This window comes from Nocardioides deserti (assembly GCF_014266025.1).
Taxonomy (GTDB): domain Bacteria; phylum Actinomycetota; class Actinomycetes; order Propionibacteriales; family Nocardioidaceae; genus Nocardioides; species Nocardioides deserti.
The window spans coordinates 283,122-338,189 of record NZ_JACMYC010000004.1 but is presented as its reverse complement, the minus strand read 5'-3'; the positions used below and the strand labels follow the sequence as shown (position 1 = coordinate 338,189).

General features: G+C 73.5%; 61 protein-coding genes and 1 other RNA gene (2 of these 62 running past the window's edge). 23 read left to right on the top strand and 39 right to left on the bottom strand.

The features are described from left to right. The 8 genes from H7344_RS09525 to H7344_RS09490 form a co-directional block, all read right to left on the bottom strand. Positions 1-69 carry the beginning of a M15 family metallopeptidase gene (locus tag H7344_RS09525; protein WP_186345770.1) on the bottom strand. Its footprint begins 1,374 nt before the window's first position, so 69 of the gene's 1,443 nt are visible here — the first part of the coding sequence; it begins with the start codon at positions 67-69; its stop codon lies beyond the left edge, outside the window. A 114-nt stretch (positions 70-183) separates the two neighbouring features. After that, a complete protein-coding gene (locus H7344_RS09520; RefSeq protein WP_186345769.1) occupies positions 184-888 on the bottom strand; it encodes a winged helix-turn-helix domain-containing protein in 705 nt (234 codons plus the stop codon). A 2-nt stretch (positions 889-890) separates the two neighbouring features. Next, the gene (gene pstB, locus H7344_RS09515; RefSeq protein ID WP_186345768.1) at positions 891-1,670 is read right to left on the bottom strand and encodes a phosphate ABC transporter ATP-binding protein PstB; all 780 of its coding nucleotides are present in this window, start codon (positions 1,668-1,670) and stop codon (positions 891-893) included. Positions 1,671-1,732: 62 nt separating this feature from the next. Further along, positions 1,733-2,809, bottom strand: coding sequence for a phosphate ABC transporter permease PstA (gene pstA / locus H7344_RS09510; RefSeq protein WP_186345767.1), 1,077 nt, complete (start codon positions 2,807-2,809; stop codon positions 1,733-1,735). Between the two features lie 12 nt (positions 2,810-2,821). Then, entirely contained in the window at positions 2,822-3,754 is a 933-nt protein-coding gene (gene pstC / locus H7344_RS09505) for a phosphate ABC transporter permease subunit PstC (protein ID WP_186345766.1), read from the bottom strand. A gap of 128 nt (positions 3,755-3,882) precedes the next feature. Continuing rightward, on the bottom strand, positions 3,883-4,998 hold the full coding sequence (locus tag H7344_RS09500) for a phosphate ABC transporter substrate-binding protein PstS (RefSeq protein WP_186345765.1): 1,116 nt from the start codon (positions 4,996-4,998) through the stop codon (positions 3,883-3,885). A gap of 167 nt (positions 4,999-5,165) precedes the next feature. Next, positions 5,166-6,203 (bottom strand): CNNM domain-containing protein, encoded by a 1,038-nt coding sequence (locus H7344_RS09495; protein ID WP_186345764.1) that lies wholly within the window; start codon positions 6,201-6,203, stop codon positions 5,166-5,168. Beyond that, positions 6,203-7,579: a hemolysin family protein gene (locus H7344_RS09490; protein WP_186345763.1), complete on the bottom strand. Its 1,377-nt coding sequence runs from the start codon at positions 7,577-7,579 to the stop codon at positions 6,203-6,205. The genes H7344_RS09495 and H7344_RS09490 overlap by 1 nt, the downstream gene beginning before the upstream one ends. Positions 7,580-7,833: 254 nt before the next feature. On the opposite strand from H7344_RS09490, the gene H7344_RS09485 reads away from it, so the two are divergent. Further along, positions 7,834-8,073, top strand: a complete 240-nt coding sequence (locus H7344_RS09485) for a hypothetical protein (RefSeq protein ID WP_186345762.1) — start codon at positions 7,834-7,836, stop codon at positions 8,071-8,073. Positions 8,074-8,127: 54 nt separating this feature from the next. Here the strand turns inward: H7344_RS09485 and H7344_RS09480 are convergent, their stop codons facing one another. The 9 genes from H7344_RS09480 to ftsE all read right to left on the bottom strand — a co-directional run bounded on the left by H7344_RS09480 (position 8,128) and on the right by ftsE (position 15,332). Beyond that, positions 8,128-8,991 (bottom strand): sigma-70 family RNA polymerase sigma factor, encoded by an 864-nt coding sequence (locus tag H7344_RS09480; protein ID WP_186345761.1) that lies wholly within the window; start codon positions 8,989-8,991, stop codon positions 8,128-8,130. Between the two features lie 136 nt (positions 8,992-9,127). Further along, positions 9,128-9,697, bottom strand: coding sequence for a hypothetical protein (locus tag H7344_RS09475; protein WP_186345760.1), 570 nt, complete (start codon positions 9,695-9,697; stop codon positions 9,128-9,130). A 211-nt stretch (positions 9,698-9,908) separates the two neighbouring features. Continuing rightward, positions 9,909-10,279, bottom strand: a transfer-messenger RNA (tmRNA) gene (gene ssrA / locus H7344_RS09470). A 63-nt stretch (positions 10,280-10,342) separates the two neighbouring features. After that, positions 10,343-10,843 (bottom strand): hypothetical protein, encoded by a 501-nt coding sequence (locus H7344_RS09465; protein ID WP_186345759.1) that lies wholly within the window; start codon positions 10,841-10,843, stop codon positions 10,343-10,345. 2 nt (positions 10,844-10,845) lie between these two features. Then, a complete protein-coding gene (locus H7344_RS09460) occupies positions 10,846-11,760 on the bottom strand; it encodes an amidohydrolase family protein (RefSeq protein ID WP_186345758.1) in 915 nt (304 codons plus the stop codon). Continuing rightward, a complete protein-coding gene (smpB, locus tag H7344_RS09455; protein WP_186345757.1) occupies positions 11,753-12,232 on the bottom strand; it encodes an SsrA-binding protein SmpB in 480 nt (159 codons plus the stop codon). Before smpB ends, H7344_RS09460 begins: the two co-directional genes overlap by 8 nt. A gap of 59 nt (positions 12,233-12,291) precedes the next feature. Further along, entirely contained in the window at positions 12,292-13,554 is a 1,263-nt protein-coding gene (locus tag H7344_RS21160; RefSeq protein ID WP_186345756.1) for a peptidoglycan DD-metalloendopeptidase family protein, read from the bottom strand. Positions 13,555-13,655: 101 nt separating this feature from the next. After that, on the bottom strand, positions 13,656-14,567 hold the full coding sequence (gene ftsX, locus H7344_RS09445) for a permease-like cell division protein FtsX (RefSeq protein ID WP_166193430.1): 912 nt from the start codon (positions 14,565-14,567) through the stop codon (positions 13,656-13,658). A gap of 75 nt (positions 14,568-14,642) precedes the next feature. Then, positions 14,643-15,332, bottom strand: a complete 690-nt coding sequence (ftsE, locus tag H7344_RS09440; protein WP_166193433.1) for a cell division ATP-binding protein FtsE — start codon at positions 15,330-15,332, stop codon at positions 14,643-14,645. Between the two features lie 71 nt (positions 15,333-15,403). Here ftsE and H7344_RS09435 point away from each other — a divergent pair, with 71 nt between their 5' ends. Both H7344_RS09435 and H7344_RS09430 read left to right on the top strand, forming a co-directional pair. Next, positions 15,404-16,081: a hypothetical protein gene (locus H7344_RS09435; RefSeq protein ID WP_186345755.1), complete on the top strand. Its 678-nt coding sequence runs from the start codon at positions 15,404-15,406 to the stop codon at positions 16,079-16,081. A 93-nt stretch (positions 16,082-16,174) separates the two neighbouring features. Beyond that, positions 16,175-17,785, top strand: a complete 1,611-nt coding sequence (locus tag H7344_RS09430; protein WP_186345754.1) for a hypothetical protein — start codon at positions 16,175-16,177, stop codon at positions 17,783-17,785. Between the two features lie 42 nt (positions 17,786-17,827). Here H7344_RS09430 and prfB read toward each other — a convergent pair whose 3' ends face one another. From prfB to H7344_RS09410, 4 genes are all read right to left on the bottom strand, one after another. Further along, positions 17,828-18,946, bottom strand: coding sequence for a peptide chain release factor 2 (gene prfB, locus H7344_RS09425; protein WP_166196859.1), 1,119 nt, complete (start codon positions 18,944-18,946; stop codon positions 17,828-17,830). Positions 18,947-19,004: 58 nt separating this feature from the next. Further along, on the bottom strand, positions 19,005-19,469 hold the full coding sequence (locus H7344_RS09420) for a CAP domain-containing protein (protein WP_186345753.1): 465 nt from the start codon (positions 19,467-19,469) through the stop codon (positions 19,005-19,007). Between the two features lie 83 nt (positions 19,470-19,552). Further along, positions 19,553-20,203, bottom strand: a complete 651-nt coding sequence (locus H7344_RS09415; protein ID WP_229706892.1) for a class F sortase — start codon at positions 20,201-20,203, stop codon at positions 19,553-19,555. Then, positions 20,196-21,284: a hypothetical protein gene (locus H7344_RS09410; protein ID WP_186345752.1), complete on the bottom strand. Its 1,089-nt coding sequence runs from the start codon at positions 21,282-21,284 to the stop codon at positions 20,196-20,198. The genes H7344_RS09415 and H7344_RS09410 overlap by 8 nt, the downstream gene beginning before the upstream one ends. A gap of 393 nt (positions 21,285-21,677) precedes the next feature. On the opposite strand from H7344_RS09410, the gene H7344_RS09405 reads away from it, so the two are divergent. The 7 genes from H7344_RS09405 to H7344_RS09375 are packed head-to-tail and all read left to right on the top strand — an operon-like array spanning position 21,678 to position 26,301. Beyond that, positions 21,678-22,961 (top strand): CpaF family protein, encoded by a 1,284-nt coding sequence (locus H7344_RS09405; RefSeq protein ID WP_186345751.1) that lies wholly within the window; start codon positions 21,678-21,680, stop codon positions 22,959-22,961. A 1-nt stretch (position 22,962) separates the two neighbouring features. Beyond that, the gene (locus tag H7344_RS09400) at positions 22,963-23,817 is read left to right on the top strand and encodes a type II secretion system F family protein (RefSeq protein ID WP_186345750.1); all 855 of its coding nucleotides are present in this window, start codon (positions 22,963-22,965) and stop codon (positions 23,815-23,817) included. After that, on the top strand, positions 23,814-24,749 hold the full coding sequence (locus H7344_RS09395) for a type II secretion system F family protein (RefSeq protein ID WP_186345749.1): 936 nt from the start codon (positions 23,814-23,816) through the stop codon (positions 24,747-24,749). The genes H7344_RS09400 and H7344_RS09395 overlap by 4 nt, the downstream gene beginning before the upstream one ends. Positions 24,750-24,790: 41 nt before the next feature. Beyond that, a complete protein-coding gene (locus H7344_RS09390; RefSeq protein ID WP_186345748.1) occupies positions 24,791-24,994 on the top strand; it encodes a hypothetical protein in 204 nt (67 codons plus the stop codon). Continuing rightward, a complete protein-coding gene (locus H7344_RS09385) occupies positions 24,994-25,395 on the top strand; it encodes a TadE/TadG family type IV pilus assembly protein (protein ID WP_186345747.1) in 402 nt (133 codons plus the stop codon). The genes H7344_RS09390 and H7344_RS09385 overlap by 1 nt, the downstream gene beginning before the upstream one ends. Beyond that, entirely contained in the window at positions 25,392-25,853 is a 462-nt protein-coding gene (locus H7344_RS09380) for a hypothetical protein (protein WP_186345746.1), read from the top strand. Before H7344_RS09385 ends, H7344_RS09380 begins: the two co-directional genes overlap by 4 nt. Continuing rightward, on the top strand, positions 25,837-26,301 hold the full coding sequence (locus tag H7344_RS09375; RefSeq protein WP_229706894.1) for a pilus assembly protein TadG-related protein: 465 nt from the start codon (positions 25,837-25,839) through the stop codon (positions 26,299-26,301). Before H7344_RS09380 ends, H7344_RS09375 begins: the two co-directional genes overlap by 17 nt. A gap of 75 nt (positions 26,302-26,376) precedes the next feature. Here H7344_RS09375 and H7344_RS09370 read toward each other — a convergent pair whose 3' ends face one another. From H7344_RS09370 to H7344_RS09360, 3 genes are all read right to left on the bottom strand, one after another. Beyond that, entirely contained in the window at positions 26,377-26,565 is a 189-nt protein-coding gene (locus H7344_RS09370) for a hypothetical protein (RefSeq protein WP_186345745.1), read from the bottom strand. Between the two features lie 119 nt (positions 26,566-26,684). Continuing rightward, positions 26,685-27,515: an ABC transporter permease gene (locus H7344_RS09365; protein WP_229706895.1), complete on the bottom strand. Its 831-nt coding sequence runs from the start codon at positions 27,513-27,515 to the stop codon at positions 26,685-26,687. Continuing rightward, positions 27,512-28,417, bottom strand: coding sequence for an ABC transporter ATP-binding protein (locus H7344_RS09360; RefSeq protein WP_186345744.1), 906 nt, complete (start codon positions 28,415-28,417; stop codon positions 27,512-27,514). The genes H7344_RS09365 and H7344_RS09360 overlap by 4 nt, the downstream gene beginning before the upstream one ends. 97 nt (positions 28,418-28,514) lie before the next feature. On the opposite strand from H7344_RS09360, the gene H7344_RS09355 reads away from it, so the two are divergent. Next, entirely contained in the window at positions 28,515-29,363 is an 849-nt protein-coding gene (locus tag H7344_RS09355; RefSeq protein ID WP_222130441.1) for an alpha/beta fold hydrolase, read from the top strand. Between the two features lie 3 nt (positions 29,364-29,366). On the opposite strand, the gene H7344_RS09350 is transcribed toward H7344_RS09355, so the two are convergent. From H7344_RS09350 to ligD (H7344_RS09335), 4 genes are all read right to left on the bottom strand, one after another. Then, the gene (locus tag H7344_RS09350; RefSeq protein WP_186345742.1) at positions 29,367-30,056 is read right to left on the bottom strand and encodes a response regulator transcription factor; all 690 of its coding nucleotides are present in this window, start codon (positions 30,054-30,056) and stop codon (positions 29,367-29,369) included. An 89-nt stretch (positions 30,057-30,145) separates the two neighbouring features. Continuing rightward, positions 30,146-30,703: a hypothetical protein gene (locus H7344_RS09345; protein WP_186345741.1), complete on the bottom strand. Its 558-nt coding sequence runs from the start codon at positions 30,701-30,703 to the stop codon at positions 30,146-30,148. A 78-nt stretch (positions 30,704-30,781) separates the two neighbouring features. Next, positions 30,782-31,687, bottom strand: coding sequence for a non-homologous end-joining DNA ligase (gene ligD, locus H7344_RS09340; protein WP_186345740.1), 906 nt, complete (start codon positions 31,685-31,687; stop codon positions 30,782-30,784). After that, entirely contained in the window at positions 31,684-32,628 is a 945-nt protein-coding gene (ligD, locus tag H7344_RS09335) for a non-homologous end-joining DNA ligase (protein ID WP_186345739.1), read from the bottom strand. Before ligD (H7344_RS09335) ends, ligD (H7344_RS09340) begins: the two co-directional genes overlap by 4 nt. A 17-nt stretch (positions 32,629-32,645) precedes the next feature. Here ligD (H7344_RS09335) and ku point away from each other — a divergent pair, with 17 nt between their 5' ends. Both ku and H7344_RS09325 read left to right on the top strand, forming a co-directional pair. Beyond that, on the top strand, positions 32,646-33,689 hold the full coding sequence (ku, locus tag H7344_RS09330) for a non-homologous end joining protein Ku (protein WP_186345738.1): 1,044 nt from the start codon (positions 32,646-32,648) through the stop codon (positions 33,687-33,689). Between the two features lie 108 nt (positions 33,690-33,797). Beyond that, complete coding sequence (locus tag H7344_RS09325) at positions 33,798-34,469, top strand: hypothetical protein (protein WP_186345737.1); 672 nt, start codon at positions 33,798-33,800, stop codon at positions 34,467-34,469. Between the two features lie 61 nt (positions 34,470-34,530). Here the strand turns inward: H7344_RS09325 and H7344_RS09320 are convergent, their stop codons facing one another. Genes H7344_RS09320 through H7344_RS09305 form a run of 4 tightly spaced genes read right to left on the bottom strand, consistent with a single transcriptional unit; the run spans position 34,531 to position 38,790 of the window. After that, positions 34,531-35,403 carry an SDR family NAD(P)-dependent oxidoreductase gene (locus H7344_RS09320; RefSeq protein WP_186345736.1) on the bottom strand — a complete coding sequence of 291 codons (873 nt, stop codon included), beginning with the start codon at positions 35,401-35,403 and terminating at the stop codon, positions 34,531-34,533. Continuing rightward, positions 35,400-36,470: an ABC transporter permease gene (locus tag H7344_RS09315; RefSeq protein WP_186345735.1), complete on the bottom strand. Its 1,071-nt coding sequence runs from the start codon at positions 36,468-36,470 to the stop codon at positions 35,400-35,402. The genes H7344_RS09320 and H7344_RS09315 overlap by 4 nt, the downstream gene beginning before the upstream one ends. Further along, positions 36,467-37,369 carry an ABC transporter ATP-binding protein gene (locus tag H7344_RS09310; RefSeq protein ID WP_186345734.1) on the bottom strand — a complete coding sequence of 301 codons (903 nt, stop codon included), beginning with the start codon at positions 37,367-37,369 and terminating at the stop codon, positions 36,467-36,469. The genes H7344_RS09315 and H7344_RS09310 overlap by 4 nt, the downstream gene beginning before the upstream one ends. Then, on the bottom strand, positions 37,366-38,790 hold the full coding sequence (locus tag H7344_RS09305) for an amidase (RefSeq protein ID WP_229706896.1): 1,425 nt from the start codon (positions 38,788-38,790) through the stop codon (positions 37,366-37,368). Before H7344_RS09305 ends, H7344_RS09310 begins: the two co-directional genes overlap by 4 nt. A gap of 241 nt (positions 38,791-39,031) precedes the next feature. Here H7344_RS09305 and idi point away from each other — a divergent pair, with 241 nt between their 5' ends. The 7 genes from idi to H7344_RS09270 are packed head-to-tail and all read left to right on the top strand — an operon-like array spanning position 39,032 to position 44,698. Further along, positions 39,032-39,589, top strand: coding sequence for an isopentenyl-diphosphate Delta-isomerase (idi, locus tag H7344_RS09300; protein ID WP_229706897.1), 558 nt, complete (start codon positions 39,032-39,034; stop codon positions 39,587-39,589). Further along, positions 39,586-40,644 carry a polyprenyl synthetase family protein gene (locus tag H7344_RS09295; protein WP_186345731.1) on the top strand — a complete coding sequence of 353 codons (1,059 nt, stop codon included), beginning with the start codon at positions 39,586-39,588 and terminating at the stop codon, positions 40,642-40,644. Before idi ends, H7344_RS09295 begins: the two co-directional genes overlap by 4 nt. Before the next feature lie 5 nt (positions 40,645-40,649). After that, the gene (locus H7344_RS09290) at positions 40,650-41,558 is read left to right on the top strand and encodes a phytoene/squalene synthase family protein (protein ID WP_186345730.1); all 909 of its coding nucleotides are present in this window, start codon (positions 40,650-40,652) and stop codon (positions 41,556-41,558) included. After that, positions 41,555-43,132 carry a phytoene desaturase family protein gene (gene crtI / locus H7344_RS09285; protein WP_186345729.1) on the top strand — a complete coding sequence of 526 codons (1,578 nt, stop codon included), beginning with the start codon at positions 41,555-41,557 and terminating at the stop codon, positions 43,130-43,132. The genes H7344_RS09290 and crtI overlap by 4 nt, the downstream gene beginning before the upstream one ends. Beyond that, positions 43,129-43,485 (top strand): lycopene cyclase domain-containing protein, encoded by a 357-nt coding sequence (locus H7344_RS09280; RefSeq protein WP_186345728.1) that lies wholly within the window; start codon positions 43,129-43,131, stop codon positions 43,483-43,485. Before crtI ends, H7344_RS09280 begins: the two co-directional genes overlap by 4 nt. Then, positions 43,482-43,790 carry a lycopene cyclase gene (locus H7344_RS09275; protein ID WP_186345727.1) on the top strand — a complete coding sequence of 103 codons (309 nt, stop codon included), beginning with the start codon at positions 43,482-43,484 and terminating at the stop codon, positions 43,788-43,790. The genes H7344_RS09280 and H7344_RS09275 overlap by 4 nt, the downstream gene beginning before the upstream one ends. A 2-nt stretch (positions 43,791-43,792) precedes the next feature. Further along, the gene (locus H7344_RS09270; protein WP_222130440.1) at positions 43,793-44,698 is read left to right on the top strand and encodes a prenyltransferase; all 906 of its coding nucleotides are present in this window, start codon (positions 43,793-43,795) and stop codon (positions 44,696-44,698) included. Between the two features lie 107 nt (positions 44,699-44,805). On the opposite strand, the gene H7344_RS09265 is transcribed toward H7344_RS09270, so the two are convergent. From H7344_RS09265 to H7344_RS09255, 3 genes are read right to left on the bottom strand one after another with little or no spacing between them, the layout of a single operon-like run. Beyond that, positions 44,806-45,558 carry a glycosyltransferase family 2 protein gene (locus H7344_RS09265; RefSeq protein ID WP_186345726.1) on the bottom strand — a complete coding sequence of 251 codons (753 nt, stop codon included), beginning with the start codon at positions 45,556-45,558 and terminating at the stop codon, positions 44,806-44,808. Beyond that, complete coding sequence (locus H7344_RS09260) at positions 45,555-46,109, bottom strand: hypothetical protein (protein WP_222130439.1); 555 nt, start codon at positions 46,107-46,109, stop codon at positions 45,555-45,557. Before H7344_RS09260 ends, H7344_RS09265 begins: the two co-directional genes overlap by 4 nt. A gap of 43 nt (positions 46,110-46,152) precedes the next feature. Continuing rightward, positions 46,153-51,039, bottom strand: a complete 4,887-nt coding sequence (locus H7344_RS09255; RefSeq protein ID WP_308423316.1) for an NAD-glutamate dehydrogenase — start codon at positions 51,037-51,039, stop codon at positions 46,153-46,155. Between the two features lie 76 nt (positions 51,040-51,115). Between H7344_RS09255 and H7344_RS09250 the strand changes: the two genes are divergently transcribed. The 3 genes from H7344_RS09250 (at position 51,116) to H7344_RS09240 (ending at position 52,482) form a co-directional block, all read left to right on the top strand. Continuing rightward, complete coding sequence (locus tag H7344_RS09250) at positions 51,116-51,595, top strand: DUF2505 domain-containing protein (protein ID WP_186345724.1); 480 nt, start codon at positions 51,116-51,118, stop codon at positions 51,593-51,595. Continuing rightward, positions 51,596-52,090 (top strand): DUF2505 domain-containing protein, encoded by a 495-nt coding sequence (locus H7344_RS09245; protein ID WP_186345723.1) that lies wholly within the window; start codon positions 51,596-51,598, stop codon positions 52,088-52,090. A 182-nt stretch (positions 52,091-52,272) separates the two neighbouring features. Then, positions 52,273-52,482, top strand: coding sequence for a hypothetical protein (locus H7344_RS09240; RefSeq protein WP_186345722.1), 210 nt, complete (start codon positions 52,273-52,275; stop codon positions 52,480-52,482). 80 nt (positions 52,483-52,562) lie between these two features. On the opposite strand, the gene H7344_RS20605 is transcribed toward H7344_RS09240, so the two are convergent. The 4 genes in view from H7344_RS20605 to H7344_RS09225 are tightly spaced (at most 19 nt apart) and all read right to left on the bottom strand, a layout consistent with a single transcriptional unit that may run on beyond the window. Continuing rightward, positions 52,563-52,697, bottom strand: coding sequence for a hypothetical protein (locus H7344_RS20605; protein WP_260989367.1), 135 nt, complete (start codon positions 52,695-52,697; stop codon positions 52,563-52,565). A gap of 3 nt (positions 52,698-52,700) precedes the next feature. Beyond that, entirely contained in the window at positions 52,701-54,329 is a 1,629-nt protein-coding gene (pruA, locus tag H7344_RS09235) for an L-glutamate gamma-semialdehyde dehydrogenase (protein ID WP_186345721.1), read from the bottom strand. A 19-nt stretch (positions 54,330-54,348) separates the two neighbouring features. After that, positions 54,349-54,696, bottom strand: coding sequence for a DUF6912 family protein (locus tag H7344_RS09230; protein WP_186345720.1), 348 nt, complete (start codon positions 54,694-54,696; stop codon positions 54,349-54,351). Then, positions 54,693-55,068 carry the final stretch of a wax ester/triacylglycerol synthase family O-acyltransferase gene (locus H7344_RS09225; RefSeq protein ID WP_186345719.1) on the bottom strand. 1,157 nt of this gene lie beyond the right edge of the window, so only the last 376 of its 1,533 coding nucleotides appear in the window; the start codon falls outside the window, past its right edge; the stop codon is at positions 54,693-54,695. Before H7344_RS09225 ends, H7344_RS09230 begins: the two co-directional genes overlap by 4 nt.

Genomic DNA, 55,068 nt, shown 5'->3' with positions numbered 1-55,068 from the left:
GAGCCCGACGACGAGGGCCAGGCCGGCCACGAGGGTGAGGAGCAGGGTGGTGCAGCGCCCGAGCAGCATGCAGGGATCATGCCGCCCGGCCCTCCGGGGTCGTGTGCCCCACGCCGCGCCGACCCGCGTCCTCGGGCACACGACCCCGGCCCGGCGCCCGCTCCCGACGCCGAGTCCGACCGGTCAGTCCAGCGTGAGCGCGTAGCCGCGGCCGCGCAACCGCCGGATCCGGGCGACGCCCTCGAGCCGGTGACGCAGCCGGGCCACGTGGACGGCGATGGTGTTGTCCGAGGGGCCCTCGCCGGCGTCGCCCCACAGCGAGGCCCGGAGCTCGTCGTTGCCGACGACGCCGGGGGCACGGCGCAGCAGCGCGTGCAGGAGCTCGAACTCCTTGCCCGGCGGGTCGGGCACCCGCTCCCCGTGGATCCAGACGGCGTAGCTGTCGACGTCGAGCACGATCGGACCGTGTCGCAGCTGGGCCTGCTGGCGCAGTTCGGCCGCGGGTCGCGGGACCGCCGCCCAGAGGTCCGAGCCGGAGAAGGGCCGGGTCAGCACGCTGCGGGCACCGGCCAGCACCATCCGCCCCGCGAGCGCGACGTCGCCGGGGTCGACCAGCCCGACGACCAGCGGCGCTCCGTGCCGGCGGAGCGCGGTGACGACGTCCACGGCCCCGGCGTCCTCGACGCCGGAGGACACGACGACGACCTCGGGCCGAGCCTCACCGAAGTGGACCAGCCCGTCGAGCGCCGAGGCTGATCCGCTGACCTCGACGCCCTCGCAGCGCAGCTCGCCCGCGACCCGCTCGACGTCCTCGGCCGGGCCGATCACGTGCACCGGCACGGCGCACGACGGCGCGCCCTCCGGCCCGATCCCCGAGATGTCCAGCACGATCAGCCGAACCGGCCGGAGATGTAGGCCTCGGTCGAGGGGTCGTCGGGGTTGGAGAAGACCTTGCTGGTGGCGTTGAACTCCACCAGGTGGCCCGGCTCGCCGGCCGCCTTGAGGTTGAAGAAGCCGGTGTCGTCCGAGACGCGCGCCGCCTGCTGCATGTTGTGGGTGACGATGACGATCGTGTAGTCGGACTTCAGCTCGTGGATGAGGTCCTCGATCGCCGCGGTGGAGATCGGGTCGAGCGCCGAGCACGGCTCGTCCATGAGCAGCACCTGCGGCTCGACCGCGATCGCCCGGGCGATGCAGAGCCGCTGCTGCTGGCCGCCGGAGAGGCCCATGCCGGGCTTGCCGAGCCGGTCCTTGACCTCGGTCCAGAGGTTCGCGCCGCGCAGCGAGCGCTCCACGATGTCGTCGGCCTCGGCCTTCTTCATCCGCTTGGAGTTGAGCCGGTTGCCGGCCAGCACGTTCTCGTAGATCGACATCGTCGGGAACGGGTTGGGCCGCTGGAAGACCATCCCGATCTGGCGGCGGACCGCGACCGGGTCGACCGACGGGTCGTAGAGCGACTGGCCGTCGACGACGACCTTGCCCTCGACGCGGGCGCCGGGGATGACCTCGTGCATCCGGTTCAGCGAGCGCAGGAAGGTCGACTTGCCGCAGCCCGACGGCCCGATGAAGGCGGTCACCGAGCGGGCGCGGATCGTCATGCCGACGCCCTCGACGGCCAGGAAGTCGCCGTAGTAGATGTTCAGGTCGGAGATGTCGATGCTCGTGGCCATGGCTGGTGTCCTCAACGGGTCGGTGCGGAGTTCGTGGGGTCGCGGCGGGGTCGGCGGCGGGGTCAGCGGCCGGTCTTGGGTGCGAAGACCTTGCCGACCGCGCGGGCCAGCAGGTTGAGCGTCATGACGATCGCGACCAGGACCAGTGCGGCGCCCCAGGCCCGCGCGGTCTGCTCCGCGTCGTACTTCCCGCCGGTGGTGACCGAGGAGAAGATGAAGACCGGCAGCGTGGCCATCCGACCGTCGAACGGGTTCAGGTTCAGCGTCGTCGTGGTGCCGACGATGATGAGCAGCGGCGCGGTCTCGCCGGCGACGCGGGCGATCGCGAGCGTCACGCCGGTGACGATGCCGCCGAGCGCGGTCGGCAGCACGACCTTGACGATCGTGCGCCACTTCGGCACGCCCAGGGCGTACGACGCCTCGCGCAGCTCCTCGGGAACCAGCTTGAGCATCTCCTCGGTCGCGCGCACGACGATCGGGATCATCAGCACCGACAGCGCGACCGCGCCGCCGATGCCGAACCGCACGCCGGGCCCGAAGATCATCGTGAACAGCGCGAAGGCGAAGAGGCCGGCGACGATCGAGGGGATGCCGGTCATCACGTCGACCAGGAAGGTGATCGTGCGCGCGAGCCGGTTGCCCTTGCCGTACTCCACCAGGTAGATCGCGGCCATCACGCCGATCGGCACCGAGATCGCGGTGGCGAGCGCGGTGATGATCAGCGTGCCCATCAGCGCGTGGTAGATGCCACCGCCGGCGCCGAGCACGCCGCGCATGTCGTAGGTGAGGAACTCCGAGGAGATGATGGCGTGGCCGTTCTCGACGACCTCCCACGCCAGGCTCGCGAGCGGGATCATCGCCAGCGCGAAGGTCGACCAGGCGATGGTCGTGACGAGTCGGTCCTTGGCGCGGCGCTCGCCCTCGATCGCGGCCGACCAGGCCGGCAGGCCGACGACCAGCAGCGCCCAGGCGACCAGCACGACCGCGACCAGGGACCAGCCGAGCAGGAGCCCGGCGAGCGCGGCGATGCCGCCGGCGAGCACGGCGGCGAGCCAGGGTGCGTACGCCGGGATCTGCGGCGCCACGAGCGGCATCGCGGTGGGCTTGGCGGCGGGACGCCGCTCCTCGAGCAGGGACATATCTCGGCCTCCTCAGGCCTTGACCTGGCCCCGGGCGGCGATCCAGCGGCCCAGGAAGTTGACGGCGAAGGACACGACGAACAGGACGAGCCCGCTGAAGATCAGCACGTTGACCTTGGTGCCGGAGGCGTTGCCGAAGTTGAGCGCGATGTTCGCAGCGATCGTCGAGGGGTTCTCGGCGGAGATCAAGTTGATCGTGACGAGCCCGCTGGCCGACAGCACCATGGCGACCGCCATCGTCTCGCCGAGCGCGCGGCCGAGGCCGAGCATGACTGCGGAGATGACCCCGGAGCGGGCGTAGGGGAAGACCGTCATCCGGATCATCTCCCAGCGCGTCGCACCGAGGGCCAGCGCCGCCTCCTCGTGGATGCGCGGCGTCTGCAGGAAGACCTCGCGGCAGATCGCGGTGATGATCGGCAGCGCCATCACCGCGAGCACGATGGCGGCGGTGAGGATCGTGCGCCCGGTCCGGGCCGGCCCGTCGAAGAACGGCAGCCAGCCGAGGTGGTCGGCCAGCCAGGCGTAGACCGGCAGGATCGCCGGCGCCAGCACCGCCCGGCCCCACAGGCCGTAGACGACGCTGGGCACGGCGGCGAGCAGGTCGATCAGGTAGCCGATCGGGCGGGCAACCCGCCGCGGGGCGTAGTGCGAGATCACCAGCGCCACCCCGACCGCCAGCGGCGTCGCGATCAGCAGGGCGATCACCGCGGCCAGCAGCGTGCCGAAGAGCAGCGGCCAGACGTAGACGACGATGTTGTCCTTGCCGTAGGCCTGCTCTCCCGACGCGCTGATCGCCGGGATCCCTTCGATGATCAAGAAGATCGCCACGCCCGCGAGCGCGAGCATGATCAGCAGTCCCGCGCCGGTGGCGAGACCGGCGAAGACCGAGTCGCCGCGCCGGCTCACGGCGGTCGGCGCGCTCGGCGCGGTGGTCGTGGTGGACACCCTGCTGCTCCCTTGGTCGGTGTCGTTCGGTGCTGTCGTTCGGTGCTGTCGTTCGGTGCTGTCGTCCGGGTGCGCGGCGAGGGTCCGACCCGGCCGGGTCGGACCCTCGCTTCACGCCTCCGGGGTCATCACTCGACGGTGATGCCCTCGACGAGGCTCTGGACCTCGGACTGCAGCTCGTCGCTGAGCGGGGCCGAGCCGGCCTCCTCGGCGCCGAAGTCCTGGCCCTCGTCGCTGATGATGTACTCGAGGTACGCCTTGCTCAGCTCGCCCGCCTCGGCCTCGTCGCCGGTGTAGGACGGGCAGGCCAGCAGGTAGGAGGTCAGCACGATCGGGTAGACGCCGCCCTCCTCGGTCTCGTAGTCGAGCTCGAAGACGATCGAGCTGTCGCCGCGACCCTCGACCCGCGGCGAGACGTCGAGGATCTTCGCCGCGGCGTCGGCGGTGGGGCCGACGAACTCGTCACCGACACCGACGTTGGCGACCGACAGGTCGCCGGCCTGGCTCGCGTCGGCGTACCCGATGGAGTTGGTGCCGCTCTTGACGGCCGAGACGACGCCCGAGGTGCCCTGGGCGCCCTCGCCGCCGAACTCCTGCGGCCACACCTCGATCGCGCCGGCGGTCCACACGTCGCCCGCGACGATGTCGAGGTAGTTCGTGAAGTTCTCGGTCGTGCCCGACTCGTCGGAGCGGTGCACCGCGTTGATGCCGGCGTCCGGCAGGTCCGCGTTGGGGTTGTCCTCCGCGATCTCCGGCGCGTTCCACCTCGTGATCTCGCCGGCGAAGATGCCGGCGATCGTCTCGGGCGAGAGGTTGAGCTCGTCGACGCCGTCGACGTTGAAGACCAGCGCGATGGGGCTGATGTAGTTCGGGATCTCGATCGGGGCCTCACCGCCGCACCGCTCGGTCGCGGCGGTCAGCTCGCCCTCGTCGTCGGTGAGGTAGGCGTCCGAGCCGGCGAACGGGAACGCACCGGAGATGAAGTTCTCGCGACCGCCGCCCGAGCCGACGGGGTCGTAGGTGACGGTGACGTCGGGGTTGCTCTCCTGGAAGCCGACGATCCACGCGTTCTGGGCCGCCTCCTGCGAGGAGGCGCCACCGGCGGCCAGCGAGCCGGTGAGGTCGCTCGACGCGCCGTTGCCACCATCGCCGTCTTCGGCGTTGCCGGCGCTGCACGCCGAGAAGGTGAGGGCGAGGGCGACGAGGCCGGGGACGGCCACCGCACGCACGGGGGTGCTCTTCACTGCTGCTCCTGATGGGACTCGTGAACGTGACGATCCAGAAGCTAGGCAGCGAAGGTGTATGAACCTGTCGGCGAACGTGAACGAAGGATGAACGAGAACCGGACATCCGTCCGCCGGCCGTGACGCCCGTCCCACCGGCGTCCCCGATCAGGCCTCGGCCGGCCCCGTCAGGCCCCGGCCACCACCTCGCCGCGCTGGTCCTGCAGCGGGAAGAGCCGGCGGAGCAGATCGGCGACCGTGACCAGGCCCCGCATCGTGGCCGGGTCGGCGGGGTCGGTGACGACCGCGAGCTGGTTGCGGCTCTCGCGCATGCGGCCGAGGGCGGCGTACACCTCGAGGTCCGCGGGGAGCCGGAGCACGGACCGGGTCACGGTGTCGAGGGGCGCGTCCGCGTCGAGCTGGAGGGTGTCGCGCACGTGCACGACCCCGTCCACGCGGCCGGTGTCACCGACCAGGATGCGCAGGTGACCGCTGCGGCGGCTCGCGTCCTGCACGTCGGCGACCCGGGCACCCAGCGGGACCGCTGTGGGCGGCGTGGCCCGCAGCAGGTCGCCGAGCGTCAGGGTCTCCAGCTCCAGGGCGCCCGAGAGCTGGGCGGAGTACGACGCGTCGAGGGCGCCGACGTTGGCCGAGTGCTCGACCAGCTGGCGCAGCGCGTCGGCGTCCTGCCCGCTGCCGACCTCGTCGACGGGGTCCACCCCGACCCGGCGCAGGCACCAGTTCGCGGCGTTGTTCAGCACGTTCAGCAGCGGACGGGTCAGCCACATGTAGGCGCGCATCGGGATCGCGAGCATCGTCGCGGACCGCTCCGGGTGGGCGATGGCCCACGACTTCGGCGCCATCTCCCCCACCACCAGGTGCAGGAACGTGACCACGACCAGGGCCAGCACGAAGCCGGCGACGTCCGCGACCCAGTACGCCGCGCCCCAGGCCTCGAAGACCGGCGTGAGCCAGTGGTGCACGGCCGGCTTGGTGATGGCGCCCAGGGCTAGCACCGACACGGTGATGCCCAGCTGGGACCCGGCGAGCAGCACGCTCAGCTCGGTGGAGCTGCGGAGCGCGGCCCGCGCGGCGCGGCTGTCCGCGGCAGCGTCCTCCAACCGGTGCTTGCGGGCCGCGATGAGCGCGAACTCGATCGCCACGAAGAACGCGCTCGCGGCGATGATGACGACGGTGGCGACGGCCACCACGACGGGGTTCTCCATCAGGACTGCTCCTCCGGTCCGGGACCGGCCAGGTCGAGGGTGATGCGGACGGCCGCGGGGACGTGCTGCTCGACCTCGACGACCTCCATGCGGGCGTACCGCACGACGGGGTCGCCGTCGTGGGCGAGGTCACCGAGGTCGTCGGGCAGGCGCACCTCGACCACCGTCCCGACCTCGGGCAGGCGGCCGTGCTCGGCGATCACCAGGCCGGCGATCGTCTGGTAGTCGCCCGCGGGCAGGTCCTGCGCGATGGTGCGCTCCACCTCGTCGACCGGGAGGTCGCCGGGGACCAGCCACGAGCCGGGGTCCTCGTCCACCGCCGGCGCGCGCTCGTCCTCGGGGTCGTCGTGCTCGTCGGTCAGCTCGCCGACCAGCTCCTCGGCCAGGTCCTCGAGGGTGAGCACGCCGACGAAGCCGCCGTGCTCGTCGACGACGGCGGCGAGCTCGTTGCGGGTGCGGGCCAGGTCCTCGAGCGCGTCCGGCAGCGCCATCCGGGTGGGCACCACGAGCGGAAGGCGGGTGACGTCGGCCAGGGTGGCGGTCGGCGCGGCGTCGAGCACGTCGCTGAGGTGCACCACGCCGATCACACCGCCCTGCTCCGGGTCGACGACCGGATAGCGCGAGTGGCCCGCCGCCATCAGCGCGCGCACGGCGCTCACCTCGGTGCCGGCCGGCACCACGTCGACGCGGGGGCGGGGCACCATGGCGTGCTCGACGTCGCGGGTCGGGAAGTCGAGCACCCGGTCGAGCAGCACCGACAGCTCCTCCGGCAGGTCGCCCGACTCGCGGGAGTCGGCGACGATGTGCTCGAGGTCGCGGGCGGTCGCGGAGTGCTCGACGTCGTGCACCGGCTGGATCTTGACCGCCTTGAGCAGCAGGTTCGAGGCCTGGTCGAAGACCCAGATGAAGGGCCCCGCCACGCGGAGGTAGCCGAGCGTGGACCGGGCCAGCCTGTCCGAGACCGGCTCGGGCCGCGCGATCGCGAGGTTCTTCGGGAACAGCTCGCCGAAGAGCATCTGGACGATCGTCGAGAACGCCAGCGCGAGCACCGTCCCGACGCCGACCCCGACCGCGGTCGGCACGCCGACGCCGCCCAGCAGCTCGCCGAGCGCGTCGCCGATCAGCGGCTCGGCGACGTACCCGACCAGGAGGCCGGTCACGGTGATGCCGAGCTGGGCGCCGGACAGCATGAACGACGTACGCCGCGTGACCCGCAGGGCGCGCTGGGCGGTGGCGTCACCGCCCGCCGCACGCGCCTTGAGGCGGGAGCGGTCGACCGCCATGTAGGCGAACTCCTGGGCGACGAAGTAGCCGGTGGCCGCCGTGATGGCGAACACGACGAGCACGCCCAGGAGCAGGGAGAGCAGCGGAGTCATCGGCCACCCTCCCTCACGGCGTCACGAACGGTGCCGCTCGACAGGGTGGCCTGGACTGATCGGGGTCTCTTCCTGCGCATGGTGGTGGGTTGAACGGTCGTCCCGATGCGTGAGTTCCCGGTTGTTCGTCCGTGCGACCGGGCTCACCACCGGCGTCGTTCTCGTCCGGACCGGTCACACTCCGCCCTCCTCGTCCGTCAGACAGGTGGAGGCACCCCTCCGCAGCACCGCCCATGACACCGAGGAGAGACGCGATGAAGACGATGACCTGCCGCCAGCTCGGCGGTCCCTGCGACCACCCGCACACCGGCGAGACGGCCGACGACGTCATCAAGGCGCAGGACCGGCACCTGCGCGAGGCGGTGCGGGCCGGCGACACCACCCACCAGCAGGCGCACGAGGACATGAAGGGCCGCTGGCGCCGCCCGGTCAAGGCACTCGGGTGGTACCGCGACGCCAAGAAGTCCTTCGCCGCCCTCCCCTCCGCTGGTTGAGCCGGGAAGGTCGCCGACCGACCCGCGCGACGGCGTACGCCGCCGGGCACCACCTCAGCCGCGCGTCCCGCCGCCGGCCGGAGCCGCACCCCGTCGCGGGCGGACGCTCGCGAGCAGCTCCGGCTCGGCGCGGAGGTCGATCCGGGCGACCCTGCCGTCGACGACGGTGAAGTCGAAGGCCACCCGCGTCTCGCCGCGGTGCACCCAGGCGGCGCCGGGCCGCCCGTCGACGTACATCGGCAGGGCCGCCTTGGCCGCGCCGTCGAACATCGCGGCGACCGCCTCGCGGCCGGTGATCCGCTCGGGCGTGCCGGCGGCGACGGCGGCCCGGTCTCCGACGACGACCGCCTCCGGCGCGAGCAGGTCGAGCAGCCGGCGCAGGTCGCCGCCACGCGCCGCCGTGAGGAACGCGTCGACGACCTCCCAGGCGGCGGGCGCGTCCTCGGGCGTCGCCCGCACCACCTTCGCCCGGGCGCGGGAGGCGAGCTTGCGGGCCGCGGCCGGCGAGGTGTCGAGGATCGTGGCGACCGTCGCGAAGTCGTAGCCGAAGCTGTCGTGCAGCACGAACGCCACCCGCTCCCCCGGGCTCAGCCGGTCCAGCACCAGCTGCAGGGCCACGCCGACCGTGTCGGCGAGCGCCACGCGATCGGCGGGGTCGTCGGCCTCGCCGCCCGGGTCGTCGAGGAGGTCGAGCGGGTCCTCGGGCACGGGCACCTTGGCCCGCAACCGGTCGAGGCAGAGCCGGGTCGTGACCGTGGTCAGCCAGGCCGGCAGGTCCCGCACCTTCTGACCGCTGCCGTGCAGCCGCAACCAGGCCTGCTGGACGACGTCCTCGGCCTCCCCCCCGTCGGCCAGGATGCGCGCCGCCAGACGCACGAGCCGCGGTCGCTCGTCCTCGAAGGCCGCCGTCTGCTCCACCGGTTCCGTCCCTCCTCGTCCGCTCCACCGCGGACGGGCACCTCGGTCGGACGATAGAGGAGCGCGGCCGCGACGCGGTGGGACCGCGTGGCGCTGCCCAGCGGTCAGGGGGCGTCCGTGCGGGTCACCGGGCTCGTCAGCACCGGTGGGTCCGCACCACGTCGACCGACCGTGGTCCGGTCCGCGCGCGGACCAGCGTGCCGGTCCCGGCGAGGAGCCGGCGGTGGTGCGCGGCGAAGATCTGGCCGACCGCCCGACCGCTGGTGACGAGTCGGGGCTCGATCGCCACGTAGGTGTCCGGCTCGGGCGAGAGCAGCGTCAGCGTCAGCGCGGCGTCGCCGAACGGGGGCAGCCCGACCGCCCACGCCGAGCGGACGCCGAGCTGGGCCGCCACCCGGCTCCACGCCCGGTGGTGCTGGTCGAGCCGGGTGTCCGGCACGACCGTGCTGACCCCGTCCGCGAGCGGGTCGCGGGCGAAGCCGCTGCCGTGCCGGTGGGTGACCTCGTCCAGGAGCAGGAGCTCCCTGCTCGACGCGGCCAGGCGTCGCGGGGCGGATCGCCGGGGGTGCCACGCGAGACCGACGTGGGCGGCGTCCAGCTGGCCGACGACGAAGTCGACGGCGATGGCGGCGGCCTCGCGGAGCCCGGCTGCCGCTGCCACGTCGTCGGCGAACCGGACGAGGTCCTTGTTGCGGACGGTCACCATCTCGGCCCTCCCAGGAGCAGCGGTGCCGGGTCGAGCACCGCCCGACCGACCGTGGCACAGCCGCGCGGAGGACGAGCCGCCGGCGGCGTGGCTTTACCCAGGTTTCGGCAAGGATCCTCGAACCGGCCGGCCGGGAACGACGAGAGCCGCCCCGACAGATGTCGGAGCGGCTCGCGGTCAAGAGGGCTGCCACCGGATGGTGGTGTGGTGTGTGTGGAGCTGGCGGGAATCGAACCCGCGTCCTCGAGCGTCGAACCAGGTCTTCTCCGGGTGCAGTCCGTGATGTCGCTTTTCTCGGCCCCGGGGCTCGCACGGACACGTCCCCGACAGGCTCAGTCACGGAATAGTCCCGCTCACCCTCCGTGACCCGGAGTGAGCAGCAAGTCTCCTAGATGACGTCAGGGTCCGGGACGGAGACGGATGCCCGGTCTGACGCTTCGATCACCGCTCAGGCGGCGAGAGCGAAGGAACTGCGCTTAGCGTTGGCAGTTATTGGTTTCCAGCGATCGTTTACGAGATGACGCTGGCTCCTCGACCCGCTTCCCCTGGGACTAACGTCCCAAGTCGAAACCGATCAGCCCCTCTTGAGTTGTCCTGCACGAGGCAGTCTACGGGGTCCAACCAGCCCGCCGCACCGCGTATTCCTCAGCCCACCCGGACGCCGTGGGCCCGGGCGGCCGCGACGAACTGCGCGGCGTACCCCGCCTCGCGGAAGTCCTTCATGGAGTTCCGCGTGTAGCGGTTGATGTGCTCGCGGCTGACGTTGCAGGCCACCTCGCCCATCGGTCCGTGCAGGCGCAGCGCCGCGACCGCGAACGGACCGACCCCCTGGCGCCGCACCCAGACCTCGGCACAGGCCACGTCCCACCCCGGCACGGCCGCGCCGTCGGGGGTGAAGGCCAGGCGCCCGTCGGCGAGGGTGAGGGTGCCGAACGTCGACCCGAGCGTGCCGCCCATCCGGCCGAACATGCTGGCGTCGAGCACCTGCACGTTCCAGGTGCTCGGGAGCGCCACCCACCCGTCCGGTCCCTGCGCGACCACCGGCGCGGCCCGCCGGGACCGGCTGAGGACGACGGCGGTCACGACGACGATGCCCACCACGAGGACCATCGGGAGCGCGAGGAGCAGCAGGAGGACGAGGGTCATGGTCACTCCGCGCCGAAGAGCCGGACGCCGTTGTGCCAGCAGACGTCGCGCAGCCAGTCGTCGCCCAGGTCGAGGTCGGCGAGACCGTCGAGCTGGTGGCGGTAGGGGTACGGGATGGTCGGGAAGTCGCTGCCGAGCAGCACCTTCGGCTGCAGGTCGCGCAGGCGCGGGACGAGGTCGCCCGGGTACGTCGCCGGGAAGAAGTCGGTGAAGACCATCGTCGTGTCGAGGCACACCCGCTCGTGGGTCTCGGCCAGCTCGAGGAAGTCGCCGAACTCCGGCGCCCCCATGTGGGCGACCACCAGGGCCAGCCGCGGGTGCCGGGCGAGCACGCGCCCGGTCGACTCGGGGCCGGTGTACTCGTTCGGGACCGGTCCGGACCCCGCGTGCACCACCACCGGCGTGCCCGCGTCCTCGAGCACGCCCCAGACCTGTGCCAGCAGCGGGTCGTCGAGGTGGAACTCCCCCACCTGCAGGTGCAGCTTGAAGACCTCGGTGCCCGCCTCGATCGCACCCGCGACGTACGTCGCCGCCCCCTCCTCGGGGTAGAACGTCGCCGACCGCAGGCTCTCCGGCACCCGGTCGGCGAACCCCGCGGCCCAGTCGTTGAGGTAGGTCGCCACGCCGGGCTTGTGGGCGTACGGCAGCGCCGAGAAGCGGCGTACGCCCATCGCGCGCAGCAGGGCGACCCGGTCCTCGACGGCGGTGCGGTAGCGGATCGGCCACTCGCGGCCGAGCTTCGGGCCGGCACTGTCGAAGACCGCCCACACCGCGCGCTGGATCGGCGGCGGCAGGAAGTGCACGTGCACGTCGAAGAGCCCGGGCAGGCCGAGCTGCTCCCAGAACGCCACCACGTCTGGTGCGTCACTGCTGCGGTCGAGCGGCTGCTCCGCCCCGAGCTCGGCGGGCTCAGTCACGCATGCCCTTCAGGTACCGGCCGACGGCCTGCTCCTTCTCCCGGTTGGCGGTGCGCTCGGCGATGGAGTTCCGCTTGTCCCAGGTCTTCTTGCCCTTGGCCAGGCCGATCTCGATCTTCGCGCGGCCGTCCTTGAAGTAGAGGGCCAGCGGCACGACCGTGAGGCCCTTCTCGTTGACGCGGCGCTCGATCTTGTCGATCTCCATGCGGTGCAGCAGCAGCTTGCGCTTGCGGCGGGCGGAGTGGTTGGTCCAGGTGCCCTGGGAGTACTCCGGGATGTGCACGCCGTGCAGCCACGCCTCGCCGCGGTCGATGTCCACGAACCCGTCGACGAGCGACGCGCGCCCCTGCCGCAGCGACTTCACCTCGGTGCCCTGCAGCACCAGCCCCGCCTCGAAGGTGTCCTCGATGGCGTAGTCGTGTCGCGCCTTCTTGTTCTGCGCGATCATCTTCTGGCCCTGCTCCTTCGGCATTCCGCCATTGTCCCAGAGGCCCGCAACGGGGTTCGCCGGGCCGGTGTCGAGAGGGAGCGTCAGAAGAACTGCATCGGGTTGGTCGAGGACCCGTTGGCGAGGATCGTGAAGTGCAGGTGGCAGCCGGTGGACCAGCCGGTGGAACCGACGTAGCCGACGACCTGCCCGCGCTCGACGCGGTCGCCGGGCCCGACGACGTAGCGAGTGGCGTGGTTGTAGACCGCGGTGACGAGGCGGCCGTTGACCTGGCCGACGTTGAGGTAGAGCCGGTGGCCGTAGACCGAGGAGTAGTAGCGGGTCATCACGGTGCCGGAGGAGACGGCGTACATCGGGGTGCCGCAGGCGGCGCCGAAGTCGGTGCCGTCGTGCAGGCCCCAGTAGTGGTAGATCGGGTGCTCGCGGTAGCCGTAGGGCGAGGTCACGACGCCGTCGGTCGGGCGCATGAGCAGGCCGTCGGTGGTGCCGCGGTAGCCGCGGTGCTTCATCCGCGCGCGGCGGGCCTGCTCGAGGATGCGCTGCTTGATCCGGCGCTCCTTGGCCTTGAGCCGGTCGAGCACCGCTTGGTCCTGGGCGCGGGCACGGGTGGCGGCCAGCTGGGCGGTACGCCGGTCGGCGACGAGGGCGCGCACCTTGCCGGCCGCGGCGCGGGTCTCGGCGTGGAGCACCTGCATCGTCTCGAGGTGCTCGGCGGCCTCGGCGCGCTGGCCGGCGACCTCGTTGGTGGCGTCCTCGACGTTGTTCTCGCGAACGCCGAGCAGGACCTCGGCGGCGTGGAGGTCGTCGTAGGCCCGGGTCTCGCGGCCGACCATGACGTCCTGCGCGGCCATCCGCCGGGTGAGGTCCTCGGGGGTCTGCGCGTCGAGGATCGAGGCGAACGCGAGCAGCTCGGGGTCGCCCTGCTCGTAGATCGAGGTGATGGTGTCCGTGACCCGGCCGCGCTGGACCTCGAGGGCCTCCTGGCCGTCGGCGAGGGCGGCGCGGGCCTTCTCCAGCCGCTCCTCGGCGGCGTCGAGCTTGTGCTGCATCCGCTCGTCGAGCCTGCGCGCGGCGCCGAGGCGGGTGCGCGCGTCGGCCAGCTCCGCCTTGGCCTCGGCCAGCTTCTCCTGCGCGGCCGCCAGGCGGCCGGTCGCCTTGCGGAGCCGGGCGCTGGAGTGCTGCAGGTCGTGCTCGGCGTGCTCGAGGTGCTTCTGGACCTTCTTCTGCTGGTCCTTCAGGTCGTCCTCGGCACCGGCGAGGGGGACGGCGAGCGCGCCGACGGCGACGGTGCAGGCGAGGGTCGCTGCGGCCAGTCGGCGGCGGGCGGCACGGGGGAAGAGGCGCACCGGGTCTGCCTTCGTCTTCGGCGGTTCAGGGCATGGTCGGTCGGGACAGGTGTGACGGGTGGTGCCGCTGTGACACCAGGGACGACCGTATGCGCCGTGGGTCAGACTTTGAGGTATTTGCGGGTCAGCAGGAGTGTCGGCAGCAGCGTCAGCACCGGGCCGAGCACGCCGATCGCGAGCACGGTGGTGGTGTACTCCGGCAGGCCGATCCACGGCATGAACGTCAGGCCGGTCGCGGCCCGCTCGTGGATGCCGAACCACATGAACGCCCCCAGCGCGCCAGCCGCGAGCGCGACGCCGACGACCGCGGTGACGATCGCCTCGAGGAGGAACGGCAGCGCGATGTAGAGCGTCGAGGCGCCGACCAGCCGCATGATGCCGATCTCCCGGCGGCGTGCCAGGGCCGCGAGGCGGATGGTGTTGGCGACGAGCATCAGCGCCGCGAGCACGAGGAACGCCGCCGTGCCCCACGCGCCGTACTTCAGCGCGGTGATCGAGCCGTAGATCGGCTGCAGCACCTCGCGCGCGTCCCGGATCGACGACACCCCGGGCAGCCCCTGCACGGCGCTGGTGATCCCCTCGAACTCGTTGGGGTCCTCCAGCGTGATCCACACCGACTGCGGCATGTCGTCGACGGTGGCGGCGGGGTTGGGGCCCTCGAACCGCTCGGGACCGAGGAGCTCCTTGATCTTCTCGAAGGCCTCCTCCTTGGTCTCGAAGTAGTGGCTCGCCGCCTCGGGGTTCTCCTCGACCGCCGCGGCGATGGCCTCCTTCTGCGGCTCGGTGACCTCGCTGGTGCAGCGCGGGTTGTCGTCGTCGTCCTTGCACAGCCAGACGGTGATCTGCAGCTGCGAGCCCCACTGGTCGGCGGCCTTGTCGGCCTGCTGGTTCAGCAGCAGCCCAAGGCCGACGAGGGTGAGCGAGACGAACAGGGTCAGGACGACCGCGATGTGCATCGACACGTTGCGGCGCAGGCCCTGGCCGAGCTCGGTGAAGACGTAGCGAAGCTGCATGAGGAGGGAGCGCTCTCTGGGTGTGGGTACGACGGGTGGCCGGCGTCGCCGGGCGGGTGCCGGCGGGCGGGTCGGCTAGTGCTGGAAGCCGTAGGCCCCGCGGGCCTGGTCGCGGACGACCCGGCCGTCCTCGAGCTCGATGACGCGCTTGCGCATCTGGTCGACGATGCCGTGGTCGTGGGTGGCCATGACCACGGTCGTGCCGGTGCGGTTGATCCGGTCCAGCAGCTTCATGATCCCGACCGAGGTGGCCGGGTCGAGGTTGCCGGTCGGCTCGTCGGCGATGAGGATCATCGGCCGGTTGACGAACGCCCGGGCGATCGCGACCCGCTGCTGCTCACCGCCGGAGAGCTCGTCGGGCATCCGGTCGGCCTTGCCCTCCAGGCCCACCAGCTCCAGCGTCTCCGGCACGAGCGAGCGGATCTCGCTGCGCGAGCGGCCGATGACCTGCAACGCGAAGGCGACGTTCTCCCCCACCGACTTGTTCGGCAGCAGGCGGAAGTCCTGGAAGACGGTGCCGATCTGGCGGCGCAGCCGCGGCACCTTCCACCCGGCCAGCCGGTTGATCTCCTTGCCCGCGACGTAGACCCGCCCCGAGGTCGGTCGCGCCTCGCGCAGCACCAGCCGCAGCGCGGTGGACTTGCCCGAGCCGGACTGGCCGACGAGGAAGACGAACTCGCCCTTCTCGACGTCCACCGACACCTGGTCCAGGGCCGGGCTGCCCGAGCCGGGGTAGGTCTTGGTGACCTTCTCGAAGCGAATCACCCGGGAGACGGTACGCGAATGACCCCACCGCCCTCCGGACCGCCGACGCGCGCCTCACTACGGTGTGGGCCATGCCATCGGGGTCGCGCGTGCTGCTCGCCAGCGCCGCCGCCACGGCCGTCGCGGTCGCCGTCGGGATCGGCGTCACCGGCTCCGGCGAGGACCCGGCACCGGCGCCCGACCGTGGGCCGGTGGCCGTCGCCGAGCCGCCGGCGAGCCTGGCGGAGATGGAGACCCGCGGGCTCGCCGCGCTCCGGGCGCCGTTCTGCGCCGGGATCGGGCGGGCGTCGGTCGAGGACGCGCTCGGCGCCGAGGCCACGCGCGCGGAGGCCTACGAGAACGGTGAGACCGCCGCGCTGACCCCGCAGGTCACCGACGTCGCCCACGAGCACGGCTGCCTCTGGTCCGACGGCCGTACGACGGCGCGCGGGTGGGTCTTCGCGCCGCCGGTGACCCCCGGGCGGGCCCGAGGGCTGGCCGACTCCGCGGCGGCCGGCCGTGGCTGCTCGCGCGTGCCGCACGCGCCGGCCCTCGGCGAGCCCGGCGTGGCCCTCGTCTGCGCGCGCGGAGGCGTCCGCGAGGCGTCGTACCGCGGGCTGCTCGGCGACGCCTGGCTGGTGTGCTCGACCACCGCCCCGCGCGCGCTCGAGCCCGCCGAGCACCTCGACCGCACCAGCCGCTGGTGCGCGGCCGTCGTCACCGCCGCGACCGGAGCCACCGGCACGACCGGCACGACCGGCACCGGCTGACCCGGCCCGGACAAGCCATCTCCCCCGCCGGTCGGACCGGCCCTCGCCGTTCGGCCCCGCGTGCCCGACCGCGCGCACTACCGTCGACCCGTCATGCGCACCGCCTCCTCCCTCCTCGTCCTCGCCCTCGGCGCCGGCCTCGCGCCGGCCCTCGCCGGCGCACCCGCCTCCGCCACCGCGACCGCCACCTCGACCGACGGCAGCAGCCTGGCAGCGACCACCGACGGTCCGGTCGTGGTCGTCGACCCGCTGCCCGAGGAGCTGCCGCGGTCCGCCCGCCGGTTCGCGCCCCGGGCGCCGCACCCGCTGGCGGAGACGTTCGCGCTGCACAGCAACCCCGGCGCGAGCCGGGTCATCCACCTCGACTTCGACGGCGCGACGGTGACCGGCAGCGAGTGGAACGTCATCGATGACCCCTTCCCCGCCGGCGAGCACGGCCCTTGGGACACCGACGGCTCCCCCGCGTCGTTCTCGGCCGCCGAGCGGACCGCGATCCAGGAGGTCTGGGCGCGCGTCACGGAGGACTACGCGCCCTTCGACGTCGACGTCACCACCGAGGACCCCGGCCCCGCCGCGCTGCGGCGCAGCAGCCCCGCCGACACTACGTACGGGATGACCGCGCTCGTCACCGACAGCCCCTCGGCCTGGGACTGGTGCGACCGGGACTGCGCCGGAGTCGCGTTCCTCGACGTCTTCGACGAGGTCGACCCGGACGGTCGGCTGCGACCGGCGTGGATCTTCGCCGGTGGCGTGCAGGACCACCCCGCGGGCATCGCCGACGCGGTCAGCCACGAGGTCGGCCACACGCTCGGCCTCGAGCACGACGGTCGCGGCCGCGACGACTACTACGAGGGGCACGACTCCTGGGGCCCGATCATGGGGGCGCCGTACACGCGGCGGGTCACCCAGTGGAGCAACGGGTCCTACCCCGGCGCCACCGAGCACCAGGACGACGTCGCCGTGATCGCCACCTCCGGGCTGCCGCTGCGCCCCGACGAGGGCAGCGCGCTGCCCACCGGCACGGCCTACATCACCAGCCGCACCGACACCGACGCCTACGACCTCGGCGCCTGCACCGGCGACGTCACCGCCACCGTGCGGCCGGCCGCGATCGGCGCCGACCTCGACCCGCGCATCGCGCTGGTCGACCCCAGCGGCGCCGAGGTCGCCTCGGCCGACCCGCTCGGTCCGGTCGCCGCGACCGTCACCCGCGCCGTCAGCGGCGCCGGCTGGCGCGTCGTCGTCGACGGGGTCGGCGCGCCGTCACTGGGCTACGACGACTACGGCAGCCTCGGCGCCTACACGCTCGCGGTCACCGGCTGCCCCGGCGGCCCGACCGGCCCGGCGGATCCCACCGGTCCCACCCCGGACCAGCCCGAGGAGCCCGAGCCGGTCGTCGAGCGTCCGGGCGCCGTGGGTCGGCCGACGGCCAAGCCCGGGGCCAGGGGCGGGCCGGCCACCGCCGCGGTGCGCTGGTCCGCGCCGACCGTCGACGGCGGCGCACCCGTCGCGGCGTACCAGGTCCTCGCCCACCGGATGCAGGGCTCGAAGGTCCGCTCGACGCTCCGCTCGGAGGTGCTGGCCGGCCGGGCGGTCACGTTCCGGGCCGCGCGCGGCACCCGCTGGACCTTCGCCGTGCGCGCGCGCAACAGCGAGGGCTGGGGACCGGTCGGTCCCCGCTCGCGCGCCGTCAAGGTGCGCTGAGGCTGTCCCGAACCGGGCAAGCCCGGCGGACGGGTCAGCGGGTCAGTTCTCGGCGGCCTTGTCGGCGCCGCGGCGCCAGCGGATGCCGGCCTCGAGGAAGCCGTCGAGGTCTCCGTCGAAGACCGCCGAGGGGTTGCCCGACTCGTAGCCGGTACGCAGGTCCTTGACGATCTGGTACGGGTTCAGCACGTAGTTGCGCATCTGGTCGCCCCACGAGGCCTGCACGTCGCCGCGCATCTCGTCGAGCTGGGCCTTCTCCTCGGCCTTCTTCAGCGCGAGCAGCTTGGCCTTGAGCACGACCATGGCGCTCGCCTTGTTCTGCAGCTGGCTCTTCTCGTTCTGGCAGCTGACGACCGTGCCGGTCGGCAGGTGCGTGAGGCGCACCGCGGAGTCGGTGGTGTTGACCGACTGGCCACCGGGACCGCCGGAACGGTAGACGTCGACCCGGATCTCCTCCTCGGGGATCTCGATCTCGTCGGTCTGCTCGAGCACCGGCACGACCTCGACCGCGGCGAAGCTGGTCTGGCGGCGGCCCTGGTTGTCGAAGGGGCTGATCCGCACCAGGCGGTGGGTGCCGGCCTCGACCGAGAGGGTGCCGTAGGCGTAGGGCGCGTGGATCGCGAAGGTGGCCGACTTCAGGCCCGCCTCCTCCGCGTAGGAGGTCTCGAAGACCTCGACGGGGTACTTGTGCTGCTCGGCCCAGCGCGTGTACATCCGCATCAGCGACTCGGCGAAGTCCGCGGCGTCCACGCCGCCAGCGCCCGCACGGATCGAGACGAGCGCCTCGCGGGCGTCGTACTCGCCGTTCAGCAGGGTGCGCACCTCAAGCGCCTCGACCGCCTTGCGTATCTTCGCCAGCTCCGACTCGGCCTCGGCCATCGAGTCGGCGTCGCCCTCCTCCTGGCCGAGCTCGACGAGCACACCGAGGTCCTCGATGCGGTCCGACAGCGCGGTGAACCGCTCGAGCTCGCCCTGCAGCGCGGAGAGCCGGCCGGTGACGCGCTGGGCGTTGGCCTGGTCGTCCCAGAGGTCGGGCGCCGCGACCTGCTCACCGAGGTCGGCGATCTCCCTGCGCATCGCGTCCACGTCGAGCACCTGCTCGATGGTGCGCATGGTCGCCTGGAGCTGCTTGATCGCTACGTCGAAGTCGGGGCCTGCCACGAGGGGCAAGAGTACGCCGCCGGCGAGGGGCGCCGGGCATCGCGGCCTGTGTGGCCGGTCAGGAGGCCGGCTTGCCGAAGACCTGCGCGACGTACCAGACGCCGTCGTCGGACTGCCGCGCAGCGATGCCGACCCGGGTGAAGCGCTTGTCCAGGATGTTGCGGCGGTGGCCCGGGGACTTCATCCAGCCCGTCTTCACGACTTCGGTGCCGGATGCGAAGCCGTAGGCGACGTTCTCGCCGACGACCGTCAGGGCACAGCCGTCGAGCAGCGGCCCGAGCACCTGGTGGAAGATGTTGCTCTTCCCCGCCATCACCTTCGCCTGCCGGACGGCCGCCTTGCGCAGGCACCTGTCGACGCGGAGCGTCGCCCGGTCGCGGTTCGCGCGGACCTTGTTGGTCGCCTTCACCGCGGCGCGCGCGTAGTCCTGGGCAGGGGTCGCCGCCTGCGCGGGCGCGGGCACGACGAGCAGGGCCGCGGCGAGAGCCAGGCCGATGACTACGGTTCCGAGACGAGCAGGCACAGCGGCACGCTAGGGGCCGGCGGGGCACCGCGGGAAGGCCTTCCGGCACGAACCACCCAGGTGGGCCAGGACGAATGACCCGATCAGGCAGGAACTGCGGTGACCACCACGTTGCTGAGGTAGCGGCTGCCGTCCCAGTCCTCGCAGGTGATGACCACCAGCCGGCCGGGCACGTCCTGGCTGAACAGCCGCTCCGCGTGCCTCGCGAGCCGGCCTTTGGTGTAGATGCGCACGCGCTCCACGGCGTACCGGAGCACGCCATGGTCGGTGCGGACGACCATCCGGGAGCCCTCCTCCAGGTCCTCGAGGTCGTCGAGCGCGCCGCCACCCGTGTGCACCGTGTGGCCCGCGACCAGCGCGCTCCCCTCCAGGTCACCCGGCCGCGCGCCGTCGGCCCACCAACCCAGCCGCTGCGGGTCCGACGGCGGGACGAGCGTGCGGCCCGGCGCCTTGACCGGCTGGACCGGGGCGTCGACGCCGAGGTCGGGGATGCGGAGGCGGACGGGTGCTCCCGGGCGGCGCGGCGCCGGCACCGCCTCGGCCGTGGTGCCGACCGACGGGCTCGGGCCGGGGGTCGGGGTGGCCGACGGCTGCTCCTCGACCACCCGCGGCTCACCGGTGTCCCGCGCCAGCCACACCACGCCGACCACGACGAGCGCCGCGGCCACGACCAGGGCCAGCCACTGGCCGGCCCGGCCGCGACCGCGGCTCGTCGTGCTGGTGAGCTCAGGCACCCTGGCGGCGCCGCACCATGACGACCGCAGCGGTGCCGAGGCCGAGCCCGATCACGATCCAGGGCAGGGGGGAGGACACCATGTCGAGGACCGGGTTGCCGTCCTCACCCGCGTCGACGGCGGTCGGGACCGCGGCACCCCCCTCGTCGCCGTCGTCGCTCGAGGCGGTCGTGCCGAGCACGCCCTGACCGGAGTCCTCCGAGCTCGCCGCGCCGTCCTCTCCATCCTCGTCCGCACTGGCGGTGACGCCGAGCACGCCCTGGTCGGTGCCGTCGGTGCCGTCGGTGCCGTCGGTGCCGTCCGTCCCCGGGGTCCCGTCGGTGCCGTCGGTGCCGTCGGTGCCGTCGGTGCCGTCGGTGCCGTCGGTGCCGTCGGTGCCGTCGGTGCCGTCGGTGCCGTCGGTGCCGTCGGTGCCGTCGGTGCCCGGGGTCCCGTCCGCGCCGTCCGTGCCCGGGGTCCCGTCCGTGCCATCAGTTCCGGGCTGTCCCGGGTTTGCGGGGCCGTTGCCGCCGCCGTTGTTCCCGTTGCCGCCCTTGTCCTTGCAGTGGCCGGGCACGCCCTTGCCGTTGTTGTCATCCTCGCAGTCGGCGTCATTGCCCGAGCCGTTGTTGCCGTCTTGCTGGCCGGGCGTTCCGCCCGTGCCGCCCGGCTTGTCCTTACCGCCGTTCTCCATGCCGTCCGGATCGCTCGGCGAGTTACCGCCGCCCTTGTTACCGCCGCCGTTGTTGCCGTTGCCGCCCTTGTCCTTGCAGTGGCCGGGCACGCCCTTGCCGTTGTTGTCATCCTCGCAGTCGGCGTCATTGCCCGAGCCGTTGTTGCCGTCTTGCTGGCCGGGCGTTCCGCCCGTGCCGCCCGGCTTGTCCTTACCGCCGTTCTCCATGCCGTCCGGATCGCTCGGCGAGTTACCGCCGCCGTTGCCCTTGCCCTGCTGGCCGGGCGCCTCCTGGCTGGAACCGGCGCCGCTGCCGCCGCCGTTCCCGTTGCCCGGGTCCGCGGCCACCGGGGCTGCGCCAGCCCACCCGGTGACAGCCACCGCAGCGGCGATGGCGAGGTACTTCTTCGCAGGCGTGATAGATCGCATGTGTGTCTCCGTGTCCGGCCGGGGCTTTCCCCGGTGCATGAATGAATGAGCGGTGCATCGGGTCCCATCGACGCAGCCGCGTGGGGACACGAGTTGCCATCTCGAGCGATCCTCAAACGGCGTCAGGCCCGTCTGGACCAGTTCCAGTTAGGCCTGCAGCCGGAGCGGCCCCACGCTCGTGCAACGGAGAGCTCTGCTCTGTCGGCACATTGCCGCGTGCCGACGAAGCGGACGAGCACCGTCACACCTCCCCGGGAAGCACCTCGAAGGCCCGCAGGTCGCCCCGGGCGTCACAGCAGTCCCCTTCTTCCACAGATCGGTGCGCGAGCCTTTACACCGGCCGCTCAGCGGTGATGATGGACCGGTCAGCAGCAACCGTCTCGGGGGACCTGCATGTCACTGACCCAACCGTCCGCGCCTACCCGCGCGGACGTCCACCTCGACCTCGTCGAGCACCTCGACCAGCACGTCCGCGAGCTCGTGCGCCGCGAAGGCGTCGACCCGCAGCGCGACGCCGCCGTCGTACGCCGCCTCGCCGAGTCCGTCGTCCGGGACCACGACCAGCGCAGCCTCACCGGCCAGGTCGCCGCCGTCCACGACCCCAGCGCGGTCGTCGGCGAGCTGGTCGCCCGCGTCGCCGGCTTCGGCCCGCTCCAACCGTTCCTCGACGACCCCACCGTCGAGGAGATCTGGATCAACGACCCCACCCGTGTCTTCATCGCCCGCAACGGACGGCACGAGCTGACCAACCTCATGCTCACCAGCGCCCAGGTCGACGAGCTCGTCGAACGCATGCTCAAGTCCAGCGGCCGACGCATCGACCTGAGCAGCCCCTTCGTCGACGCGATGCTGCCCGAGGGCCACCGCCTGCACGTCGTCCTTCGCGGCATCAGCAGGGGCTTCTCCGCGGTCAACATCCGCAAGTTCGTCCTGAAGGCCACCCGCCTGTCCGACCTCGTCGAGCTCGGCTCGCTCAGCCCCCGCGCCGCGACGTTCCTCGACGCCTCCATCCGCGCCGGGCTGAACGTCATCGTCGCCGGCGGCACGCAAGCGGGAAAGACGACGATGCTGAACTGCCTCGCCGGCGCGATCCCGGGCGGCGAACGCGTGATCTCCGCCGAGGAGGTCTTCGAGCTGCGCTTTCACCACCCGGACTGGGTGCCGCTCCAGACCCGCCAAGCCGGACTCGAGGGCACCGGCGAGGTGCGGCTGCGCGAGCTGGTCAAGGAGAGTCTGCGGATGCGGCCCTCGCGCCTCGTCGTGGGCGAGGTCCGCGCCGAGGAGTGCCTCGACCTGCTGCTGGCGCTCAACGCCGGCTTGCCGGGCATGTGCACCATCCACGCGAACTCCGCGCGGGAGGCGCTCGTCAAGATGTGCACCCTGCCGCTCCTCGCCGGCGAGAACATCTCGGCCCGGTTCGTCGTCCCGACCGTGGCCTCGTCGGTCGACCTGGTGGTCCACCTCGGCGTCGACGAGCACGGCGTACGCCGAGTGAACGAGGTCGTGGGCGTGCCCGGCCGCGTGGAGAACGACATCATCGAGACCGAGCCGATCTTCCGCCGCACCGGTGGCGAGCTGCGCCGCGTGGGCGGGATGCCGCCACGGCTGGACCTCTTCGAGCGCGCCGGCATCGATCCGCACGCGCTGCTCGGCGGCGCCGTGGCCGAGGGCCGCTGACGTGGGCGCGCTGGTCGGGCTGGGCGTCGGCGTCGGGCTGCTCCTGGTGTGGTCGGCCTTCGCGCTGCCGCGCACCCCGCGCACGAGCGCCCGCGCCGACGGACCCGCGCGCCGCCTGCTCGACCGGGCCGGCATGCGCTCGGTCTCGCCGGCGTCGTTCACCGCGCTGAGCCTGGTCTCGGGACTGCTCGTCGCCGTCGTCGTGCAGGCCGTCTCCGCGACAGCACCGGTGGCGGTGGCCTTCGGCGTGATGGGCGCCTACCTGCCGGTCGCCGTCATCTCGGGGCGGGCCAGGCGGCGGCAGCGCGAGCTGGCCGAAGTGTGGCCCGAGGCCGTCGACCACCTCACCAGCGCCGTCCGGGCCGGGATGTCGCTGCCGGACGCGCTGGCCGCGCTGGGGACGCGCGGGCCGGAGCCGCTGCAGCCGGGGTTCTCGGCGTTCGCTCTCGACTACCAGGTCACCGGACGGTTCGGCGAGTGCCTCGACCGGCTCAAGGACCGCCTGGCCGACCCGGTCGGCGACCGCGTCGTCGAGGGGCTGCGCGTGGCGCGCGAGGTCGGCGGCGGCGAGCTCGGCCGCCTGCTGCGCAACCTGTCGGGCTACCTGCGCGACGACCTCCGCACGCGCTCGGAGCTGGAGGCCCGCCAAGCGTGGACCGTGAACGGCGCCCGGCTCGCGGTCGCGGCGCCGTGGCTGGTGCTGCTGTTCATGTCGTTCCAGTCCGAAGTGATCCGCCGGTACGCCTCGCCCGGTGGCGTCCTGGTGCTCGTCGTCGGCGCCGCGACCTGCGTGGTCGCCTACCGGCTGATGATGCGCATCGGCCGGCTGCCCACCGAGCGACGGATCCTCTCGTGACGCCGCCGGTCTGGGGCGGCCTGCTCGGCGCGACGACGGCGGTCGGGCTGCTGCTCGTCCTCGCCCGGGTCGCCGCTGCACGTCGGCCCCAGCTCGCCGCCCGCGTGCTGCCCTACCTGCGCGACCTGCCCCGCTCCGGACCCGGCCCCGTGGCGGCCGCTCCCCCTCCGCGGTCGGTGGTCGCGGCCGTCTACGGTCCGCTGCTGCGCTCGGCCGCCGAGACCGTCGAGCGCGTCCTCGGCGGTGCGTCCTCGGTGCGCCGCCGGCTCGAGCGGGCGGGCTCGGACGCCACGGTCCACGACTTCCGGGTCGAGCAGGTGCTGTGGGGACTGGTCGCCTTCGCGGTCGCCGCGGCGTACGGCGTCCTCGACGCGCTCCGCGACCCCGGCGGCGTCCTGGCCTCGGCCGTCCTCTGCGTGATCGCCTTCGTCGTCGGCGTGCTCGCCCGCGACCACCACCTCACCGGCCAGGTCCGGTCGCGCGAGCGCCGCATCCTCGCGGAGTTCCCGACCGTGGCCGAGCTGCTCGCCCTCTCCGTCGCCGCCGGCGAGAGCCCCGTCTCCGCCCTCGACCGGGTGGTGCAGCGCAGCGGCGGCGAGATGTCCCGCGACCTGGCCCGCGTGCTGGCGGCCGTGCGCACCGGCGAGCCGGTCCCCGTCGCCTTCGACCGGCTGGCCGCGGCCTCCGGGCTGCCGCTGGTCGCCCGGTTCGCGCAGGGCATCGCGGTCGCGGTGGAGCGCGGGACGCCGTTGGCGGACGTGCTGCACGCCCAGGCCGCCGACGTGCGCGAGGCCGGCCGCCGCGAGCTGATCGAGGTCGCCGCCCGCCGCGAGGTGCTGATGATGGTGCCCGTCGTCTTCCTCGTGCTGCCGGTGACCGTGCTCTTCGCGTTCTGGCCCGGCGTCGTCGGGCTCAGCCTGACCACTCCCTAGCGCCGACCGGCGCCCCACCGTTGTCTCGGGAAGGAACCACCATGGAACACCTCGACGCCGCACTCCTGCGGCTCCATGCCGCTCTGCTCGCCATCACCGCACCACGGTCACGCGACGAGCGCGGCGACGTGCCCGGCTGGGTGCTCGTGACCGTCATGACCGCGGGCCTGGTCATGGTCATCTGGCGGGTCGCCGACCAGCAGCTCGCGCAGATGCTCAACAGCGCGCTGAGCAAGGTGCAGTAGTGCGGCGGGCGGCCGGGCGCGAGCGCGGGGCCGCCGTCGTGGACTTCGTGCTGGTGCTGGTCGTGCTGGTGCCGCTCTTCCTCGGCATCCTGCAGGTCTCGCTCGTGCTGCTCGTGCGCAACACCCTGACGGCGGCGGCCTCCGAGGGAGCGCGGTACGCCGCGACGGCCGGCCGCGGTCCGGCCGACGGCGCCGCGCTGACCCGGGACCAGATCACGGGTGCCGTGTCCGGACGGTTCGCTCAGGGCGTCGCCGCCCGCCAGGTGGTGGTCGACGGCCGGCCCGGCATCGAGGTCACGGTCCGGGCTCGGGTGCCCGCGCTCGGGTTGGGTGGTCCCGCGATCGAGCTCGACGTGACCGGGCACGCCGTCGAGGAACGACCGCTGGAAGCCGCGCCGTGACGCGGTTCCACCGACGCTGCGACCGGGGCAGCGCGCTGGTCGAGGTGACCTGGCTCGGCATCCTGCTGCTGGTGCCGATGCTGTGGATCCTGTTGAGCGTCTTCGAGGTCCAGCGCGGCGCGTTCGGCGTCGAGGCGGCAGCCCGCTCGGCTGCCCGCGCCTACGCCCTCGCGGGCAACGACGCCGAGGGCACCCGGCAGGCCGAGCTGGTCGCGCGCCGGGCACTCGCCGACCAAGGGCTCGGGACGGCACCGCTGTCGGTGCGCGTGACCTGCACGCCGTACCCGGCCGACTGCCACAGCGGCACCTCGGTGATCACCGTCCGCGTCAAGTCGCGTGTTGACCTGCCGTTGATGCCGGAGGCGCTGGGCGGGCAGGCGCCGAGCTTCGCGCTGGACGCCACCCACACGGTCCCGATCGGCCAGTACCAGGAGGTGACCGGTGCGGCCGCGGACTGAGCGGAGGACCCGCGACGAGCGGGGCCAGGTGACGGTGCTGATCGTGGGGTTCGCGGTCTTCCTCGCGATGGCGGTCGCCGTGGTGGTCGACGCGACCGCGGCGTACCTCCAACGCTCCGGGCTCAGCACCCTCGCCGACGGCGCCGCGCTGCACGGCGCCGACCTGGGTGCGACCGGCGCAGACGTCTACGAGGGCGGCGTGCCCGAAGGGCGGCTCGAGGTCACGGCCGCCCAGGCGTCCGCGGCGGTCCGGGACTACCTGACCCAGGTCGGCGCCTACCGCCGCTACCCCGGCCTGCGGCACACGATCGCCGTCGACCCCGCCGAGGACAGGGTCACCGTCCGGCTCAGCGCACCGCTCGAGCTGCCGCTGACCTTCCCCGGCTCCCCCGACCGGCCGACGGTCTCGGCCAGCGGCTCAGCCGTCTCCGGCGTGGACGGGCGCTGACGGCCACCGAACTGCTGGTGGAAGTGCCGCAGGCCGAGGGGTGCTGAGCGTGAGGTCGCAGTCGTCGAGGGACTTCTACCAGTACTTCGGCGCGACCCCGTCGGTCAGCGGACGCGGACGGTGATAGTCGTCGCCCTCGGCGAGGTGTCCCGACAACCCCACGTCGATCGGCGCCGCCGGGTCCGGGGTGTCGGCGAGCGCCACCGGCGCCGGCACGAGCACAAGCAGGAGGGCACTGAGCAACAGGAGCAAGTGCCGATTCATGGGCGGAAGCCTCCCACGCCGACGAGGGGTCGTGTGCCCGACGACGCGACTCATCGCGTCCCCAGGCACACGACCCCCGCACGCACGCCGCGCACAGACTCGGAGCCGGACAGCAGCCCCTACTTCACCTCGGTCCGCAGCACGCGCCACACGCCGTACGCGATGGGCAGCGCGAGCCACACGACGCCGGTGACGCCGAGCTGGGTCCACTGCTCGCCGGTCATCGACTCGTCGAAGAGGGCGGTCTGGGCGTAGTTGAAGTCGATCCACGGCTGGAGGTCGGCGAACCAGTCCTGGAAGGCGGCGAGCATCCCGAAGACGGTCGGCAGCAGCGCGGAGTAGACGAAGTAGCCGACGATCGCGGGCGCCGAGGAGCGGATGACGACGCCGAGCATGAAGCCGACGAGTAGGCCGAGGACGTTGGCCAGGAAGATCTGCGCGAGCGCGGCGGCGGAGACGTCCCACACGGCATCGGTGCCGTTGGCCGCCGAGCCGAGCAGGTTGCCCAGCGCACCGATCGAGGCGGCGAGCGCCATCGAGACGACGGCGACGCCGACCGAGACGAGCGCCTTGGCCCAGATGACCCGGCCCCGGCTCGGCACGAGCGTGAACGTCGTCAGGCCGTTGCGCTGGCTCCACTCGCCGGTGACGGAGAGGATCGCGATGATCGGCAGGATCACGGCCATCGGGAAGCCGATGGCCGAGGCGAACGACTCGTAGGTGATCGCCGAGTCCGGGGCGAAGACGACGGTCGCGGCGGTGGCCAGCACCGCGAGGATCGCGATGCTCGCCATCAGCCAGAAGCCCGAGCGGGTGTCGAACATCTTGCGCAGCTCGACCTTGGCCAGCCGCGCCATCGGGATCGACGCGGGCGCGGGCCGGGCGGAGCGGACGTCGGCCGAGCCGACGGAGCTGGGAGGGGTGGCGGGCGAGGTGGTCAGGACGGTCATGCTGCTGCTCCTTCTCGGGCGGTCTCGGCGGTGAGCTCGAGGAACATCTCCTCCAGGCCGGCGCCGTCGGCGGGCCGCAGCTCGACGAGCGGTACGCCGGCGGCGGCGGCGGCGTCGCCGACGTGGGCGCTCTCCGCGTCGACGCGCAGGGTGCCCGCGCCGGCGGGGGTGCTGGTCAGGCCGGCGGCCGTGAGCGCGCGGCCCAGGTCGTCGACGAGGTGGGCGCGCGTCCGGACGAGGGTGCCGGTGGAGGCGAGCAGCGCCGCCTTCGTCCCGGAGGCGACGATGCGGCCGTGGCCGATGAGGACCAGGTCGTCGGCGACGACCTCGATCTCGTGCAGCAGGTGGCTGGAGAGCAGCACGGTGCCGCCGCGGTCGGCGTACCCGCGCAGCAGGTCGCGCATCCAGCGGATGCCGGCCGGGTCGAGCCCGTTGGCGGGCTCGTCGAGGATGAGCACCTGCGGGTCGCCGATGAGCGCGGTGGCGATGCCGAGCCGCTGGCGCATGCCGAGCGAGTAGTCCTTGACCCGGCGCTTGGACTCGCCCGGGGTGAGGCTGACCAGCTCGAGCATCTCGTCGACGCGCCGGCGCGGCAGGCCCATCGTCTCCTGGGCGAGGGTGAGGACCTCCCGGCCGGTGCGGCCGGCGTGCTGCGCGGAGGCGTCGAGCAGCACCCCGACCTCGAGCCCGGGGTTGGGCAGGTCGGCGAAGCGGCGGCCGCCGATGGTGACGGTGCCGGTGGTCGGCGGGGTCAGCCCGACCATGACGCGCATGGTGGTGGACTTCCCGGCGCCGTTGGGGCCGAGGAAGCCGGTGACCCGGCCCGCCTCGGCGGTGAAGGTGACGTCGTCGACGGCTCGGAAGCCGCCGTAGACCTTGGTGAGCGACTGGACTTCGATCATGGCTCCGAGCCTGGTGCCGCAGCCGGCCAGGCACATCGGGGAGCGGCTCGGACGCGACCCTGGCCGCACCCCTGAGCCGCCCCCTACCCTGGCGGGCGTGACCCCCGAGAGCCTCGAGGTCCCCCTGCCCGCCGTCACGCTCTCCTGCCTCGCCTGGGGACCCGAGGACGGGCCGCTGGCGGTGCTGCTGCACGGCTTCCCGGACACCGCGTGGACCTGGCGGCACCTCGGCCCGCTGCTCGCCGAGCACGGCTGGCGCGTGGTCGCTCCGCACACCCGCGGCTACGCCCCCTCAGGCCTCCCGCGCGACGGCGACTTCCACGTCGCGGCACTGATGAGCGATGCCGTCGGCGTGCACGACGTGCTCGGCGGCGACGAGCGGGCGGTGCTGGTCGGTCACGACTGGGGCGCGATCACCGCCAATGCGCTCGGCGCGCACCCGGCGTCGCCGTACTCCCGCGTGGTCACGATGGCCGTCCCGCCGCTGCGGGCGATGAGCGGCCACGGCCCGCTGGTGCTGGCCCGGCAGGCGCGGATGAGCTGGTACACGCTGTTCAACCAGCTCCCGGCCCTGCCCGAGCGCACCTTCGAGCGGCTGGTGCGTCACCTGTGGGCCGCCTGGTCACCCGGGTACGACGCCGGGCAGGACCTCGAGCACGTGCTGGCCGCGCTGCGCGAACCCGCCCACCGGTCCGCGGCGCTCGGCTACTACCGCGCCGCCGCCCGCCCGTGGCAGGTCGAGTCGGCGTACCGCGACTGGCACCGCACCTGGACCGGCACGCCGACCGTCCCGTCCCTCGCGCTCCACGGCGCGCAGGACGGCTGCCTCCACCCGCGGATCGCGGAGCGCGCCGGCGCGGTGCTGGTCGAGGGCGCCGGCCACTTCCTCCAGCTCGAGCGGCCCGACGAGGTCGGCCGGCTGGTCACCGACTTCCTCGGGACCTGACGCTCAGGACTCGGGCGAGGCGCCCTCGAGCCGGAAGCCGACACCCCGGACGGCGACGACCCGGTCGGAGACGCCTTGGCTCTCCAGCTTCTGGCGCAGGCGGCCGATGGTGACGTCGAGGGTCTTGGTCGAGCCGTACCAGTTCTCGTCCCACACGTCGGCCATCAGCCGGCCGCGGGAGACGACCTTGTCGCGGTTGGCGGCGAGGATCGACAGGACGTCGAACTCCTTGCCCGTCAGCGGCACCTCGTCCTCACCGGAGTAGACCCGGCGGGCGGCCACGTCGATGCGCAGCACCCCGTCGACCGGCGCGGGCTCCCGGGCACCGGCGGTGCGGCGCAGCAGCGCGCGGACGCGGGCCTGCAGCTCGGCGAGGCCGAACGGCTTGGAGAGGTAGTCGTCGGCGCCGTAGTCGAGCCCGACCACCCGGTCCAGCTCACCGGCGCGGGCGGTGACGATCATGATCGCGCCGTCGAAGCCGGCCTCGCGCGCGCGGCGGCACACCTCGAGCCCGTCGACGTCGGGCAGCCCGAGGTCGAGGATCACGACGTCGGCGGGGCGGCCCTCCAGCTCGGCGAGCGCCTTCTGGCCGGTGTCGACCCAGCCCACCTCGTAGCCCTCGCGCTCCAGCGTCCGGACGAGGGGGAAGGCGATGTCCTCCTCGTCCTCGACGACCAGAACCCGGTGACCCATGGCAAAGAGCATAGAGCCAGGGACCCCCGGCGTCCGGGGAAGCGGCCCAACCTCCGTCGAGCCCCGTCAGGGCGGCGTCAGGGGCAGCGTCAGTCGCTGGTCACCCAGGAGTACGACGCAGTGGCCGGCGTGCTCCCGCCCGGCACCACGGGCGCGTCGTGCGGCAACGAGACGACGAACGTGTACGTCGCCGACGCACCGGCCTCCAGCCAGCCCATGTCGAGCGGGTAGTCGCCGAGGCCGCCGAACGTGCCGTCGTACACCTCGCGTCCCTCGGCGGAGACGCTCAGCTCCAGCCGGCCACCGGCGTACGCCGCCGGGTCGCCGGTCTCGGTGAAGGTCAGCCGGACCGGCTCGGAGGCGTCGTTGGCGATCGTGACGGTGCGGGTGGCGCTGTCGCCGGGAGCGAGGTCGGTGACCGTGAGCGTGGCGGTGCGACCGTCCTCGGCGACCAGGCCGATCCCAGCGCCGGTGTCGCCCGACCCGCTCAACGGCAGCCCGGAGAGCAGTCCCACGCCCGCGACGGCCGCGACCGCGACGGCGGGCAGCACCAGGCGGCGCGGGCGGACGGTGGACGTCGGCGAGATCGTCAGGCTGGTCATGTCGGTGTCGCGGTCCTTCCAGGACGCCGGCCCCCCGACCGGCATGCTCCCCACGCTAGGGAGGGGGGAGCCACGACCCGGTCACGCCGACCCCTCCTCGGCGGAACAGCTGGGTAACAGCGCTCAGGCGAAGAGGTCGCCGTGCTCGGCGACGCGGTCCAGCACCTCGTCGTACCGGAACTGCCGCAGCCCCTCCTCGTCCTCCGCGCCCTCCTCTACCTCGGCCCAGGTGACGGGCGTGGCGACGGTGGGGCGCTCGCGGCCGCGCAGGGAGTAGGGCGAGACGGTGGTCTTGGAGCCGGCGTTCTGGGACCAGTCGAGGAAGACCTTGCCGGAGCGGCGGGCCTTGGTCATCGTGGCGGTGACGAGCTTCGGGTGCTGCTTCTGGAGGGTCTCGGCGACCTCCTTGGCCAGCGCCGTCGAGTCGTCGGACGGCATCCGGCGCGGCAGCTCGGCGTACAGGTGGAGGCCCTTGCTGCCGCTGGTGACCGGCCGGCAGTCCAGGTCGCGCTCGACGAGCGCGTCGCGCACCATCAGCGCCACCTGGCAGCACTCGTGCAGGCCGGCCGGCTCGCCCGGGTCGAGGTCGATGACCAGCCGGTCGGCGTTGCGTGGGCGGCCGTTGCGGCCGACGGTCCACTGGTGGACGTGCAGCTCGAGCGCGGCGAGGTTGACCAGCCACGTCAGCGTCGCGAGGTCGTCGACGACCGGGAAGACGAGCTTGTCGCCGTTGCGGGAGCTGCCGCGGCTGCCGGTGGTCGGGACGGTCGCGGTGCGCACCCACGACGGCGCGCCGGCGGGCACGTTCTTCTCGTAGAAGCTGCCCTCCTGCACCCCGTGCGGCCACCGGATCCGGGTCACCGCCCGGTCGGCGAGGTGCGGCAGCATGACCGGCGCGACCTGGGCGTAGTAGTGCAGCACCTCGCCCTTGGTGGTCCCCGTCGCCGGGTAGAGCACCTTGTCCAGGCTGCTGATCCTCAGCCGTCGTCCGTCGACCTCGACGACGACCTCCTGCTTCTCCGGGCTCAATGTCCCTCCCCCTGCGGGTCGGCGAGGAGGTCCTCGGGCGAGAGGTCGGCGCGGACGCCCTGGTAGGACGGCTGGCGCAGCCGCTGGGCCCGCGAGGTGTGGTGGGTGTCGACGTCGACGACGAGCACCGGCTCGACCCAGTGCGTCCCCTTCGCGTCGACGCGCGGCACCTCGTCGGCGAACGGGCTCGACGTGCTCGCGTAGGGCGCCAGCGCCTCGGTCAGCGCGGCGCTCGCTCGGCCGCCGATGCCGCTGCCGACCCGCCCGCGGTACATCAGCCCGTCCGCGGTCGGCTCCCCCACCAGCAGCGCCCCCAGCCGGCTCGTGCCCTCGGTCGGCCGCCACCCGCCGACGACGTACGACAGCCGGTGGCGGTGGGCGAACTTCAACCAGTGCGGCGTCCGCACGTCGAAGGTGTAGCGGCTCGACAGCCGCTTGCTGACGATCCCCTCGAGCCCCTGCTGGCGGGTGGCGTCGAGCAGCATCGCGCCGTCGTCGTACGACGCCGGCACCTGCCACCCGGTCAGGCCGAGGTCCGCGAGGCGGGCGCGCCGCTCGTGCAGCGGGAGGCCGGTGAGGTCCTCACCGTCGAGGCGGAGCAGGTCGAAGACCATGAACGTCGCCGGCACGAGGTCCGCGAGCCGCGCCGCGGTCGTCGCCTTGCGCACGTGCATCCGGTCCTGGAGCACGCGGAAGTCCGGCAGCCCCTGCTCGTTGAGCGCGATGACCTCGCCGTCGACCAGGAGGTCGCGAGCGCCCAGCGGCGGCTCGGCGAGGTCGGGCCAGGCGAGCGTCACGTCGTTGTCGTTGCGGCTCGTGAACCGCGTGCGCCCCTCGCGGGAGGTGTCGGCGAGGACGCGGACGCCGTCCCACTTCACCTCGTGCGCCCACTCCGCACCGGCCGGCACCGAGGTGCCCTTGGTGGCGAGCATGGGGCGCATGGGGCCATGCTTACCGCATGCGAGCGATCTGGAAGGGTGCGGTGTCCTTCGGCCTGGTCAGCGTGCCGGTCAAGCTGTACGCCGCCACCGAGTCGCACGACGTGTCCTTCCGGCAGGTGCACGCCAAGGACGGCGGGCGGATCAAGTACCAACGGGTCTGCTCGGTCGACGGCGAGGAGGTGCCGTACTCCGAGATCGCCAAGGGCTACGAGACCGAGGACGGCGAGATGGTCGTCCTCGACGAGGACGACCTGTCCGAGCTGCCCTCGACCTCGTCGCGGGAGATCGCGGTCGAGAAGTTCGTGCCCTCGGACCAGATCGACCCGATGCTGTTCGAGAAGAGCTACTACCTCGAGCCCGAGAAGTCCGGCGCCAAGCCCTACGCCCTGCTCCGCCAGGCGCTGCTCGAGGCCGACCGGATGGCCGTCGTCACCGTCGCCCTGCGCCAGCGCACCACCGTCGCGGTGCTGCGGGTGCGCGACGACGTGATCGTGCTCCAGACGATGATGTGGCCCGACGAGGTCCGCACCCCCGACTTCAACGTCGAGACCGGCGAGGTCAAGGACGCCGAGGTGAAGATGGCGCGGATGCTCGTCGAGACCCTCGCCGGCGACTTCGACCCTTCCGAGTTCGAGGACGACTACGCCGAGGCCGTCGAGGCGATGGTCAAGGCCAAGATCGAGGGCGGCGAGGTCAAGCGCACGCCCACCTCCACCAAGTCCTCCGGCGAGGTCGTCGACCTCCTCGCCGCCCTCCAGCGCTCCGTCGACGCCGCGAAGACCGCGCGCGGCGAGGCGCCCCGCGCATCGGACCTCGACGACTCCGAGGGCGAGTCGGACGCCGGCTCCGATGGTGGGAGCGACGGTGACGACGAGGCCGAGGAGAAGCCGGCCAAGAAGTCGTCCGCCGCCAAGAAGTCGACCTCGGCGAGGAAGTCGACCGCCAAGAAGGCCCCCGCGAGGAAGACCGCCGCCAAGAAGACCGCCGCGAAGTCGACCGCCGCGAAGTCGACTGCGAAGAAGGGCACCACCAAGAAGGCCGCAGCGAAGAAGGCCAGCTGACCCCGGGACCCTCCTGTGACGTAGATCATGTGGGTCCGGCTCAGCCCGCGGGCCGCCGGGCCGATGTCCGGTCGTCCCCATTCCCCACCCCCAGGAAGCGGCCCGCACATGGAGGTCCCCCCGCCTCACCCCGCTCAGCCGAGCCTGCTCGCGACCTGGACGACCGTCCAGCAGGCCGTCCGGATGGCCTCGACCGGCCGGCTGACCGAGGCGCGGGCGCTGCTGCAGCGAGCCGCGGCCGACCTGCGCCCCGGGGCGGTGACCCACGCGGACGGCCGCGACGACCTCGGGCACGTCGACCCGGCGTCCGCCGCGTTGCTCGTCCACCTCGACCAGCTCCTCGCGACGCTCGCGGACACCCGGCACACCACCCAGCGACCGGCCGACGCCGGCTCGGACCTGGAGCACTGCGCCCGGCCGGTCCGCCGCGGCGACGTGCTGTGCCTCCTGCGGGTGCGCGGGGGCGGGCCCACGGCGTACGACGACCTGCTGGCCCGCGCAGGCGCCGCGCTCCGGGCCGACGACCAGCTCGTCACCGTCGCCGACGACCACGTGCTCGTCGTGCTCGCCGGGATCTCGCGCTCGATCGCCTGGCGGCGGATGAGCGGGCTGGTCGGCGGGTGCGTGTCGGCCGACGGCGGACGCACCGCCGTGGTGCACGCCGGTCTCGCCGTCGTCTCCGACGCCGGCCCCGCAGCCGCGCTCGAGGCCGCTCGCGGGGCACTCCTCCGAGCAGCCGCCGAGGCCGCCGGCCGGATCGCGCTCGCCCAGGTCGCCTGAGGCCGGCCACCTCCGCACGCGGGTCGACCACCCCGGGGGCGTCGCTGCGTCAACCCCTGCGTCATCCCTTCCGCGCGGCCGCGGAGTCGACGAAGACGCGGTCGAGGGTGGCGAGCAGGGCGTCGCTGGCGCGCGGCGCCACGACGTTGATCACCTCGCCGAACGCGCCGGCGGTCGTGCCGACCGTGAGCGGTCGGTCCTCGAGGGCGCGGACGACCTTCGCGGCGGCCTGCTCGGCGGTGGCGCCGCGGCCGGCGTACGCCTCGGTGGGGGCGGTCATCGGGGTCTGGACGAGCGAGAAGCGCATGTTGGTGAAGGTGACGTTCTCGAAGAACGTCTCCCGCCCGGCGATCCGGCTCCACGTGTCGAGGGCGGTCTTGGAGGCGATGTAGGCGGAGAACTTCGGCGCTTTGACCTGCACGCCCCACGTCACGACGTTGACGACGTGGCCGAACCGCTGCTCGCGCATCGCCGGCAGCAGCCCCAGCGTCAGCCGCACCGGTCCGAGGAAGTTGATCGCCATCGACCGCTCGACGTCGTGGAACCGGTCGTAGGACAGCGCGAGCGAGCGCCGGATCGACCGGCCCGCGTTGTTGACGAGGTAGTCGACCGCGCCGTGCTCGGCCAGCACCTGCTCGACCAGCGCGTCGACGGCGTCGCCGTCGGTGAGGTCGCAGGGGTACGCCGCCGCCCGCTCGCCGATGCGGTCGCGGACCCGCTCGAGCTCCGCGGCCCGGCGGGCGACGAGCAGGACGTGCGCGCCCCGCTCCGCGACGGCGTACGCCGTGGCCTCGCCGATCCCCGAGCTGGCACCGGTGACGAGGACCGTGCGGCCCGCGAGCGGACTGGGCCGGCGCAGCACCCGGCGGGTGACGGCGAGCGGGCCCTGCAGCAGCGGGGTCCCCAGCAGCGGGATACGGGTCGACAAGCTCATGCGGTCTCCCAGCGGAAGATGCGGGCGGCGGCGAGGGTGACGACCACCGCGAAGGCGGCGAGGATCGCCATCGGGACGAGCACCGCGGCCGGCCCCTCACCCCGGACCATGACGTCGAGCATCCCCTCGTTGAGGTGCTTGAGCGGCAGCACGTTCGAGACCGCCTGCAGCCAGCCCGGCGCCGCGGACAGGTCGAAGAACGAGCCACTGAGGAAGGCCATCGGCAGCACGACGATGTTCGCGGCGTTGACGGCGCCCTCGGTGGTGCGGGCGAGCGCGCCGGCGAGCAGCCCGATCGCCATGAAGCACAGCGTGCCGACCACCACCAGCGGCACGGCCGCCCACCACGACCCGCTGAGCGTCAACCCGAAGGCGGCGGCGCCGAGCCCGAGGAAGATCGCCATCTGCACCAGCGCGATGCCGAGGGTGACGGCGACCCGCGCGGCGACGACGGTGCGCGTGGAGACCGGTGCGAGCTGCAGCCGCCGGAGCAGCTTCGTCTGCCGCCAGCCCTGCAGCGTCGCGGCGGCGCCGAACGCCGCGCTCATCGCGACCGCCCAGCCGAGCAGCCCGGGGGTGACGAACTGGATGGTGTCGAGTGACTCGTCCTCGACCCGTTCGGTCTCCAGGGCGAAGCGCGGCGGCTCGCCGGACTGCGCGACGTTGGTGCCGTCGACGAAGGCGCGCAGCGCGCCCTGGGTGACCGCGGCCTTGACCTGGTCGGTCTGGGTGTAGTGCGCGACGAGGGTGTCGCCGCGCATCTCGATCGCGACGTCGGCGTCGCCGCGGCGCACCTCGGCGATCGCGGACGCGAGGTCGTCGGAGCGCGTCACCTCGAAGGTGTCGTCGAACGCGGCGCGGGCGTCGGCGTCCATCTCGTCGAGCAGCGCGACCTCGCCGACCCGCACCAGGTCCACCTCGGACTGCCCCTGGCTGCCGAGCAGTCCGCCGAAGAGCACGAGGAACATCAGCGGGAAGACCATCGAGAAGAACACCGAGGCCCGGTCGCGCAGGAAGCCGCGGACGATGGCGAGCGAGAGGGCGCGGAACGGCGCGAGGCCGGTCATGCGCGGTACTCCCGTCCGGTCAGGTCGAGGAAGACGTCCTCGAGCGTGGCGGTCTGGACGCGTACGCCGTCGAGCCGGTCCTCCGCGGCGAGGCGGGCCACCACCCGGGCGGGGTCGCGGGTCACCAGCACCACGCCGTCCAGCGACTCCACGGCGTCGGCGACCCCGGGCAGCCCGCGCGCCTCGTCCAGCCGCAGCTGGCCCGGCGCGACGGTGATCCGCGCGGGGGCGTCGAGCCCACGGACGAGCGCGGCCGGGGTGTCCATCCGCAGCACCCGCCCGGCGTCCATCACCGCCACCCGGTCGCAGAGCACCTCGGCCTCGTCCATGTAGTGCGTGGTGAGCACGACCGTGCGGCCGGAGTCGTTGATCCCCGCGAGCAGGTCCCACAAGTTGCGCCGCGCCTGCGGGTCGAGCGCGGCGGTCGGCTCGTCGAGGAAGACCAGCTCCGGGTCGTGGACGAGCGCGCACGCGATGGACAGCCGCTGCGCCTGGCCGCCGGAGAGCCCCTCGACGCGGGTGTCGGCCTTGTCGACGAGCCCCACCCGCTCGAGCCACTCGTCACCGCGCGCCGGCGCGACGCCGTACAACGAGGCGAAGGTGTGGATCTGCTCGCGCGTCGTCAGCCGCTCGAAGAAGGACGACGCCTGGAGCTGCACCCCGATCCGCGGCAGCAGGCGCGGGTTGCGCGGCCACACCGGCTCGCCGAGCACCCGCACGGTGCCGGCGTCGGGGCGGCGCAGGCCCTCGACCAGCTCGAGCAGCGTGGTCTTGCCGGCGCCGTTGGGGCCGAGCACGCCGACGAACTCGCCCTCGGCCACCTCCAGGTTGACGCCGTCGACCGCCCGGACGTCGCCGTAGGACACGGCGAGGTCGACGACCTCGATCGCGGCGCTCATGCGACCGCCGCTCCGGTCGAGGGGTCGTACACCGGCGCGACGAGCGGCCACGGGCGGGCGGCCTCGAGCTGGGCGCTCAGGGAGAGCAGGGTGGCCTCGTCGTCGGTGCGCCCGACGAGCTGGACGGCGACGGGCAGGCCGTCGGCGGCCGGGCCGCACGGGACGGCGGCGGCGGGGTTGCCGGCGACGTTCCAGAGCGCGGCGTAGGCGATCGCCGGCATCGCGGCGAGCGCGGAGCGGACCGTGCCCTTGCCATCGATGACGCCGACCCGGGCCGGGCGGTGCGCCACCGCCGGGGTGAGCAGCACGTCGACCCGGTCGAAGACGCGGTTGGCCTTCTCGGAGACCTTCTCGGTCAGCGCGAGCGCCTTGTCGAGGACCGTCGGGGTGACCCACGCGCCGAGGCGGCAGGTCTCCCGCGTGCGACGCTCGAGCCGGTCTGGGTGCTGCACCGCGGCGGCCTCGGCGCGGATCCCGCCGAGGAACTGCGGGACGAACGCGGCGGTCGGGTCCGGGTACCTCGGGTCGACCTCGCGGACGTCGTGCCCGAGGTCCGCCAGCAGCCGGGCGGTGTCCTGCACCGCGCGGACGTGGACCGGGTCGGGCCGGACGCCGAGCGTGACCGGCTTGGTGGTCCACCCGATGCGGAGCCGGCCGGGCTCGCGGCGCGCGGCGTCGGCGAACGACCCGCTGCTCCCCGCCCGCCACCGGTCGCCGTCGGTGTGGCCGCGGACGACGTCGTAGACGAGCGCGCTGTCGAGCACCGACCGCGCGAGCGGGCCGGCCGTCCCGAGCGCGAACCACAGGTGGTCGTGCGGCGCCGAGGTCACCCGCCCCCGCTGCGGCTTCAGGCCGAAGAGCCCGCAGTGGGCGCTGGGGATCCGGATCGAGCCGCCGCCGTCGCCGCCGAGGCCGACCGGCACCATCCCCGACGCCACCGCCGCCGCCGTGCCGCCGCTCGAGCCGCCCGGCGTGCGGGTGCGGTCCCACGGGTTGCGGGTGTAGCCGCGCGAGGAGGACTCGGTGTAGGGCCAGGCGCCGAACTCCGGCATCGTCGTCGTGGCCACCACGACCGCGCCGGCCACGCGCAGCCGGCGCACGACCTCGGCGTCGTCAGCCGCGGGCGTGCTGTTGGCCTCGCCGCCGAAGGTGGTCACGAGCCCCTCGACCGCGAGCTCCTCCTTGATGACGACGGGTACGCCGTGGAGCGGGCCGGGCACGGCGCCGCCGGCGCGGGCGGCGTCGAGCCGGTCCGCGTCGGACCGGGCCCGGTCGGCCACCAGCTGGGAGACCGCGTTGAGCGCCCCGTCGTGCGCGGCGATCCGGGCCAGCGCGGCGTCGACGACCGCTCGCGCGGTGGTCTCCCCGCTCGTCGTGAGCCGCACGGTCTCGGCAACCCCGGCCGTCGTCAGGTCGTCCACGCCGCGCAGCCTAGGGGTGCTCGCGCGGCTGCGCCGCCGGGGCAGCACGGCACTGGTCCAGACCCCACCCAACCGCCGGGCCCACGGTTCCGAACCATCCCGGGAGCACGACCGAGCCGCCTCACCCGAACGCATGAGGGCCAGACCCGCCGGGTAACGGAGGCTCGCACCGATCGTGCGTCGCAACCGGCGCACGCAGCACCGCAGCACCGCAGCTGCACGACCAGGGAGGACGGTGACGGTGTCCGCGACCCCTGATCTCGTCGTGCTTCTCGACGACGACGGCCGCCCGTGCGGGACGGCCCCGCGCGCGACCGTCCACACCACCGACACGCCGCTCCACCTGGCGTTCTCCTGCTACGTCCTCGACGCCGAGGACCGCCTGCTGCTGACCCGCCGCGCGGTCTCCAAGCGCACCTGGCCGGGCGTGTGGACCAACTCCTTCTGCGGCCACCCGCGCCCCGGGGAGGACCCGGTCGACGCGGTCCACCGGTACGCCGCGCACGAGCTCGGGTTCGAGGTCACCGACGTGACGTGCGTGCTGCCGGAGTTCCGCTACCGCGCGGTCGACCCGAACGGCGTGGTCGAGAACGAGCTGTGCCCGGTCTACGCCGCGCGCACCACCGGCCTCCCGCAGCACAACCCCGACGAGGTCGAGGAGAGCCACTGGCTCGACCTGGGCGAGCTCCGAGCCGCCCTGGCCGCCGCCCCCTGGGCGCTCAGCCCGTGGCTGCGCGAGCAGGCCGCCGAGCTCGAGGCGGCCGGCTGGTTCGCCACGACCGCCGGGGCGACGCGGTGACCACGGCCGGTCGCCCCGACGCGCCGACCGGCGACTGGGTCCGGCGCGCGCTCGACGAGCAGCTGGCACCGCCCCCGGACAGCACGCCCGGCTCGGACGAGTCGGCGCTGCAGCGGGCGCTGACCTGCGCGACGGTCGGCGGCAAGCAGTTCCGCCCGCACCTGGTCGAGAGCGTGCACCGGCTGCTCGGCGGACGCCGGCACGACGCCGTACCTCCCGTCGCCGCGGCGCTCGAGCTGCTGCACACCGCCTTCGTCGTCCACGACGACGTCATCGACTGCGACGACACCCGCCGCGGCCGGCCCAGCGCGCCGGGGACGTTCCGCGCGCACGCTCAGCGCGCGGGCGCCTCGGCCGAGGCCGCCGACGCCTACGCGCTCGCCGGGGCGGTCCTCACCGGTGACCTCGCGCTCGCCGGCGCCGTCCGCGCCGTCGCGACCGCGCCCGCTCCCCCGGCCACCGTCGGCCGGCTGCTCGACCTGCTCGACTGCGCCCTGCGCATCTCCGCGGCCGGCGAGCTCGCCGACGTCAGGTTCTCGATGGGGCTGGCCGAGCCGTCGCTGGCCGACGTGCTGACGATGGAGGAGCACAAGACGGCCGTCTACTCCTTCGAGCTCCCCCTGCAGTACGGCGCCGTGCTGGCCGACGCCGACGACGCGGTCGTCACCGGGCTCGGCCGGGTCGGCCGGCAGCTGGGTCTGGCCTACCAGCTGCTCGACGACGTGCAGGGCGTCTTCGGCGACCCGGCGCGCACCGGCAAGTCCGAGCTCGGCGACCTGCGCGAGGGCAAGCGCACCCCGCTGGTCGTCCACGCCCGCACCACCGCCGCCTGGCCGGTCGTCCGGCGCCACCTCGGCGACCCGGACCTCACCCCGGCCGCCGCCGCGGAGGTCCGCCGCGCGCTGGAGGCCGGCGGCTCCCGCGTCTTCGTCGAGGACCTCGCCGCGGGCTACGTGGACGCCGCGACCGCGCAGGCCGCCGAGCTCGGCCTCCCCGCGGAGCTGGTCGCCTGGGTCGGCGACATGTCCGAGACCTTGACGCGGGGAGCAGCATGACCGCCATGGAGTCGACCCCGGGGAGCCCCGACGTGCCGCCGTCGAGCCCGCCGCCCGGCGACAGCCCGGCCGACGACTACGACCGGGTCGCCGAGGCGGCCGCCGCGGTCGTCATCAAGCGCTACTCCACGTCGTTCGGCCTGGCCACCCGGTTGCTCGCCGAGCCGGTCCGCACCCACGTCCGCAACGTCTACGCGATGGTCCGCGTCGCCGACGAGGTCGTCGACGCCCCCCGCCCCGACGGGACCCGCGCCTCCCAGGCCCGCGTCCTCGACACGCTCGAGGCCGACGTCCGGGCCGCCATGCAGACCGGCCACAGCGCGAACCTGGTGGTCCACGCCTTCGGTCGGACCGCCCGCACGTGCGGCATCGAGCGGTCGCTGGTCGACCCGTTCTTCGCCTCGATGCGCACCGACCTCTTCCGTGTCGAGCACGACGAGGAGTCGTTCGCCCGCTACGTCTACGGCTCCGCCGAGGTGGTCGGGCTGATGTGCCTGCGGGCCTTCGTCGCCGACCAGCCCGGCGCCGACGCGGCGTACGAGCGGCTCGCGCCGGGTGCCCAGCGGCTCGGCGCGGCGTTCCAGAAGGTCAACTTCCTGCGCGACCTCGCCGCCGACGACGGCCAGCTCGGCCGCCACTACTTCCCGGGGCTCGACCCGGCGCGCCTGGACGACCGGACCCGCGACCTGCTGCTCGCCGACATCGAGGCCGACCTCGCCGTCGCCGCGCAGGCGATCCGCGAGCTGCCCTCGGGCTGCCGCAACGCGGTGGCGCTCGCCCACGGGCTCTTCGCCGAGCTCTGTGCGCGCCTGCACGCCACGCCCGCCGAGCAGATCCGCCGCGAGCGGGTGCGCGTGCCCGGGCCGGCCAAGGCCCGCGTCGTCGCGCGCACGCTCGTGCGGGGTGCCCGGTGAGCCGGACGCCCGGGTCGGCCGTCGTCATCGGCGGCGGCATCACCGGCCTGGCGACCGCGGCCCTGCTCGCGGCCGACGGCTGGTCGGTCGACCTGCTCGAGCAGCGCGACGAGGTCGGCGGCCGCGCGGGATCGTGGGAGGCCGACGGCTTCCGGTTCGACACCGGCCCGTCGTGGTACCTCATGCCCGAGGTCTTCGACCACTTCTTCGCCATGCTCGGCACCAGCGCGGCCGAGCAGCTCGACCTGGTCCGCCTCGACCCCGGCTACCGCGTCTTCTTCGAGGGCCGCGACGAGCACCTCGACGTCGCGGCGGACCGCGAGGCCAACGTCGCGCTCTTCGAGTCCGTGCAGCCGGGGGCCGGCGCCGCGCTGTCGGCGTACCTCGACTCCGCCCGGCACGTATACGACCTCGCCGTCCAGCAGTTCCTCTACACCGGCTTCGAGTCGACCGCGTCGCTGCTCAGCGCGAACATCCTGCGCAACGGGCCCCGCCTCTCCGGCCTGCTCACCCGCTCGCTGGAGAGCCACGTCGCCGCCCGGTTCGACGACCCGCGGCTGCGGCAGGTGCTGGGCTACCCCGCGGTCTTCCTCGGCACCTCGCCGGAGCGCGCGCCGAGCATGTACCACCTGATGAGCTGGATGGACCTCGCCGACGGGGTGCTCTACCCCCGCGGCGGCTTCACCACGCTGATCGCCGCGATCGCCCGTGTGGCCGAGCAGCACGGCGTGCGGATCCGCACTGGCTGCACCGTCGAGGAGATCCGCACCCGCCCGGCCGCGCGCGGCCGTGCGGTCGCCGAGGGGGTGTCGTACGTCGACCCCACCGGCGCCTGGGAACGGCTCGACGCCGACGTGGTGGTGGGCGCCGCCGACCTGCACCACCTCGAGACCCGGCTGCTGCCGCGCGCGCTGCAGACCTACCCCGAGGGCTGGTGGAAGAAGCGCGACCCCGGCCCCGGCGCAGTGCTGGCGCTGCTCGGCGTCGACGGCGAGCTGCCCGAGCTGGCGCACCACTCGCTGTTCTTCACCTCCGACTGGCGGGCCAACTTCGACGACATCTTCGGCCGCACCCGGCGCGTGCCGGACCCGGCGTCGATCTACGTCTGCCGGCCCAGCGCCACCGACGACACCGTCGCGCCCCCGGGCAAGGAGAACCTCTTCGTGCTGATCCCGGTGCCGGCCGACCCCGAGATCGGGCACGGCGGCCGCGACGGGGCCGGGGACCCCGCGGTCGAGAAGGCCGTCGACGCCGCGATCGACCAGGTCGCCACCTGGGCCGGCGTGCCCGACCTCGCGTCCCGGGTCGAGGTCCGCCGCACCATCGGGCCGGCCGACTTCGCCGACGACCTCGGCTCGTGGCAGGGCGGCGCGCTCGGCCCCGGGCACGTGCTCAAGCAGAGCGCGTTCTTCCGCGCCGGCAACGTCTCGCGCAAGGTCGACGGGCTGTTCTACGCCGGGTACGCCACCCGCCCCGGCATCGGCCTGCCGATGTGCCTGATCTCCGCCGAGCTCGTCCTCAAGCGGCTGCGCGAGGACCGCTCCTCGGGCCCGTCCCCGGAGCCGCGGGCGTGAGCGTCCTCTACCTGCTCTCGATCATCGTCCCGACCGTCTGCATGGGGCTGGTCGACCGGCGGTGGCGGCTGTTCCTCTTCCGCCCCGGCGCGGCGCGGCGGGCGGTGGTCGTCGTGGCCGTCGGCACCGTGGTGTTCCTGGTGTGGGACCTCATCGCGATCGGCGCCGACATGTACCACCGCGGCGAGTCCGACGCGATGACCGGCATCGAGCTCGCGCCCGAGCTGCCCCTGGAGGAGCTGTTCTTCATCGTCTTCCTCTGCTACCTCACGATGGTGCTGCACCAGCTCTTCCGGCTCGTGCTCGCCCGCACGTCCGCGGCAGCACCCGAGCGGGCCCGGGAGTCGGCATGACGTACGCCGGCCTCGCCGCGATCTTCCTCGCGCTCTCCGCCGTGGTGCTCGTCGTGGCGGTCGTGCGCCGCCGGCCGTCGCGGGCCTGGTGGGCGGCGACCGCGCTGACCACCCTCTCGCTGTTCGTGCTGACGGTCGTCTTCGACAGCCTGATGATCCTCGCCGACCTGTTCCGGTACGGCGAGGGCGCGGAGCCGGCGTTCCTGCTCTGGAAGGCGCCGGTCGAGGACCTCGCCTGGCCGCTCGCCGCGGTGCTGGCGCTGCCGGCCCTGTGGCTGCTGCTCTCGAAGGAGGAGGATCGGTGACCGTGACCGCCACCGCACCCGCCGGCCACCGTGAGCCCCGGGGACCGCTGGCCCTCCTCGGGCAGGTCCTCGCGTCCTCCCGCCCGCTCTCCTGGGTGAACACCGCCTACCCCTTCGCCGCGGCGTACCTCCTCGCCGGCGGCGGTGTCGACACCGTCCTCGTGCTCGGCACGTTCTGGTTCCTCGTGCCCTACAACCTGCTGATGTACGGCGTGAACGACGTCTTCGACTACGAGTCCGACATCCGCAACCCGCGCAAGGGTGGCGTCGAGGGCGTCGTGCTCGACCGGTCGGTGCACCGGCTGACGATCGCGCTGGCCGTGCTGTCGAACGTGCCGTTCGTGGTCTACCTGCTCGCCGTCGGCGACGGGCTGTCGCGCGTCGTGCTCGCGGTGAGCGTGTTCGCGGTCGTGGCGTACTCCGCGCCGGTGCTGCGCTTCAAGGAGCGCCCGTTCCTCGACTCGCTGACCTCCAGCACCCACTTCGTCAGCCCCGCCGTGCTCGGCCTCGCGCTGGCCGACGCGCCGGCGGACACCACGACCGTCGCGGCGGTCGTCGGGTTCTTCCTGTGGGGCATCGGCTCGCACGCCTTCGGCGCCGTCCAGGACGTCGTCGCCGACCGCGCCGGCGGCATCGCCTCGGTCGGCACCGTGATCGGTGCCCGCGGGACGGTCTGGTTCGCGCTGGGGGCATACGTCGCCGCCGGCCTCGTCCTGCTCCTGCTCCCCTGGCCCGGCACGCTCGCCGCAGCCCTCGTCCTGCCGTACGTCGCCAACGTCGCCGCCTTCGTCGGCGTCACCGACGAGACGTGCGAGGGGGCCAACGCCGGCTGGCGGCGGTTCCTCTGGCTGAACTACCTCACCGGCTTCCTCGTCACCCAGCTGTTCCTCTGGATCACGCTGCGCTGAGTGCGGGTCGGCGGGCCGTCAGGTTCATCGGGGCCCCGGCGGAACTCACGGTCCCCCGATGACATTTCGTCCGGGCACCGTCAGGTTCATCGGCGCCCCGATGAACCTCACGACCGCCCGCGCGCGAACCGGTCGCGCCACCGCAGCCACGGCGGCGAGACGGCCCAGTTGACCTCGAGGGTGCGGCGGGCGCGGTCCATCCGGCGGCGCAGCTGGGCCCACCCGCGCAGGCTGCGGCCGGAAACGCCGACGGCGAGCAGGGGGTCGAGGCGGATCCGCCGGCCGGGGCCGAGCACGAAGGCGAGGTCCATGTCGTCGTGCAGCTCGGGGTCGTGACGGTGCACGTCGGCGCGGACGACCTCCCACGTCGAGCGCCGCAGCGCCATGCTCGAGCCCCACAGCGCGGTGTGGCCGAGGGCGAGGTGCGTGAGCACGTAGTAGGCACCGAGGTACGCCGCCGCGGCGACGTGCCGCACGCCCCACGGCAGGTCGTGGAACGCGCCGATCCCCGTGGCGGCGTCGAGACCCTGGTCGCTCATCCGCCGGGCCACCCGCTCGACCCAGCGCGGGCCGGGCCGGGAGTCGGCGTCGAGCCGGGCGATCACGTCGCCGCGCGCCTCGTCGTACCCCCGGGCCGCCGCGGGCGGGATGCCCACCGCCGGCTCCTCGACCACCCGCGCGCCGAGCTCGCGGGCGACCGCGGCGGTGTCGTCGGTCGAGCCGTTGTCGACCACGACCACCTCGAGCGGGGCGACCGTCTGGCGGGCGAGCAGCTGCAGGCAGCGGCGCAGCGCGACCGCGTCGTCGCGGGCCGGGATGACCACGCTGACCGTCGGCAGCAGGCGTGAGGAGCGGCTCACCGGCGCGCCCCGCGCAGCAACAGGCCGCTGCCGAGCGCGATCCCGGCGACCAGCGCGCCGACCATCCCGGCTGCCAGGTCACCGATCGTGTCGTCGTACCCCACCTGGATCCGGCTGTCGAGGTAGGTGTGGCCGTACCACTCGCCGAGCTCCCACACCACCGCCAGCGCCGTGCCGGTCGCGGTGGTCAGGACCGCCACGGCCGTCCGGGGGAAGCGCAGCGCGGTCTCGGCGGCCGACGCCGTCCCGACCCGGACGAGCACGAACTGCACCAACGCCGCGATCAACCCCGTGGCCGCGGCGTGCACGACGACGTCGAGCCACGGGACCGCGAGGTACCAGTCGAGCACCGCGGCCCAGGCCGCCACCAGGATCGTGAGGCAGTACGTCGCGTCGAGCGCGGCCGGCGCGGAGAACGCCCGCGGCACCACGGTCCCGCCGAGCACGAGGAAGAACACCGCCCCCGCGATCCCGCCGTACGCCGGCAGGCCGACGAGCAGGCTCACCAGCGCGGCCACCCGCACCATGTCCGCCGCCACCAGCCTGTCCACGCCGGCGAGCCTAGAGGGGCGAGCCGGCCGCCGGGGGCCCGCCTCAGGTCAGCAGCCCCCGCACCACGCGCAGGCCGACGGAGAGCCGGGCGAGGTCGGCGGCGTCGTCGGCGCAGATCTCCTCGAGCGTGGCGGCGGCGCGACCGACGACGGTGCCGTCGGCGTCCTCCCAGGCGGCCACCCGCGCGGGCGCGGAGTCGTCGGCCGACGTGGACCGCAGCACCTGCGCGGTGAGCTGGGCGTGGACGGAGTGGAGGTCCTCGCGCAGCGCCGCGCGCGCCATCGTCTGCCAGCGGTCGTGCCGCGGCAGCGCGACGATCCGCTGGACGACCGCCGGCAGGCCGAGCCGCTCTCCGAGGGTGAAGTGCACCCGCGCCACGTCGGCGGCGTCGAGACCCTCGCGGGACGCCGTCTCCACGATCCCCAGCACGGCGTACGCCGGCGACAGCACCGACACGCGGACGGCCAGGTCCTCCGGCACGCCGCCGCGCACCAGCCGGTCCCGACGCTGCTCCCACGCGACGAGCTCGCGACCGGTCATCAGCTCGGGCAGCCGACCGACGACCGCCTGCACCGGTCCGCGGAACTCGTCGACCGTCGCCTGGCTGTCCAGCGGCGGCCGCCGGTGCGCCACGAGCCACCGGGTTGCCCGCTCCACCAGCGTGCGCATCTCGATCCGCATCCGGGTCTGGACGGCGGCGTCGATGCGGTTGTCGTAGCCCTGCAGCTCCAGGCGCAGCGGCAGCGACGCGAAGACCTCGCGGGCGACGAAGTTGGCCCGGGCCAGGTCGGCGACCTCGGCCCCGGTCTCGCCGGCCAGCCGCGGCACGAACGTCATGCCGGCGCCGTTGACCAGGTCGTTGACCACCTGGGTCACGATGATCTCGCGGCGCAGCGGGTGGGTCTCGACCTGGGCGGCGAAGCCCTCGCGGACCGGCTGCGGGAAGTACGCGCGCAGGTCGTGCTCGAGGTACGGGTCGTCGGGCAGGTCCGAGGCGAGCAGCCGGTCGGCCAGCACGATCTTCGTCCACGACAGCAGCACCGAGAGCTCGGGGACGGTGAGGCCCTCGTGCCGCTCCAGTCGGCGGCGCACCTCCGCGCGCGAGGGCAGTCCCTCGACCTCGCGGCGCAGCACCCCCTCGTCCTCGAGCCGGCGCATCCACTCCTCGTGGACGTGCAGCAGCGAGGGCGCGTGGGCGGCGGCGTTGGCGAGCGCGAGGTTCTGCTCGTAGTTGTCGCGGAGCACCAGCTCGGCGACCTCGTCGGTCATCTCGGCGAGCACCGCGTTGCGCTGCTTGGTCGTCAGGTCGCCGTCGCGCACGACCCGGTCGAGCAGGATCTTGATGTTCACCTCGTGGTCGGAGGTGTCCACGCCGGCGGAGTTGTCGATGAAGTCGGTGTTGATCCGGCCGCCCTCGCCGCCGACGCCGAACCGGGCGTACTCGATCCGCCCCGCCTGGGTCAGCCCGAGGTTGCCGCCCTCCCCGACGCACTGCGCGCGCAGGTCGCGCCCGTCGACGCGGATGGCGTCGTTGGCCTTGTCGCCCGCGGCCGTGTGCGGCTCGTCGGAGGCCTTGACGTAGGTGCCGATGCCGCCGTTCCAGAGCAGGTCGACCGGCGCGCACAGGATCGCGCGGATCAGCTCGTTGGGCGTCAGCCGCTCGACGTCGTCGGGCAGGCCGAGCACGCGGCGCACCTGCTCCGAGACCGGCACGGACTTCGCCGAGCGCGACCACACCCCGCCGCCCTCGGAGATCAGCGAGGTGTCGTAGTCCTGCCAGCTCGAGCGGGGCAGCTCGAAGAGCCGGCGCCGCTCGGCGTACGACGCCGCGGCGTCCGGGTCGGGGTCGAGGAAGACGTCGCGGTGGTCGAAGGCCGCCACGAGCCGGGTGTGCTCCGAGCGCAGCATGCCGTTGCCGAAGACGTCGCCGGACATGTCGCCGATCCCGACGGCGGTGAAGTCCTCGGCCTGGCAGTCGATCCCGCGCTCGCGGAAGTGCCGCTGCACCGAGACCCAGGCGCCGCGGGCGGTGATGCCCATCGCCTTGTGGTCGTAGCCGACCGACCCGCCGCTGGCGAACGCGTCGCCGAGCCAGAACCCGTAGTCCTGGGCCACGCCGTTGGCGAGGTCGGAGAACGTCGCGGTCCCCTTGTCCGCGGCGACGACCAGGTAGTTGTCGTCGCCGTCGTGGCGCACGACGTGGGGCGCCGGCACCGTCTCGCCGTCGACGAGGTTGTCGGTGACGTCGAGCAGGCCGCGGATGAACGTGCGGTAGCACTCCTTGCCCTCGGCCATCCACGCCTCGCGGTCGCCGGCGTCGGGCAGCTGCTTGCAGTAGAAGCCGCCCTTCGCCCCGACCGGCACGATCACGGTGTTCTTCACCATCTGCGCCTTGACCAGGCCGAGCACCTCGGTGCGGAAGTCGTCGCGGCGGTCGGACCACCGCAGGCCGCCGCGCGCCACCGAGCCGAAGCGCAGGTGCACGCCCTCGACGCGGGGCGAGTGCACGAAGATCTCGAACCGCGGCCGCGGCGCCGGCAGGTCGGGGATCCGCGAGGGGTCGAGCTTGAAGGAGAGGTACCGCCGCGGCGCGCCGCCCGGGGCGTCGTCCTCGGGCCGGAAGTAGTTCGTCCGCAGCGTCGCCTCGAGGTGGGTGAGGTAGGAGCGCAGGATGCGGTCGTGGTCGAGGCTGACCACGTCGTCGAGCGCCCGCAGCACCTTGCCGCGCAGCTGCTCCTGGCGCGTGGCGCGGTCCGTGCCGGCTGCGTCGTCGTACGCCGGGTCGAACCGCGTCTCGAACAGCTCGACCAGCAGCCGGGTGAGGTCGACGTTGCCCGCCAGCGCGGCGGCGATGGAGCTGAGGGCGAACGGCGAGCCGCCCTGCCGCATGTAGCGGGCGTAGGCACGCAGCACCGACGCCTGCCGCCAGGTCAGCCCGGCGGCGAGCACCAGCGCGTTGAACCCGTCGGTCTCGCTGTAGCCGTCCCACACCGCCCGCAGCGCGTCCTGCACCAGCTCGCGCGCGTGCGCCGGGAGGTCACCGCCGTGCCGCAGCCCGAACTCGTAGACGTAGGACGGCCGCGGCAGGCCGGTCAGCTCGTAGGGCCGCTCGTCGACCACCTCGACACCGAGCGAGGACAGCATCGGCAGCACGGTGGAGAGCGAGAGCGGCTCGCCGATCCGGTAGACCTTCAGCCGCACCTCCCCGCGACCGGCGTCGAGCTCCTCGTGCAGCGCGAGGTCGATGCCCTCGGTGCCGGGGATCGCCTCCAGCCGCCCGAGGTCGATGGCGGCGGTGCGGGCAGAGAAGTCCTCCTGGTACGCCGCCGGGAACGCGTCGACGTAGCGCCGCGCCAGCGCCGTGCCGGCCTCCTCCCCGTGCTCGGCCAGCACCGCGGCGGTGAAGTCGTCGCGCCAGCTGCGGCTGGCCTCGGTGAACCGCCGCTCGAGGTCGCCGGTGTCCAGGCTCGCCTCGTCGCGGGCCGCGCCCGTCGGCAGGTGCACGACGAAGTGCACGCGCGCGGTGGTCGACTCGTCGATGCGGACGGTGAACTCCACCGACTCCCCCGCCAGCTGGTCGAGCAGGATCGCCGCGAACCGCTCGCGCACCGCGGTGTTGTAGCGGTCCCGCGGGAGGTAGGCCAGCACCGAGACGTAGCGCCCGTAGGTGTCCGGTCGGGCGAACACCCGCACCGCGCGCCGTTCCCGCGCCTGCATCGCCGCCTCGGCGACCGGCGCGAGCTCCTCGACCGGGGTGTGGAAGAGCTCGTCGCGCGGGTAGGTCTCCAGGGTGTTGAGCAGCGCCTTGCCGGCGTGGCTGCGCGGGTCGAAGCCGGAGCGGGCCAGCACCGCGGCCGCCTTCTCGCGCACCAGCGGGATCCGCATGAGCGACTCGGTGTAGGCGGCGCTGGAGAACAGCCCGAGGAAGCGCCGCTCGCCCACGACCTCCCCGGCCGCGTCGAACGTCTTCACGCCCACGTAGTCGAGGTACGCCGGCCGGTGGACCGTGGCGCGCGAGTTGGCCTTCGCCAGCACCAGCAGGGTCTTCTCCCGGGCCCTGGCGCTGACCTTCTCGGGCAGCCGCCCGGAGTCCTCGGACTGCGGCGGGTCGAAGCGCAGGATGCCCAGCCCGGTGCCGGGGTCGGCGCGCAGGTGGTCGTGGCCGTCGCGCTCCTCGAGGTGGTACTCCCGGTAGCCGAGGAACGTGAAGTGCTCGTCGGCCAGCCAGGTCAGCAGCTCGCGGGCCTGCCGGACCTCCTCGGGGTCGAGTGGCGGCGGGTCCTGCTCCAGGCCGGCGACGATCTCGCGGACCCGGGCGTGCATCTTCTCCCAGTCCTCGACCGCCTCGCGGACGTCGCCCAGCACGCGCTGGATGTCGTCCTCGAGCGCCGGGACGTCCTCGTCGTCGGCGACCCGGCCGATCTCGACGTGCATCCACGACTCGCGGACCGCGCCGTCGGCGGGGTCCTTCGAGCCGTCCTCGACCGGCGTGACCGACCGGAGCGCGCCGGTGATGTCGCGGACCACGTCGAAGAGCGGGTGGATCACCACGTGCACGTCGCGCAGCTGCCGGGAGAGCTCCATCGTCAGCGAGTCGACGAGGAACGGCATGTCGTCGACCACGACCTCCACCACCGAGTGCCCACCGGCCGACCAGCCGTGCTCGGCGAGGGTCGGCGTCGTGACGCGCACGGCGGCGCGGCCCTGCGGCCGGTCCGCCGCGAGCCGGTGGTGGGACGCGAGGGCGCCGTACACGTCGACCTCGGTGCGGTCGAGCAGGTCCTCCGGGGCGACGTGGCGGTAGTAGCCGCGCAGCAGCGCGTCGACCGTCTCGTGCGGCGGCCCGCCGCTCCCGCGGCCCGACCTGGCCACCTCGATCGCCCTGCCGATCAGCTCGGCCTTGTCCCGGTCCTGCGTCGCCCTTGACACCTCGATGACCCTAGGCCGTCGTGACCTGCGCCTCAAACGCGGCCGGCGCCTCGGTGCGACCGGGCAGGATGGCGCCATGAGGCTCCGCCACGACCTGGTGTACGACGCGCCGCCGCAGGCCGTCTTCGCGATGCTCGCCGACCCCGCGTTCCGCGAGGCGGTGTGCAACGCGATGGGGGTCGTCTCCGCGGAGGTGACCCTCGAGCGGACCGGCACCGGCTTCACGCTGACCGTCGACCAGGAGCAGCGCACCGACGACCTGCCCTCGTTCGCGCGGGCCTTCGCCGGCGAGACGACCCGCGCGGTGCAGCACGAGGAATGGGCCGACTCCACCTCGGGCACGGTGCGCATCGAGGCACCCGGCAAGCCGACGACCGTCACCGGGACCGTCACGCTCCGCCCCGAAGGGTCGGGCACCCGCGAGGTGGTCGAGCTGGACGTGAAGGTCAAGGTGCCGCTGGTCGGCGGCAAGCTGGAGAAGCTCATGTCCGAGAAGATCGTCGCCGGCCTCGACGCCGAGCATGGTGTCGGCGCGGCGTACCTGAAGGGGGCCTGAATGGCCAAGCAGATCACCCACGACCTCATCTACGACGCTCCGGCGAGCGCGGTCTACGCGATGCTCACCGACGCGTCGTTCCGCGAGGAGGTCGCCGACCGGTCCGGCGTGCTGCGCCACGACGTGACCATCGAGGGCGACGGCGGCGACCTGACCTCCGGCGCTCGGGTCCGGATCCAGCAGTGGCAGACCGCTGCGGGCATCCCGTCGTTCGCCAAGAAGCTGGTCGGCGACGAGATCGAGATCATCCAGGAAGAGACCTGGACCTCGCCCACCGACTGCGACGTCACGGTCACCATCCCCGGCAAGCCCGGCGAGATGTCCGGCACCGTGCGGCTGGTCGAGGAGGGCGGCCGCACCACCGAGCACGTCGAGCTGACCATCACCGTCCGCATCCCGCTCGTCGCCGGCAAGATCGAGTCGCTCGTCGCCGACATGCTGCTCAAGTCGCTCCGCGTCGAGAACACCGTCGGCCGGGAGTACCTCGCGCGCTAGGCCCGGCCGGGGGCTGGTCGGCCCGCGTGCAGGGGTCACCGGTTAACCGGTGACCCCCGCACATATCGGGGCAGATCTCCCCCGATATGTGCAGGACTGCCCCGAGATGTCCGGCCCGGGCGCCTGGTCCGGACCGGCCCCGGCCGGCGGTGACCCGGCCCGGCGCGGGTCGTTGGTGGGGCATGCTCGCCCGCGCCCTGCTCTCGCTGATGGTCGTCCCGGCGTTCGCCGTGGTGAACGACCTGGTCGTCGACCGGCTCGAGGGCCGGCGCTACTGCCTGGACCAGCAGCTCGCCGAGCGGTCGGCCGAGCTCACCGACCTGATGTGCGTGAGCGTCGGCATCGACGGCCCGCCGCTGCCGGCCACCGACCTCGGCGGCCTGCTGGACTGACCCTCTCCGTCGCCGCGTACGCCGCCTCGTGCTGCCCAGCGTGCGCCGGAGCGCACTCCCAGCAGCACGAGGCGGGGTGCTCAGTCCTCGCGCTCGTCCTCCTGGCGTCGGCGCAGCACGATGACGACGCCGAGGACGAGGAACGGCCCGAAGGCCAGCAGCAGGGTGAGCGCCTGCTCCATCGGGTGGAGGGCGCCCAGGTGGAGAGGGACCACCGCTCAGCCCATGAACGGGTAGCGGTAGTCGGTCGCCGGGACGAAGGTCTCCTTGATCGAGCGCGGCGAGGTCCACCGCAGCAGGTTGAGCGCGGCACCGGCCTTGTCGTTGGTGCCGGAGGCCCGCCCGCCGCCGAACGGCTGCTGGCCCACGACGGCACCGGTCGGCTTGTCGTTGACGTAGAAGTTGCCGGCCGCGAAGCGCAGCTCCTCGCTCGCCCAGGCGATCGCCCGGCGGTCGCGGGCGATGACCGCGCCGGTCAGGGCGTACGGCGCGAACGACTCCATCTGGCGCGCGACCTTCTCGAAGTCGCCGTCCTCGTAGACGTGGACGGCGAGGATCGGCCCGAAGTACTCCGTCTTGAACATCTCGTCGGTCGGGTCGCCGCCCTCGACGACCGTCGGCCGGACGAACCAGCCCACCGAGTCGTCGGTCTGCCCGCCGACCAGCACGTCGAGACCGTCGGTCGCCTGCGCGCGCTCGATCGCGGCGCGGTGCTTGGCGAAGGCGCGCTCGTCGATGACGGCGCCCATGAAGTTCGTCAGGTCGCGGACGTCGCCCACCCGGATCGACTCCACCTCGGCGAGCAGGTCGTCGCGCATCGCCTCCCACACCGAGCGGGCGACGTACGCCCTCGACGCGGCGGAGCACTTCTGGCCCTGGAACTCGAAGGCGCCACGGATCAGCGCTGTCCGCACGACGTCGGGCTCCGCCGAGGGGTGGGCCAGCACGAAGTCCTTGCCGCCGGTCTCGCCGACCAGCCGCGGGTAGGAGCGGTAGGACCCGATGTTCTCCCCGACCGTGCGCCACAGGTGCTGGAACGTCGGCGTGGAGCCGGTGAAGTGGATGCCGGCGAGGTCGGGGTGCGCCAGCGCGACCTGCGAGACGTCGAGCCCGTCGCCGGGAAGCATGTTGATGACGCCCGGCGGCAGGCCGGCCTCCTCGAGCAGCTGCATGGTCAGCGAAGCGGCGAGCTGCTGGGTCGGCGACGGCTTCCAGACCACGGTGTTGCCCATGAGCGCCGGCGCGGTCGGCAGGTTGCCCGCGATCGCGGTGAAGTTGAACGGCGTGATCGCGTAGACGAAGCCCTCGAGCGGGCGGTGGTCGGTGCGGTTCCAGACGCCGGGGCTGTTGGCGATCGGCTGCTCGCGCATGATCTGCGCGGCGTAGTGGACGTTGAACCGCCAGAAGTCGATGAGCTCGCAGGCCGCATCGATCTCCGCCTGGTACGCCGTCTTCGACTGCCCCAGCATGGTCGCCGCATTCAGCCGCTGGCGCCACGGGCCGGCAAGCAGGTCGGCCGCCCGCAGCAGCACCGCCGCGCGCTCGTCGAACGGCAGGTCCCGCCAGCCCGGCGAGGCCACCCGGGCCGCCTCGACCGCGGCCTCCGCGTCCGCGGTCGTGCTGCCGCGGGTCACGGCGAGCACGTGCTGGTGGTCGTGTGGCTGGACGACCTCGATCTCGGGTCCACCGCCCAGGCGCCACTCCCCGCCGATCCGGGCGGGCAGCTCTGGACGGTCCTTCTCGAGGACCGCGATCTCCGCGAGCAGGGCGTCGCGCTCGGCGGTGCCCGGCGCGTAGGTGAGGTTCGGCTCGTTGACCGGAGCCGGCGGGGTGGTCGTGGCGTCCATGGTCGCCACCGTACGAGCCTCAGCCCGAGATGAGGAAGCCGATCTCCTGGGTCGCGAACCACGCCAGGTCCTCGTCCGGGTCGGCGTCGACCGGCCGGTCCTCGACGTCGGCGTGCACGGCCACGACCCGGCGCAGCGGCACCGGCCCGTCCGGGTCGGCCCCGTCGGCGAGCTCGGCCACCACGACGACCCGGCGGCCGGGACCGTCGAGCAGCGCCGTCGAGGCGTCCGCGGCGCCCATCAGGGCGGCGTACTCCCCCTCCTCGGTGTCGTCCGGGGCGACCACGCGGTCGGTCCGAGCCGGCACCTCGCCGGCGGTGTGCAGCTCGGCCAGGCCCCGCAGCGTGGTCGGCAGGTAGATCCTCACGAGCGGCTCCCCCGCGGTCGGGCCGGCCGGTCGGGACGGTCCGGCGTGCCGCTCGTGACGGCGCCGGTCGGGCCGGTCGCGCCGGTCGGGCCGGAGGTGCCGGACGTACGACGGCCGCGGCGCGCGCGGCTCCGCCCGCCGTTGGCGGTGTCGAGGAGCTCGTCGAGCGCCTCGCTGATGCACGTCCCGAGCAGGTCGGCGTCCGGCAGCTGGTCGCGGTCGGCGGTGATGCCGTAGAAGACCCCGCCGTCGTACGACGTGACGCCGACGGCGAGCGGGTGGCCCTGGACGAGCGGGTGGACGGGGTAGCTCGCGACCATCCGGGCGCCGGCGGCGTACAGCGCCGACTGCGGGCCCGGGACGTTGGTGACG

Coding starts and splice junctions, on each gene's coding strand:
- pstB (WP_186345768.1), bottom strand. CDS start 1,670: ATGGCCACGAGCATCGACATCTCCGACCTGAACATCTACTACGGCGAC.
- pstA (WP_186345767.1), bottom strand. CDS start 2,809: ATGTCCCTGCTCGAGGAGCGGCGTCCCGCCGCCAAGCCCACCGCGATG.
- H7344_RS09495 (WP_186345764.1), bottom strand. CDS start 6,203: ATGGAGAACCCCGTCGTGGTGGCCGTCGCCACCGTCGTCATCATCGCC.
- H7344_RS09490 (WP_186345763.1), bottom strand. CDS start 7,579: ATGACTCCGCTGCTCTCCCTGCTCCTGGGCGTGCTCGTCGTGTTCGCC.
- H7344_RS09485 (WP_186345762.1), top strand. CDS start 7,834: ATGAAGACGATGACCTGCCGCCAGCTCGGCGGTCCCTGCGACCACCCG.
- H7344_RS09475 (WP_186345760.1), bottom strand. CDS start 9,697: ATGGTGACCGTCCGCAACAAGGACCTCGTCCGGTTCGCCGACGACGTG.
- H7344_RS09465 (WP_186345759.1), bottom strand. CDS start 10,843: ATGACCCTCGTCCTCCTGCTGCTCCTCGCGCTCCCGATGGTCCTCGTG.
- smpB (WP_186345757.1), bottom strand. CDS start 12,232: ATGCCGAAGGAGCAGGGCCAGAAGATGATCGCGCAGAACAAGAAGGCG.
- ftsX (WP_166193430.1), bottom strand. CDS start 14,567: ATGCAGCTTCGCTACGTCTTCACCGAGCTCGGCCAGGGCCTGCGCCGC.
- H7344_RS09435 (WP_186345755.1), top strand. CDS start 15,404: ATGCCATCGGGGTCGCGCGTGCTGCTCGCCAGCGCCGCCGCCACGGCC.
- H7344_RS09430 (WP_186345754.1), top strand. CDS start 16,175: ATGCGCACCGCCTCCTCCCTCCTCGTCCTCGCCCTCGGCGCCGGCCTC.
- H7344_RS09410 (WP_186345752.1), bottom strand. CDS start 21,284: ATGCGATCTATCACGCCTGCGAAGAAGTACCTCGCCATCGCCGCTGCG.
- H7344_RS09405 (WP_186345751.1), top strand. CDS start 21,678: ATGTCACTGACCCAACCGTCCGCGCCTACCCGCGCGGACGTCCACCTC.
- H7344_RS09390 (WP_186345748.1), top strand. CDS start 24,791: ATGGAACACCTCGACGCCGCACTCCTGCGGCTCCATGCCGCTCTGCTC.
- H7344_RS09370 (WP_186345745.1), bottom strand. CDS start 26,565: ATGAATCGGCACTTGCTCCTGTTGCTCAGTGCCCTCCTGCTTGTGCTC.
- H7344_RS09365 (WP_229706895.1), bottom strand. CDS start 27,515: ATGACCGTCCTGACCACCTCGCCCGCCACCCCTCCCAGCTCCGTCGGC.
- H7344_RS09360 (WP_186345744.1), bottom strand. CDS start 28,417: ATGATCGAAGTCCAGTCGCTCACCAAGGTCTACGGCGGCTTCCGAGCC.
- H7344_RS09350 (WP_186345742.1), bottom strand. CDS start 30,056: ATGGGTCACCGGGTTCTGGTCGTCGAGGACGAGGAGGACATCGCCTTC.
- H7344_RS09345 (WP_186345741.1), bottom strand. CDS start 30,703: ATGCCGGTCGGGGGGCCGGCGTCCTGGAAGGACCGCGACACCGACATG.
- ligD (WP_186345739.1), bottom strand. CDS start 32,628: ATGCGCCCCATGCTCGCCACCAAGGGCACCTCGGTGCCGGCCGGTGCG.
- ku (WP_186345738.1), top strand. CDS start 32,646: ATGCGAGCGATCTGGAAGGGTGCGGTGTCCTTCGGCCTGGTCAGCGTG.
- H7344_RS09325 (WP_186345737.1), top strand. CDS start 33,798: ATGGAGGTCCCCCCGCCTCACCCCGCTCAGCCGAGCCTGCTCGCGACC.
- H7344_RS09320 (WP_186345736.1), bottom strand. CDS start 35,403: ATGAGCTTGTCGACCCGTATCCCGCTGCTGGGGACCCCGCTGCTGCAG.
- H7344_RS09315 (WP_186345735.1), bottom strand. CDS start 36,470: ATGACCGGCCTCGCGCCGTTCCGCGCCCTCTCGCTCGCCATCGTCCGC.
- H7344_RS09310 (WP_186345734.1), bottom strand. CDS start 37,369: ATGAGCGCCGCGATCGAGGTCGTCGACCTCGCCGTGTCCTACGGCGAC.
- H7344_RS09290 (WP_186345730.1), top strand. CDS start 40,650: ATGGAGTCGACCCCGGGGAGCCCCGACGTGCCGCCGTCGAGCCCGCCG.
- H7344_RS09275 (WP_186345727.1), top strand. CDS start 43,482: ATGACGTACGCCGGCCTCGCCGCGATCTTCCTCGCGCTCTCCGCCGTG.
- H7344_RS09250 (WP_186345724.1), top strand. CDS start 51,116: ATGAGGCTCCGCCACGACCTGGTGTACGACGCGCCGCCGCAGGCCGTC.
- H7344_RS09245 (WP_186345723.1), top strand. CDS start 51,596: ATGGCCAAGCAGATCACCCACGACCTCATCTACGACGCTCCGGCGAGC.
- H7344_RS09240 (WP_186345722.1), top strand. CDS start 52,273: ATGCTCGCCCGCGCCCTGCTCTCGCTGATGGTCGTCCCGGCGTTCGCC.
- pruA (WP_186345721.1), bottom strand. CDS start 54,329: ATGGACGCCACGACCACCCCGCCGGCTCCGGTCAACGAGCCGAACCTC.